Genomic DNA, 41,490 nt, shown 5'->3' with positions numbered 1-41,490 from the left:
GGCGGCGCGGACGGGGTTTCTGGGTCATGACGCGGGGCATCGGCAGATCGCGCGGAGTGCGCGGGTGAATCGGTGGCTGGGGTTGGTGCTGGGGAATCTGCTGCTGGGGATGGGGCACGGGTGGTGGAGCGATAAGCACAATCGTCATCACGCGAACCCGAATCATGTCGGGAAGGATCCTGATGTGGGGGAGGGTGTGCTGGCGTGGACGGCGGAGCAGGCGGGGCGGCAGCGGGGTGTGCTGCGGTGGGTGGTGCGGCACCAGGCGGTGTTGTTCTTCCCGTTGCTGACGCTGGAGGGGGTGAACCTCAAGGTCGGCAGTGTGCTGTTCTTGCGGGGGCGTTCACGCCGTGACCGGGTGGTGGAGGGTGGTCTGCTGGTCGCGCATGCGGTCGGGTATCTGGTGCTGGCGTTGTCGCTGCTGCCGGTGGAGAAGGCGGTGGTGTTGATGGTGGTGCAGCATGCGCTGTTCGGGCTGCATCTGGGTGCGGTGTTCGCGCCCAACCACAAGGGGATGGCGATGCCGGAGCCGGGGCAGCGGTGGGGTCATCTGCGCCGGCAGGTGCTGACCTCCCGCAACGTGCGCGGTGGCCCGGTGACCGACTGGGTGATGGGCGGGCTGAACTACCAGATCGAGCACCATCTGTTCCCCGGCGTCCCCCGCTGCAACCTGCGCAAAATGCAGCCGATGGTCCGCGAGCACTGCGCCGCGGTCGGCGTCCCCTACACCGAGACCGGGCTGGTGGCGTCCTACCGGGAGGCCCTTGGTCACATGCGGCAGATCGGCGAGCCGCTGCGCTAGGGGCCGCAGGCCGCACCTCGACCGAGCCCTGGACCGAGCGCCGCCCGGACCGGGCCCTCGTCGCGTCGGCGCCGGTCTCCCCGGGGGGACCGGCGCCTTCGCCGCCGACGCGGTGTCAGTTCAGCAGCGCCTCCTCGAACCGGCAGTGGCTGAGCAGCTCATGGCCGTTCTCGGTGACGAGGACGGCCTCCTCCAGATGGGCACCGCCGATCTCGGGCTCGTCGAACAGCGTGACCCGTGGCTCAAGGCAGATCACCATGCCCGGCCGCAGCTCGTGGTCCACGCCCCGGTTGATCAGCGGCTCGCCGTGCAGGCCCCAGCCGAGCTGGTGCCCGGTCGAGAACTTGTGCTCGTAGTCGGCATAGCCACGCGCGGCGATGGCCTCCCGTGCGGCCCTGTCGACGTCGGCGCAGGTGACCCCGGGCCGGACCGCTGATATCGCCGCCTGGATGGATTCGTAGGCGACCTGATAGACCTCCCGTTGCCGGGGGGCCGGCGGGCCGACGCACACCGTCCGGCCGAGATCGCCGGTGTAGCCCCGGTAGACGGCGCCCATGTCGACCACCACCATCTCGCCGGTGCGGATGCGCCGCTCGGTGGCGATGCGCTCGAACATGCTGGCATTGGGGCCGGAGGCGACGACGGTCATGAACGGCTGCATCTCCGACCCCGCCGCGCGCATGGCGCTCTCGGCGGCAACGGCCACATCACGCTCCACGACCCCCGGACGGATCGCCTCGAAGCTCGCGTAGAGCCCGATCTCCACCAGGGACAGGGCCTCCCGGATGTACTCGATCTCGATGGGATGTTTGATGGCGGTCAGCTCCGTCCACAGCCACGTGGCATCGACCACCTCCAGCGACGGGTGGCGCTCCAGCAGTCCCGCGTGGACCTGGAACGGCAGCAGATCGACCCCGATCCGGCCATGGGTGATCCCGTAGTCGCCGAGCACGGCGCTCAGCTCGGCGGCCCAGTTCTCGACGCCGGAGATCTTGCGATGATCGGCGATGTCGGACTTGATCTGGATCCGGTAGGTGTCGCTGCCCGACGTGTGCCCGACGACCGGAGCGCGACCCGCGGGGAGGACGACGAAGTACTCGGGGTCCATGAAGGGGCGGTAGCCCTTGACGTAGAAGTCGGTGACATAACGCACCGCCTCCGACTTGGTGAACACCAGGGCGTCGAAGCCGTGTTCGGCCATCGCGTCCTGCAGCCTGGACTGCTTCCATGCGTGCAGCTCGTCGCCGCCGTAGAAGGATGGATCCCGCCGTTGCATCGCGGTGTCGCTCATTGCTGTTGGCTCCCGTCTTGGTAGGTCCGGCCGAGCACGGTGTGCAGCACGTCCGCGGCGTGCGCTATGTCGTCGTCGGAAAGGTCGCGGTGGGTCACCAGGCGCACCGTGCGTGCGCCGGTCGAGTGGACCAGGACGCCCTGGCGGGCGAGCTCGTCCTGAACGGTCCGGAGGGGCGGGCCGCCGTCGGGGAGCAGCATCTGGACGATGTTGGTCCGCACGCGGCCCGGGTCGACGCGGGCGCCGCGCAGATCGGCCAGCCGCTCGGCCAGCCCGCGCGCCCGCTCGTGGTCGAGGGCCAGCCGTTCGCGGAAGTCGCGTAGCGCGACGAGTCCCGCCGCGGCGACCACGCCGACCTGGCGCATCTGCCCGCCCAGCAGCCTGCGGACCTCCCGGGCACGCGCGATGAAGCCGGCTTCGCCGAGCAGCACCGCGCCCATCGGCGCGCCGAGCCCCTTCGTCAGGCAGAACATGAGGCTGTCGGCGGGGGCGGCGAGCGCGCCGGGCGGCACGTCCAGCGCGACCGCGGCGTTGAACAGCCGGGCACCGTCGAGATGGACGGGGACGCCCGCCGCCGAGGTCACCTCGTGGATCGACGCGCCCTGCCGCGGCGTCCACGCGGTGCCCCCGGCCGCGTTGTGGGTGTTCTCCAGGCACAGCATCGCGGGATCGTGCCGCCGCAGCGCCAGGCGGACGGCGTCGGCGCCGGGCAGCCCGTCCGGGTCGGGCAGTTCGACGGGCCGGAGCCCGAAGTAGCCGTCGTCGAAGGCCGAGACCTCCCGGCGATACAGGTGCGAGGTACGGCCCACCGCGACGGCGGCGCCCCGTGGGCACCAGGTGCGCAACGCGGTCAGGTTGGCCATCGTCCCGCTCGCCATGAACAGTGCCGCGGGCTTTTCCAGGAGGCGGGCGGCGTGCTCTTCCAGTTCGGCGACGGTCGGGTCGCCGTGGCGGCCGTCGGGCAGGAGCCGGCCGTCATCGCCGACCTCCGCCTGGTACATGGCCTTGCGCATGTCCTCCGTCGGGAGGGTGACGGTGTCACTGCGCAGGTCGATCGGCTTCAACGTCGTCCTCATCTTCCTCCTCGAGACCGATTCCGGGTTCCTTGGGGACGGGCCGCCAGTCATAGGTGTGCTTGAGCACGGACAGCGCCGTCGACGTCCGCACCTGAAGAATTCCGGGAATGCCGGCGAGCTCGACGGTGACGAACTCCTTGAAGTGCTCGTGCGACTTGAACATCGCGGTGAACCTGATGTCGTCGGCCCCGGTGGTCAGCGCCACGAACCGGATTTCCGGATAGCCCACCAGTCGGGTGGCGATGTCTTTGGCCTTGTCGAACTCGACGCGCAGCGAGAAGCTCGAATCGATCGAGTAGCCCTTCCACTCCGGATTGACGCCGGCCACGATCTGCATGACGTTCTCGGCGAGCAGCCGGCGGACCCGGCTCCGGATGGTCCCCTCGGTGACCCCGATGATCCGGGCGAGTTCGCGGTTGCTGCGACGGCCTTCCTCGCCGAGCAACTGGAGGATCCGTTCGTCGACGGCATCCAATTCCACCGTGGTCGTCCTTTCTGTACGTTGCTGTACGCGGCGGTACGCGTCTGGAGGCGGTCATTCATCCGCTGGTCGCGCGGCGCAGCTCCCCGGTGAGCTTGGCAAGGCTCTGCTGGAAGGACCGCATGGACCGCTTGACCTGCGCGCCGTTCTGGTGGCTGACCTCGAGATTGGCCCGACGCATCTTCTCGACGCAGCTCTGATCCCTGGTCGCCGCGGCGATCGCGCCTTCCAGCTTCTGCGTGATCGCCGGTGCGGTCCCGGCCGGAACGGCGAAGTCATAGGTGTACTGCGAGATCGTGGCCAGTTCCGGGCTCAGCGGCACGTTCAGCTCGGCCGAGGTCGGTGTCTCCGGGAGATCCTTGAAACGGGTGCCGGACAGGGTGGAGATCACGCGCACCGCTCCGGGATTGGCTTTCATGGCGCGAATGACGGTGGGTGCGACCTGGACCACCGCGTCCACGTCCCCGCGCACCGTCGCGAGCATCGTCTCCGAACCGCCGTCGTAATAGACCAGCCGCGGCGTGGCGCCGAGCGCCTCCAGATACTTGATGGTGGCGGGGAGCGTGACCTGGGAGACGGCGACCCGCACCCGCTTCCCCCGGAAATCGCCCAGGCCGGTCAGGCCGCTCTTGGCGTTGACCGTCAGGGTCATCGGGACCGCCGAGACCTGTCCCAGCCAGTTCAGCCGCTCGGGGGTACGGCCGCCGGACTGGCCGGTCAGGGACGCGATGGTGAGGGTGAACGGCTCCAGCGTGCCGATCGTGTAGCCGTCCGGCCGGGCGTCGTACAGCTGGAAGGTCCCGGTCCGCCCGCCCGCCCCGGTGACGTTCTGGATCACCACGTCGGCATCGGTCGCCAGATTCTTCTTGATGCACGGGGCGAGGGCGCGGGCGATCAGATCGGACCCGCCGCCGGGCTCGAAGGGGACGATCACCTTGATATCGCGTTTCGGAAAGGAGCCGGCACCGCCTCCGGCTCCGTTGGCGCAGCCTGCGGTGGCGATGAGCGCGGCGAACACGGTGAGGGCTGACAGGGCTTTTTGCCGACGTCCGAACATGTGAACACGCTCCCTTTTTGGGTGCTATCCCCAGAGCCCATCCGGAAGGAGGATTCCGAGGGCATTGCTGATGACGACGAGTAGCGCTCCGCAGACGAGCGCGGTGCTGACGGGAATTCGTGCGGGCCGGTAGCGGTAGGCCAGGGGCAGCAGCGCCATGTAGAGGACGCTCGCGACAACGAAACCGGCGAGTCCGATGGCCAGGTAGTAGCCGAGGAACGTGGCGGCGGGGAACATCCAGCCACCGGTGACGCGGCCGATGCGGTCGGAGGCGCCGGCACCGTCTCTCGGGTCGATCGCGGCGGCCCGCCACGCGCCCGAGCGCAGCGACCGTGCGGCCTGCCAGAGGGCCAGGGCGAGCAGCACCGAGGAGACGAGCACGGGGAAGGTCGCGGCGTCGGCGGGATAGCGCAGGCTCACGGCCAGCAGCACGGCCGCGGTCACGGCGAGCGCGGCCTCCAGGATCAGTGCGCCGCGCCGGGCGGGTGGGCCGACCCCGAGATACTCCTCCGCCGCGGCCTCCCCGGCGCCGGGTACGGTGCCGTCCGGCGCCGGGGCCGACGCGTCCGGCACGGGGGCGAATGCGTCCCGCGCATCGGCCACGAGAGCACCGCCGCTCGGCGCCTTCCGCCCGAGCCGGAGCCCGCGGAGCCGCCAGTGTCCGCGGAGTCCCCGAAGGCCGCGGCGGAGTACGGGCCACGAGAAGAACAGGACGATGACGGCGAAGAACGTGATGGTCAGCGGCCTTTGCCACAGGAGTTCCGGGGAGCCGCCGCCCATCTGCAGGCTACGGTGGAAGTTCTTCTCGATCTCCGGGCCGAGGATGATGCCGAGCACGAAGGTGATGGCGGGATATCCCGCTCGCATCAGGGCGAAACCGAACAGTCCGGCAAGGATCAGGACGAGGACATCGGTCGGCTGGTTGCGTTCGACAAAGGCGCCGAGGAAGCACAGCGCCACCAGCACCGGCGCGAGTATCCGGTTGGGGACCCGGGTGATCTGCGTGAAGACCTTGATGAGCGGGAAGCCGGCGATGACGATGAGCACCTGGGTGAGGGTGATCCCGGCGAGCACGATGAACGGCTCGCTGCCAGAGGACAGGAACTGCGGTCCGGGCTGGACCCCGTGCAGGATGAACGCGCTCAGAATGATCGCGCCGGTCAGCGACCCCGGGATCCCGAGAGTCAGGGTGGGGATCATGTCACCGACGGCGCAGGTGCCCTTGGCGGTCTCGGCGGCCGCGAGCCCGGCGGGCGCCCCCTTGCCGAACTCTTCCGGGCGTCTGGCGGCGCGCTTCTCCAGCAGGTAGGCGGTGATCGTGGCCGTGGTGACGCCGAGTCCGGGGAGAATGCCGATCCAGGTCCCTGTCACCGACGAGCGGAGCACCGTCGCCGGACGGGAGAGGACGTCCCCGAAACCGCGCAGGGCCTGGCCGTACGACAGCCGGGAGGCGGCGGCCGTGGGGCTGCCGTCGCGGCCGCTCAGCATCACCATGGTCTGCGTGATGGCGAACAGCCCGACGAAGACCGACAGTTCGGGGACGCCTCCGGACAGCCGGTCCAGGCCGAAGGTGAAGCGGTCGGTGAAACCCGCGATGGGATCCTGCCCGACGAAGGACACGAGCAGGCCGGCGGCGGCCATGACGATGCCCTTGAGGGTCTGGCCGTGGGCGGCGACGCTGACCAGGGCCAGCGCCATGATGCCGAGCATGAAGTACTCGGGCGGCTGGAGTTCCATGGCCCCCTGCGTGAGGGGGTAGGCCAGGCCGGCCAGGATCACGGCCCCGATCAGCCCGCCCAGCATCGAGGCGAGCGTGCTGATGCCGAGCGCGCGGGCTCCTTCACCGCGCTTGGCCATGGGATATCCGTCCCAGCAGGACGCGATGGTCCCGGGGCCGCCCGGCGTTCGCAGCAGGATCGACGAGACCGAGTCCCCGTACTGGCCCGTGGTGTAGATGGCCAGCAAGAAGACGATGGCGGTCGGCAGGTCCATGCCGTAGGTGAACGGGAGGAACAGCACCACGCCCACGGTCGCTCCGACCGCCGGCAGGACTCCGATGACCAGGCCCACGGCCGCGCCGAGGAACAGCCAGAAGACGGTGGGCGGCGAGAGCGCCTGCACGATTCCGTCGAGTAGATCGCCGGGCATACGAGACCCCCCAGAGTGAGTGGGACCAGGCCAGAACAAGCCCGAGATCGATGAGGAACGAACGTCCGCGGGATCGGGGCTGACGTGCGGATTCATGAGTGTTTGTCGCGGAGTGACACTACTCTGCGGCTACGCAAAGCGTCAATGGACTGGTCTTCTGCTTACGCAGATCAGCAATCTGGTGGTCCTGTGTTCATGCTTTGCGTAGCGATGTTTCAGGGTGAGGGTTCCGGTCGCCGGGGCGGCCGCGAGGGCCGCGGCGAGGGTGAGCGGGGTACTCGGTGGCGGACCGCACCGCCCGGTGGGGCCGACTTAGGATCGCCGGGTGGATGTTCGGTCTCTTGGTTTTCGTACGGATCTGTTGCTCCGCAGGCTGGCCGGTTCGGTCATCACCGATCACCCGTCCTACCTGGTGGTCCGGACGCCCACCAACCCGAACTTCTGGTGGGGCAACTTCGTGCTCGTCACGCCCGATGCGCTCCCGGACGCTCCTGACCTTTTCCGGGCGGAGTTCCCGGACGCGTCCCATGTGGCGATCGGGGTCGACGGGGTCGTTGGGGAGGCGGGGCCGCTCGCGGAGTGGGAGCGGCTGGGGATCGACGTCGCGATCGACCCGGTCCTGACGGCCTCCTCCCTCGAAGCGCCCGCACGGCCGGCGCAAGCCGACCTGCGCGCGCTGAGCGGGGACGATCGGGAGCAGGCGGCACAACTGCGGCACGCGTGCGACGAGTCGGAGCCGTCGGAGGAGAACACCGCCTTCGTGACGGCGAAACTCGCTGAGGAACGACGCCTGTGTGAGGCAGGCGACGCCACCTGGTTCGGGGCCTTCGTGGACGGGGAGATGCGCGCGGGTCTCGGTGTCGTCCTCGACGGCCAAGGGTTGGCCCGCTACCAGCACGTCGAGACCCATCCCGCCTTCCGCCGGCGCGGCTTGGCCTCCTCGCTCGTCCATTACGCCGGGACGCGGGCCTTGGCCGAGGGAGCCCGGACGCTCGTGATCGTCGCCGAACCGGAGTCCGAGGCGATCAGGATCTACCAATCGCTCGGATTCGCCGAAACCGAGCGCCGAGTCAGCCTCCAGCGCCCGCCCGGCGAGCCCCTTGCCCCTTGACCGGGCAAGGCCCGAAACCACGAAGGTATTGAGGAGACCCGCCAGTACCGCGATGTGCGGCCTGCTAACGCTCGTTGGTGGCGGGGGGCGTCCCGGTGGTGCCGTGCCGGTGTTGGGGGCCGAGGACGCGCAGCATGTCGAGCGCCTCGGTGCCGCCGGGCGGCGGGGTGAAGACGAGCAGTCGCTGGTCCGCCGCGGGTGTCGCCAGAACCTCGCAGTCGAACTCGATCGCGCCGAGTTCGGGGTGCAGGAGCCGCTACCGGTGTGAGCGGCGCACCGCGACCTCGTGCCGGTCCCAGAGCGCCGCGAACTCGGTGCTGGCGGCGCGGAGCCGGGCGACCAGTGCGCGGGAGGTCGCGTCGTCCCCGCGCTGGCCGACCGCGGCGCGCAGGTCGGCGACCATCTGCCGGGAACGCTCCTCGTGCTCCTCGGCTGCGAAGTGGCTGCGCACGTCCGGCTCGGTGAACCAGCGCAGGACGATGTTGCGGTCCTCCCGCGCCACGGTGCACACGCACCCGAACAACGCCTGCGCCAGGTCGTTCTGCGCCAGCAGGTCGCCCAGGTCGCTCAATACCTGGACCGGAACCCTGTCCAGCTGGTCGAGGAGATAGAGCATGCTGGGCCGCAGGTACTCCCCCGCCCGCGCCGCCTCCGGCGGGCGATGCTCGGCGAGCAGGTACAGGTGGTCCCGCTCATCGGTGGTCAGGCGCAGCGCGCGTGTCAGGGCGGCCAGCATCTGGTCCGAGGGTTGCGAGCTTCTCGCCTGCTCCAGCCGCATGTAGTAGTCGGCCGACATCCCCGCGAGTGCGGCGACCTCCTCGCGGCGCAGGCCCGGTGTGCGCCTCCTCGGCCCCTCGACCAGACCGACGTCCCGTGGCCCCAGCCGCTCCCGGGAGCGGCGCAGGAAATCAGCCAGGTCGTCGCGGTTCATCCCCATGTCGCCAGTGATACCAGGATCCGGCGGACGCACCCTCGGAGTGCCGCTCCTAGGGAAAAGGCTCCGGTTCTCAGCCTGCCGGTGCGAAGGCATGGTCGGAGACACGGCCCCCGTCCAGGGCTTGTCCATACGAGGAAAGAGCGGTGGTCACGCGATGAAAGCGGTGCGGTTCCACGAGTACGGCGGGATCGACGTCCTGCGGGTCGAGGAGGTGGAGCGTCCGGAACCCGGCCCCGGGCAGGTGCTGGTCAAAGTCCGCGCGGCCGGGATCCAGCCCGGCGAGGCCCACATCCGTACCGGCGCGCTGCACGAGCGGTGGCCGGCGACGTTCCCGTCCGGACAGGGCAGCGACCTGGCCGGCGTCGTCGTGGAGGTCGGCCCGCATGTGCGCGGCGTCGCGGTGGGCGACGAGGTCCTCGGCTTCACCCACAACAGGGCGAGCCACGCGGAGTTCGTCGTGGTGGACGACGTGCGGCTGACCCCGCGTCCGGTCGGGCTGTCCTGGGACGTGGCCGGGGCGTTGTACGTGGCAGGCACGACCGCATACGCCACCGTGTTCGCGGTCGATCCCGGACCGTCAGACACGGTCGTGGTGTCCGGAGCGGCGGGCGGCGTCGGCTCCATCGCCGTGCAACTCGCGCGGCGGCTCGGCGCCACGGTGATCGGGCTGGCGAGCGAGCCGAACCACGCCTGGCTGAAGGACCACGGTGTCATCCCGGTCGAGTACGGGGAGGGAGTGGCCGAACGAATCCGGCAGGCGTCCAGCGGAAACGTCGACGCGTTCATCGACACGTTCGGAGACGGCTACGTGGACCTCGCGGTGGAGCTGGGCGTGCGGCCCGAGCGGATCAACACCATCCGCGACTGGGCGGCCGCGGCCAAGGTCGGTGCGCGAACCGATGGAGAAGGGGCGGCGGCATGCGCGGTCGTGCTCGGCGAACTGGCCCGGCTGGCCACCCGCGGGGCACTCAACGTGCCGATCGCTAGCACCTACCCGCTGGCGCGGGTACAGGACGCGTTCCGCGAGCTGGAGCAGCGGCACACCCGGGGCAAGATCGTCCTCCGCCCATCGACGTAGCCGCCGGTTTTCTGGACGGATTGCCAGGGGATGTCGAGAACAGTCCGGCCGCTCCGACCTGTCAACGGGACCGCCGGTCCGCCCGGTGGCGCCCGATGAACAGCACCCGAATCGAAGGAGCGGACGTGTCACGGAACATCGAGACCGTCAACACCTACCTGGACGGATTCCGGAAGAACGATCACGAGCAGATCCTGTCCTGCCTGACCGACGACATCGAGTGGACGGTCTTCGGCGGTTTCCACCTGACCGGCAAGGAGGCCTACGACAAGGCCATCGACGGCCCGCCGGAGTTCATCAACCCGCCCCACCTGGAGGTCGTGCGCATGGTCGAACAGGGCGATGTCGTCATGGCGGAACTCACCGGAACGGTGCGGCGGGCCGCAGGCGGCGAGATGCGCATGTCCATGGCGGAGGTGTTCGTCATGCGCGACGGCAAGATCGCCGAGCGCCGCGCCTGGGTCATCGAACTGAAGGAGAACGACTACCGCTGACCCGAGGACTCCGATCACGGGCGGCCCGGTCGGCAACGAAGCCCCGGGCCGCCCAGCGATGCGCCCTTCGCACAAACGGGCCAAGATGTCGGTCTCGTTCACGTCGCAACGTCGGGCAGAAGCGCCCAAACGGCCTTGCCCCCACCCCCGACCGGCTGGGCGCCCCACTCCTTGACCAGGGCACCCAGCATCGCCAGGCCACGTCCACCCTCACTCAGCAGGTCCGCCGCCCCGGCCACCGGCAGAACGTCACAGGAGTCGAAGACCTCCACGACCGTCCCCTTGTCGGCCAAGACGACCCGCACGGTCGCCGTCGTGCTCCCGGTGTGGCGGAGGACGTTGGTCACCAGCTCCGACACCACGACCTTCGCCACATACGCGTCCTGCCCCCACCTCTCCAGGACGTCCTCCACCCAGTCCCGAACCACCTTGATCGACTCCGCCTGAACAGGCACAACGATCTCCGCGGGGCCCTGCATGACCGATCACCTCCGACCTTCCATAACTCCCTGCACAGAATCCACTGCGTTACGTAGCCTCACCACGAAAGAGCGACAACACACGCACACGGATGTCAGGCAGTTCGAGCCGGTTACAAGGAGGTGCGCGAGATGGCCGCACGGAAGCCGACGCGTCAGACGATCAGCTTCGGCCAGGAAGTGACCCGACTTCGCAACGAGGCGGGCTTATCGCGGCTTGACCTCGCCAAAGGCGCTGCGGTGAGCCGGAGTTACATCGCTCAGGTGGAGAACGGGACCACCCGATGCCGGCGAGACTTCGCCACCCGGCTGGACCAGGCCCTCGGCACGGACACGATGCTCACCGACGCCTGGGACGACATCGTCAAGTCGTCCGCCTACCCGAAGTTCTTCGCTGACTTTCCAGAGGCAGAGGCTTCGGCCGCGCTTCTCCGGGCATTCGAGAACACCCTCGTCTACGGCCTCCTCCAGAACGAGGACTACGCCAGAGCACTACTGGTCGACGACGCCGCAGTGAGCGCACGCATGCGCCGACAATCCATCCTGAGCGGCGACGCCCCACCCACGGTGTGCGTTGTGTTGGACGAAAGCGTCCTACATAGGCTCGTAGGGGGACCTGACGTGATGCGGAGCCAGTGCGAACATCTTCTGGCCATGTCCACGGTGGAACACGTGCAGCTTCAAATCGCTCCCATCGCCTACTGCCCTGGCGTCCATGCGCCCTTCACCCTGGCCACCCAGGAGAACGGCGACGAGGTCGTCTATCTAGCGACTCTGAACGGAGGGAACACCTCCAACGACCCAGCCGATACGCTCTACGCATGCAAGGCTTTTGCCACCCTTCAGGCACACGCGCTATCGGTGGCAGAAACCCGGAGTCTCATCCGAAAGGTCTTGAAGGAACGATGGAGCTGAACTGGCGCAGGTCTAGTTACAGCGACAACCTGGGCGGCAACTGCGTGGAACTGGCGCCGATCGCTGGTGGTGTGGGGGTGCGGGACTCCAAGGACCCGGACGGGCCCAGGCTCCTGCTCGACCCGAGCGCGTTCCGCGCGCTCCTGACCGACCTCAAGCAGCGGTAGGTACTCCACCCCCTCAGCCATCGGAGTGTGGCAAACCCAGAGGAGCAGCGTTCTACGCCGGAGCGGACGTCCATGACACTCCGGGCGGGGCGCGACTCTAGCTTCGGGGCCAGGGCCGGCGGCTGCGTGGGCGGCCTTGGTGGGAGATCATGGTGGGTATGACCATTGACAAGGTCGCCTGGATCTATCTGGATGGCGGGAAGATTCTCAGTACTCGGTCGCGGGGGAAGGACGCCTATTATCTTCCCGGCGGGAAGCGTGAGGCTGGGGAGAGCGACGTCGACACCCTTGTTCGGGAGATCGATGAGGAACTGGCCGTTGCCATCGTTCCCGGCAGCGCGCGGTACTTCGGCACCTTTCGGGCTCAGGCGCATGGGCACGCCGAAGGCGTCATGGTGCGGATGACCTGCTACACCGCCGACCACCAGGGGACACCGGTTCCCAGTAGCGAGATCGAGGAGGTGGTCTGGCTCGGTTACGGTGACCGCGACCGTGTGTCACCCGTCGACCAGGTCATCTTCGATCACCTGCGCGAGGCCGGCCGGCTCCGCTGACCGGTTACTTGGACTCGATGCGGCCGAGTGGGGACGCGAGGGTGTCGCCTCCTCTGCCGGGTGCGGCGAGCAGCACGCCCGCTTGGGGAGTCGACCAGGTTGACCTCCGGCTTGTCGTCCGGATCGGTGAGGCGGGCACCCAGCAGGAGGCTCGCGGTGTGCCCGCCCATCGAGTGCCCGGTCACGGCGACCCGGCTGGGGTCGAGGCGGGCGAGATCGGGCCTCGTGTGGAGACCTGCGAGCTGATGCGCGGCATCGGCAACCTCTGCATCGGACGTGGCGGCGGCCGTGATTATGATCCCCGCCGGCTGATCGAACTGCTTCTGCTGGGCCTGCAACGGTCCCGTTGACGCGCTGGGGGCGCTGGTAGGATCGCGGCCGGCGGCTGTGGTGACGTTGCCAGGTCGGCCCGCCCGGCGTGACGCTGTCCGCCCGCACGTCCACAGTTAGGTTCCCGGTGTCGTTTTCCCCCTTGGCCGTTCGCCGCAATTGGCTGTTCTGCGTGGTGCTGCTCGCGGGCATCGCGCTGCGGGTCATCGCCATGCTGGGTTTCCGGGGCGTGCTGTGGTTCAACGACAGCTACGACTTCATCAGGATCGCGGACGATCCGTTCCCGCATCCGCTGCGGCCGTCCGGATACGGGCTCTTCCTGTGGACGTTGAAGCCGTTCCACAGCCTGATGCTCATTACGGTGTTGCAGCATGCGGCGATCCTTGGGATCGCCGCGCTCGGATATCGGATGCTCGTCCGCGATTTCGAGGTCCGGCGTGCGTGGGCCGCATTGGCCGTCACCCCGGTTCTGCTGGATTCTTTTCAGATCGAACTTGAGCATCTGCTGTTGTCGGACACCCTTTTCACCGTTCTGGTGTTCGGGGCGATGCTGCTGCTCGCGAAGCCGGGGGCGGCCGGTTGGCGGCGGGCCGCGCTGGTGGGGACACTGCTCGGGCTCGCGTCCGTCACGCGCACGATCGGGCTGCCGCTGTTCCTGATCGCCGTGCTGTATCTGCTGGTGAGGCGGACGCGCTGGCCCGTCCATCTGGCCCTCGCAGTGACGTTCGTCCTGCCGGTCGGGGCGTACGCGACGTGGTTCCAGCAGGAGCACGGCCGGTTCCAGATGACCGGGGTGGACGGCATTTTCCTGTGGGGACGCACCGCCGCGTTCGCCGACTGCGACCGCTTCACGCCCCCGCCCGACATCGCGAAGCTGTGCCCGTACGGGGCGAAGGACGAACGGCCTGCCTCGTCCCACCAGATCTGGGAGGACAACTCGCCGACCGGCTGGTCCAACGGCAAGGCGTTCGACGCGGAGACCAACGCGCAGGCGCAGCGGTTCGCGTTCTGGGCCATCAAGAACCAGCCGCTGGACTATCTGCGTGTCGTCTCGTACGACTTCTTCGTCCGGACGTTCTCGTGGCACCGGTCGCGCTATCCGACGGTCGGGACCGAGGCCCGGTACCACTTCCCGACGAAACCCACCGCGCGGAAGCCCGATCTGCCCGTGCTCGGCGGCGGTAACCGGCGCGAAGTGGTGGACGAGTACTCGCACGGAACGGGCCGCACGCACATCGTCGATCCGTATGCGGGCGTGATGCGCGGTTACCAGAAGCGTGTGAGCGTCCCCGGCAGCGTGCTCGGCGGGGTTCTGCTCCTCGGCGCGGCCGGGATCGTGTGGCGGCGGGCGCGCGCGCGGACCGCGCTCTTCTGGACGTCCGCGGTCGTCCTCCTGGCCGTCCCGCCGATCACGGTCGACTTCGACTACCGCTACATGCTGCCCGCGCTCCCGTTCGCGTGCTTCGCCGCCGCGATGGCGTGGGGCCGCGTCCCGTCCGCCCGGCCGGATCCCGAGCCGGAGCCGATCGAGGACCCGGCACCCGAGGCCGAACCGGCCGACGCCTGACCCCGCCGCCGCACTGATCAGAGGCCGAGGCGGGCGGCGGCGACTTTCTTGGGGACGACCATCCGCCAGGCTTCGATGACGAGTTCGCGCATTTCCGGTTCGTCGAGTTCGGCCGTCCACGCGTGGACCCAGTTGAAGCGCATGTCGGATTCACTCGGCAGGTGGAATTTCGCCGGTTCCGACTCGACGAGCGCGGCACGCTCCTCCTTGGGAAAGGCGAAGCCCATCACGGTCTCGTCCTGGGAGAACGCCACGTAGACGATCGAGCCGACGCGGAACTTCACCCGGTCCCTGATCAGGTGCTCCGACGTCCGCGGCAGCGTCCTCGCAAGCTCCCGCACCTGCTCCACCGTGATCATCCTGGGTCCTCCCCTGGCCGCACTTCGCTCCAGCTAAGCACGGCACTGCACACGATCTCGCCTGAACCAGGCGTCCACCCCGATAGCCGTGCGGGTATCGATATTGCCGAAACAAGCATCACCCATGCACCGGTCAGGAATTTAACTTTGTCGCAACCATGACGCACCCGCTCAGTCCCGGGAGATTCCTGATGGCCAACATCGACCTGGCAGAGGTAACCGTCGCCTTCCCGGGCCCGAAACGGGGCGCGGCCGAAGTCACCGCCCTGCACCGGCTCGATCTGAGCGTGGCGGACGAGGAGTTCGTCTGCCTGCTCGGCCCGAGCGGCTGCGGCAAGTCCACGGCGCTCAACGTCATCGCCGGCTTCCAGGCACCGTCGTCCGGCCGTTGCGTCGTGGACGGAGAGCCGGTGACGGCACCCGGTGTCGACCGTGGAGTCGTGTTCCAGGACGCCAACATCTTTCCCTGGCTCACCGTGCGGCAGAACGTCGCCTTCGGCCCTTCGCTGCGCGCCGGCCGGAAGCATCCGCGCCGCCGCGCAGCCGTCGACGGCATCATCGACCGCGTCGCCCTCACCGGATTCGCCGACAACCTCCCGCTCGAACTGTCCGGCGGCATGCGGCAGCGGGTCGGCCTCGCCCGGGTGCTGGTCAACGACCCGCCCGTGCTGCTCATGGACGAACCGTTCGGCGCCCTGGACGCGCAGACCCGCATCATCATGCAGGAACTCCTGCTCGAACTATGGGAGACCCAGCGCAAGACGGTGCTTTTCGTCACCCATGACATCGACGAGGCGCTGCTGCTCGGCGACCGGGTGGTGGTGATGACCGCGCGTCCGGGCCGGGTCAAGGAGCAACTCCAGGTGCCTCTGCCCCGGCCCCGTAGCTACGCGATGACCAGAGCGCCGGAGTTCCTCGAACTCAAGGCGCGCCTCTTCGACACCCTGCATTCCGAGGCCGTACGGGCCGATCAGCTCGAAGCGCGCCGCTGATCCGCGCTGTCCGACGGGGCCCCAGCCGTGGTCTCGGCACGCGTCGCGTGCATCCGAGGCCCGCCATGAAGGAGACTTCCATGACAGTTCGCACCACCTTCCGCAGATGGCTGCCGACAGCGGCCGCGGCCCTGGCGATCGCCGTCCTCCCGGGCTGCGGCTCGTCCGACGGGTCGTCCGGTTCGGCGGCGCCCCTCAAGCTCGGCTGGGTCCCGGCGCTGTCGTGGGCCTCCTGGGCGTCGCTCCCCGACCAGCTGGAATCGCAGGGGCTGAAGGCCGAGCTCGTGCCGTTCAAGAGCAGTAACGATGTGCTGGTCGCGCTCTCGTCCGGGTCGATCGACATGGGAACGGCCGGCTACAACAACGTCGCGTCCATTCTTGCCACCCAGAAGCTGCGGGCCCGCTTCGTCTCCGGCATCAGCGCGAACGGCTCGGTGTTCGTGGCGCGCAAGGACAGCGGCATCAACGGCTGGGCGGACCTGCGGGGCAAGCGGATCGGATCGGTCCGCGGCTCCACCCAGTACGTCAACATCGTGACCGCGATGGCCGCCCAGGGCCTGAACCTGAACAAGGACTCGAAGTTCGTCAACATCCAGAGCTTCAACGAACTCAACCTCGCCCTGCAACGCGGCGACATCGACGCGATGGTCACGTTCCCGCCGAACTCCGAACTCGCCGTGGACGGCGGGTTCGGCAAGATCGTCCCGAGCATACAGTCGACGCTGTACGACGGCTCGTTCTTCGTCGCCAGCGGCGTGCTCGCCGGCGACGCGGTCATCGGCAAGCGACGGGGGGACGTGCAGAAGGCCGTCACCGCCTTCCTCGCCCAGGGCGCGAAGCTCGACGGGGACAAGGGGCTGTGGGTGCAGACGTTCCAGAAGTACGCCGCGTCCAGCGGCAAGTCGGCGCCGTTGGCCGCTGCCCTGGAGTCCGAGCACGTCCGGTGGTACCCCGACCTGAACCTGCAGCAGATCCGGCAGGTGCCGCAGACGCTCGCCGAACTCGGCGAGATTCCCCGCGACACCACTCCGGACCTGGTGGCACGGCTGGACTACACGTTCATGGAGAAGGCGACGGGCAAGCCGGCGACGCAGCTGGGCAAGGGGTGAGCGGCAGATGACCACCACGGACTCCACCCCGGGAACGGACACGGTCCGTCCCCCGGAATCGAATCGGCCGGGACCCCTCGCCGTCACCCGGCGGGTCGCCCGCGGCCTGATCCCGATCATCGTGCCGCTGGTCGTCCTGGCGCTGTGGGAGTACGCCGGACGGCAACGACTGCTCGCCGACGGGCTCTTCCCACCGGCGACGAAGGCGGCCGCGGCGCTCCTCGTCTGGATCGCCGGCAGCGGGACGACCGGTGATCTGGTGCCCGCGTCGATCTACTCGGGCACCTGGAGCGAGCACGTCGGCGCCAGCCTGGTGCGGATCCTCACCGGGTACCTGATCGGATCCGCGCTCGCCGTCGTGCTCGGCCTGGCGGGCGGCGTCTCGCTGCTCGCCCGGCGGGCCCTCGACCCGACGATCAACGCGATCCGGCCGATCTCGATCACCGCCTGGGTCCCGCTGGCGCTGGTGCTGTTCGGCATCGGCGACCGGCCGGCGGTGTTCCTCACCGCGCTGGCGACGTTCTTCCCCGTCTACATCAACACCCTGTCCGGCGCACGGTACGTCGAGGTGCGGATGATCCGCGCCGCCCGGATGCTCGGCGCGACCCGCGGGGAGGTGATCGGGAAGGTGGTGCTGCCCGCCGCGCTGCCGTCCATCGCGGTCGGCCTGCGGGTGGCCGCCGCCATCGCCTGGACGACGGTGGTCATCGCGGAGATCCTCGGTGCCAAGTCGGGGCTGGGCTATGTGCTGATCGACTCCTACAACCAGTTCCGCTTCGACTATGTCATCGCGGCGATGATCAGCCTCGGCGCCTGCGGCTTCCTCACCGACCGGCTGGTCCAGCTCGCGTTCGCCAGGCCGCTGCGCTGGATCGGCGATAGAGCCCACTGACCGGCACTAGTCGAGTGCCGATCGATCTGGCCGCGAGCCGACCGGTATCCCCCGGCTTCAGCCGTCGGAAGGAGGTCAACTTGTTAAATTGGCCGGGTGAACGAACTGGTGCGGTGGCAGACCGAGAACGGCACGATCGTCGTGGAAAGCGACGCACGAGAGCCGGGGTTCCAGTCGGTGTCCCGCGCCGGGGGGCTGGTCCATGACGCGGCCGCCAAGTTCGAGGACGCGTTCCAGAACGTCCGGGACGCGGCGGAGACGGCGCTCGCCTCGCTGCGCGGCGGGGAACTGGACCCGGACGCGGTCGAGCTGGAGTTCGGGGTGAAGCTGAACGCGGCGGCCGGGGCCGTCATCGCGAAGACGTCCGTCGAGGGGCACCTGAAGGTCAAGCTGACCTGGGGGCGGCCGGTGGGCGGCGCGGAGGGGGCGTAGCCGCATCGTGGACGACTGGCAGTGGCGCGCCTGGGTCGGCCCCGCGTCCGGCGGCAAGCTCGGCGCGGCGTTCCTCGTGACCAGCACGAGGCTGCTGACCTGCGCGCACACTGTGCAGGGGATGGACGAGGCGCGGGTGGGGTTCCCCGGGCTGCGGGAGGACCTCCCCGTCACGGTGATCCGGTGCGGCGACTGGCTCCGGGAGGGCGACCCGGGTGACGTCGCCGTCCTGGAACTTCGCGAGCCCGTCCCGTACACGCCCGCGCGGCTGGCGGCGCCCGACGGGCTGCGCGAGCGCACGTCCGGCGGCCGGACGTTCGGCGCCTGCGGGTTCCCGTGGCGGCCCGACCAGAACGAGCGGCACGCGTCCGTGACCACGTTCCCGCATCGCGGGATGCGGCGCGAGTGGTGGGAGCTGAAGACGGGGCCGGGCGACTGGCTGGAGGAGGGCTACAGCGGGTCGGCCGTGTACGACCCGGCGACTGGCGAGGTCATCGGCATGGTGACGAACGCCGAGCTGCGGCACGGCGACCGGGCCGACCTCGGCTGGATGCTCCCCATCACGCACATCCGGACGTACTGGGAAGAGCTGGACGATCTACTGCCGCTGCGGTGGCTCACCGCGGGCGCGCGGCGGGAGCTGCGGGAGCTCCTCGACGGCGTGCGCTTCACCGACCCGCTGGCCGCCGACCTCGAACGCGTCACCGGCCGCCCGCCGCTCGGCGGGTTCCGGTCCGCGTGGGGGTCGGTGCGGTACGTCGCCGAAGGCTGGGAGGAGGAGCGGCTCGTCCGGTTCGTCGCCGGGCTCGGGCGGCATCTGGACGAGGCCGGACGGCGGCGGCTCACCGCATGGTCCGCGCGGCACCTGCCCGGCGCGGCGCCGGCGGCCCCGAGGTCCGGGCCCGCGTCGGTGATCGTCCGGCTGGAGCGGGTCACGTTCGACAACGCCTTCGACGTGACCGTGCACACCTGGATCGACGGGGCGGAAGGCCCGGGGCGCCCGACCGAGCGGGTGCCCGAGCGGCGGGTGCGGCCGGTGGTCGAGGCGGGCGTCGCGGCGCTGGCGCCCGCGCTGTTCGGACGCGACTGGATGATCGAGTTCGCGGTGCCGGAGAGCTGGCTCGGCAAGCCGTTCGAGCAGTGGTACGTCGACCCGCGCAACAGGATCTCGATGCGCAAGTACCCGGTGGTGGTGCGGGACGTGGAACGGCTGCGGCCCGACTCGATCCGGCGCGACCAGGCCCACCACCGCTGGCGGCTGCTGAACGAGCGGGGACGCAGCGAACCGCGTCCGATCGCGTGCGACGCACCCCGCAAAGGCAGCGAGTTCCAGGACTGGCTTGAGGCGAACATCGACTTCTGCGTGCTCGTCTACGGGTCGCGTCCGGTGAAGAGCTGGCTGACGGCCGCGCTCAACAACGGCATCCCCGTCATGCTCTGGACGCGCACCCCGTGCGACGCGTCGTCCCACGAGAACTGCCGCGGGCACCACGTCCTCGACGAGCTGACCGGCGCGGTCTGCGACAAGCACCCGGGCGACCTGCCGCAGGTGGCGCTCGCCCTGCGCAAGGCCGCCCTCCTCGCCCCCAAGGACGCGCCGCATCCCGGCCGCGACCTGACGCTGCTGTGGGACGACCCGTCCCGGCTGCCCGACCCCCCGCTCGCCATGGAGGTATAGGTGCCCGACTGGCTGCTCTACACCGGGAGCCGTCTCAGGCATGACGGCATCGACCGGCTGCCTCCACCGCCGCCATGGCGCGCGTTCGACGGTGAACCTGTCCTGCCGATCCCCGACCGGCCTTCGGGGAACGAGCATCAGGCGACGACCTACCGGCCCTCGGACGACGCCGTGCAGCAGGTCAACGCCGCACTGTACCTGCGTCGTCCGCTGCTCGTGACCGGGCCGCCCGGTACTGGGAAATCGACGCTGGCCTACGCGGTGGCGCACGAACTCGGTCTCGGCCCCGTCCTGCACTGGCCCATCACCAGCCGGACCACCCTGCGGGACGGTCTCTACCAGTACGACCCGCTGACCCGCCTGTACGCGGCCGGACGGGACGACGCCCCGCGCGAGGAGGACATCGGCCGCTACATCCGCCTCGGGCCGCTCGGCACCGCGCTGCTGCCCTACGAACGGCCGCGCGTCCTGCTGGTGGACGAGATCGACAAGAGCGACATCGACCTTCCCAACGACCTGCTCACCATCTTCGAGAAGGGCGAGTACGAGCTGCCGGAGCTGACCCGCCGCGCCGACCCGTCCGCCGAGGTCATGACCGCCGACGGTCCCGGCGACCGCGTCACCGTCACCGCCGGGACCGTGCGGTGCCGCGCGTTCCCGCTGGTCGTGATGACCAGCAACGGGGAACGCGAGTTCCCGCCCGCCTTCCTGCGGCGATGCGTGACGGTCGAGCTGCGGCAGCCGTCCGGGGAGGCCGAGCTGTCGGCGATCGTCCGGGAGCACCTCGGCGGCCTCGCCGACCAGAGCGACGACCTCGTCCGCCGCTTCTTCGAACGCTCCACGGCCGGGACGCTCGCCACCGACCAGCTCCTCAACGCCGTCTACCTGTGCCGCCACGCCGACACCGAGGACCGCCGCGCCCTGGCCGACCGCATCATGCCCTACCTGACCGGGCCCGTCGATGACGATTGACCGCCTCCGGGACGCCCTCTCGGCCATCGGGCCGCCGCCGGACGCCCGCGAGCTGAGCGAGATGCTGTGGCTCGCCTGCCACATCTCCCCTCCCGGAGAGGCAGCTCCCCCTGGGCCGCCGGTTCTGCCGCCCGTCTCCGAAGGGCGCGCGGACGAACCCGGCCTCGCGACGCCCCCCGCCCCGCCCGCACCGCCCCCGCCCGCCGAGCCGCTGACCGGGCTCCATCCCCGTCCCGCCACCGAGGCGGAGCCGGTGGGTGAGGCGTCCGAGGTGCTCGTCCCGACCGCGCCGATGCTCGCCGACCCGCTCGGCGTGCAGCGGGCGCTGCGCCCGCTGAAGCGCCGCGTCCCCTCCAGGCACCGGCGCGAGCTGGACGAGGACGCCACCGCCGCCCGCATCGCCGACACCCGCTTGTGGACGCCCGTCCTCGTCCCGTCGCCGGAACGCTGGCTCGGCCTCAGCCTGGTCGTGGACGCGGGCCCGACGATGCGGCTGTGGCGTCCGCTCGCCCGCGAGCTGGCCGAGACGCTCGTCCGCCAGGGCGCGTTCCAGGACGTCCACGTCAGCTACCTCGACGCGACCGGCCGCGTCACCTCCTCGCCCGAGGCCCCGCCCCGGGACCCGCGCACGCTGCTGGACACCTCCGGCCGCCAGGCCGTGCTCGTCCTCAGCGACTGCTCCGGCCCGCACTGGTGGGACGGGCGCGCCGCCCACGCCGTCCGCAGCTGGGCCCAGGCGGGGCCGACCGCCATCGTCCAGCCCCTCGCCGAGCGGCTCTGGCGGCGCACCGCCGCCCCCGCCGCGCCGGGCCTCGCCCACCTCCCGCGCCCCGGCGCGCCGAACACCGACCTGCGCTTCACCCCGTACGACGGCGCCGCCGGGGCCGGGGTGCCGGTGCCCGTCCTGGAGATCTCGCCGCGCTGGTTCGGCGCCTGGGCCCGGCTGGTCGCCGGCTCGGAACCGCAGCCGGCCGCCGTCGCGACGCTGCCCGCCCGCCCGTCCGGGACGGCCGCCCCGGTACGTCGCGAGCGGGAACTGCCGGTCGCCGAACGCGTCCGCCGCTTCCTCGCCACCGCGTCCCCGGACGCCGCCGAACTCGCCGCGCACGTCGCCGTCTCCGTCCCGTCCCTCCCGGTGATGCGGCTCATCCAGCACCGCGTCCTCGGCGGCTCGGGACCGGGGCAGCTCGCCGAGGTCCTGCTCAGCGGCCTGCTCCGCCCGGCGGGCGGCGTCCACTACGCGTTCGTCCCCGGCGCCCGCGAGGCCCTGCTCGACACCCTCCCGCGCCCCGAGGCGCTGCACACCCGGCACGTCCTGGAAGCCGTCTCCGCCGAGATCGAGCGCCGCGCCGGGACGTCCGCCGAGACGTTCCGCGCCCTGCTCCCCACCGACGGCGGCCCGGTCGCCCTCGCGGCCGACACCGACCACTTCGCCGTCCTCACCCCGGAGGCCCGCGACCACCTCGCCCCTGGCCCGCCTGCGGCTCCCGACCTGCTGGAACTCCTCGGCAGGCCGGTCGACGACCTCCTCGGCGACGACTGGGACCGGCCCCCGCGCCCCACGCTGATCGGAGTGGACAACGTCGGCCCGGTATGGCTGGACGTCCTCCGCGGCGATCCGGAACCGCCGCACGGGCAGATCACCGGTCCACGCCCCGAACGCGACGCATTGATGCGGACACTCGTCCTCAGCCTCGCGCTGACCCATTCGCCGAACATCGTCACCTTCAACTTCTTCGGCTTCGCCGAGCCCATGTCGTTCGCCGGCCTCGGAAGCCTTCCGCACACGACCCAGGGCGTGTACGCCCCGGCGGCGTCCTCTCATGCGGTGAGCGACATACCCAAGGTTCTCAAGGCCGAGCGACAGCGCCGGAAGGGCATCCTCCGGGCCGCCGGAGTCGGCACCTGGGAGGAGTACCAGGCCGCCGTCGACGACGGACGGCCACTCGATCCGCTCCCCGCCCTCATCGCGGTCATCGACGACTTCGGCCCCTTGCTGGAGGCGTATCCGGACCTGGGGACGTCGCTCGAAGATCTCTACAGAGAAGGCCCGGCCCACGGCATCACCTTCGTGCTCTGCTCACCCTCGGATTCGCCCGCACCGACGCCGTTCGCGGACAGGATCGGCTGGGTGCTCGGGACGCCCAGCCGGCACGACGAGGACGCGGCCTTCCTTCACGTCTTCGGCGAGCAGGCCCGCCCCCGGTTCCGACCCGCCCGCATCCTCGCGGACAGCGTCGCCCCTCTTGGGAACCGCATGCGGAGGCACTTCCTCGAAAGGTACGAGACCTCCCCGTCCACCGCGGAGCCCGAGCCGGAAGTCGTGCCCTCCGCCGTCCCGCGGTTCGACGTGCTCCGGCTGAACGGCGGCGGCCCCAGCGGGATGTTCCAGGAGGCCTGGGCACGGCCCGCCTCCACTCCGCGCAACCCGGCGATCGGCTACGACCCGGCCGGAAACGTCGTCAGCCTCTACCCGCTGGACGCCTCCGCCGGGCTCCCGCACGGCCTGATCACCGGCACCCCCGAAGACAGGCAGCGCATCGTCCGGGTTGTCACCCTCGCCCTCGCCGCCGGGCACTCCCCCGCGAACCTGAGCCTCGCCTTCGCCGGCCTGGGCGAGCATCCTCTCGGCGAACCCCTCGATCTCCCGCACGTCCGCTACACGCGGGACGAACTGCTCGGGCACCCTGACGAGCTCCAGCGCTTCCTCGACTACCTGACGCACGAACTCGGCACCCGGTCCGCCAGGCCACCGCGGAACATCCCGGGGGCCTCCGAGGCCACCACCACGACGCCCTCCGAAGAGGCGCCGCGCCTGCTGGTCGTGGCCGACGTGTCGCTGACGTTCCCGTCCAGCAGGCGCGAGGTGGGCGAGACGCTCCTCTCCCTGGCTCAGCGAGGCAGAGCCCTCGGCGTGCAACTCCTGCTCGCCTCGTCCACCGTCGAGAACACCACGATGTGGGACCGTTTCCTGCCCCTCCTCGGGTGGCGCATCGCGGCGAGCCGATTGCCTCCCGCCGAGCTTGAACGCGTCCTCGGACGACCGAACCTCCCCTTTCCCGACGACAGAGCGGCGTACCTCCTCGCCGGCGGCGGCTCTCCGCAACCGTTCACCGTGGCGGAGGAGCCCCCCGCCTCCGTCGTCGACGACTTCGTCACCCGGGCTCGGAACCGCTGGCGGGCGATGTCGGCGGAGGGCACCATCGTCGACGATCTGGTCATCGGACCCCGCGAGCGCCGGCGAACCGCGCTGGATGCCGTGGCCCCGGCCGCGCTGGACCGCCTGATCACCGGCCTGGACGAGGCGGTCGAGGACAGGCGGCGGACGCCCGAGGGCGAGCCGGTCGACGGCGCACGGGTGCGGGACGCGCTGCGGCAGATCTTGCAGGCAGAGGCCGACGACGTCCGCGACGGTGTCCCCGGCGGGCCACGCCATCTGGTCCTTCCCGGGCCGCGTACGCCCGAGATGTCCGCGGCGGCCCGGTTGTACGTGGACATGCTCGCCGACCTCGGAGCGCTCACGCGGAGCAACCTGACCTCGCTGGCGTACGCCGAGTCGCCGGGCTCCGAGGACGATCCCGCCGCCACCGTGTCGGGGATCTACAGGCTCACCCCGGGCGGTGCCGTCCTCGTCCACGACCGGCCGGACCAGGATCCGGAGACCGGTTACCTCGGCGCCGCCACCATCGAGAGCCTGATCTCCGCAATGGACGAGGACCCCGACGGCCCCTTGATGATCCTCTGCGGCGAGCCGGCCCGTTTCCGCGAACTGTTCCGCACGGTGCCCGGCTTCGCCGAACGCTTCCGATGGGTCTCCGCCTTCGATGCGACCCCCGCACGCCCCCGAGCGCGGGCGTCCCGCCAGGTGAGGCTCGGCACCGCCCCTGAGACCGGCGAGCCGGCGCTCCATGACTTCGGCATCGATCGGCATCTGCTGATCAGCGGCCCGTACGGATCCGGCAAGACCGTCCTGGTGCGCCGGATCGTGGACGAGCTGGTGTCGACCGGCACCGGTCGCGACCAGGCCGTCTACGTCCTGGACGAGGGCGATGCCCGGCTGACCCCCAGGACCGGCTGGGCGGAGGCCGGTGTGCGGTACACGACGTCGGCCGACGATTTCGGCCCGATGCTGAACGAGGCCATCTGGAGTGTGAGGGCGCGCCTGATCAGCGGCAGCGGCCCCGCGGTCTACATCGTCGTGGCGGGTCGCCAGCGGTTGCTCCGGGACGATCCGCTCGCCGAGTTCCTCCCCCAGCTGAGAACCAGCCGCGAGCACGGCATCCACCTCGTGCTCGCGCGGCATCAGATCACGCTCGGCGAACCGCTCGATCCCGTGGTCGTCGCCCTGCGGGAGCTGGGCGCCCCCGTGCTGCTGACCAGCTACGTCGGCGGGCACGAGGCGAGGCTGTGGGAGATTCCCCCCGAACTGCACGGCCCCCTGGCCCACGGTCAGGCTCTCCTGGCACACCCGGACCGGCACCGGCTCGTCCGATTGGACGAGCTCGCCTGAGCCATATTGGATCGAGCTGTCCATAACGTGTTACGGTGCGGGTATGGCGCGGCCCAGGAAGTTCGACGAGGGGCGGGCCGTCGAGGCGGCCATGCGGGCGTTCTGGACGGCCGGGTATGAGGCGACGTCCACGCAGGAGCTGTGCGCGGCCACCGGGCTCGGGCGCAGCAGCATCTACAACACGTTCGCCAGCAAGCACGAACTGTTCGTCAAGGCGCTGTCGCACTACATGGACGTGCGCACCACCCGGCTCATCGAGTTGCTCAAGGACGACGGGACGCCGATCCGGGAGCGGCTCCGCACCGTTCTGGAGTGGGCCGTCGCCCCGGACGAGAACGACCCGTCCGGGTGCCTCGTGGTGAACGCGACCGTCGAGCTCGGCCCGCACGACCCCGACATCGCCGAGCGGCTCGGACGGGACCGGCGCCGGCGGCTCGCCGCCCTCAAGGCCGCGATCGAGCGCGCCGTCCAGGCGGGCGAGATCGACCCCGCCAAGGACGCGGACGCGCTGGCGCACTTCATGATCTCGACCATCAGCGGTATCCAGGTCGCCGCCCGCGGCGGCGCGGGGCGGCCCGCCCTCACGGCGATCGCCGACACCGCCATGCACTCGGTCTAGACCCCGGCGGCCCGCGCGCCGCCCCTTTTTTCGGCCCAATTTTGTACTGATCTATCCAATACTGGAGGACACCGATGCCACTGGCCGTCTACGTGCTGGGGCTGGCGATCTTCGCGCAGGGCACGTCGGAGCTGATGCTGGCCGGCCTGCTGCCCGGCATGGCGCACGACCTCGGGGTCTCCGTGCCCGCCGCCGGGCTGCTGATCTCGGCCTTCGCGATCGGCATGCTCGCCGGCGCGCCCGTCCTCGCCGTCCTGACGCTGCGGTGGCCGCACCGGCGGGCGCTCCTGGCGTTCCTCGCGGTGTTCGCGCTGACGCACGTGGTCAGCGCGCTGACACCCGGGTACTGGACGCTGTTCGCGATGCGCGTCGTGGGCGCGTTCGTCTACGCCGGGTTCTGGGCGGTCGCGGCGGCCACGGCGGTCGACCTCGTCCCGGCGAGAGCGCGTGGCAGGGCGATGAGCGTCGTCGCCGGCGGGCTCACCGTCGCGGCGATCGTGGGGCTTCCGGCCGGGACGGTGGTCGGGCAGCACCTCGGCTGGCGGGCGGCGTTCTGGGTGGTGGCCGCGATGTCCGCGGCCACGATGGCGGGGGTCGCCGCGACGATCCCGGCGGGGCGCTCCGAGGGCGCACCGCCCCGGGTACGGGACGAGGTGCGGGCCCTCGCCGTCCCCCGGCTGTGGGTCCTGTACGGGACGATCGCGGTGGCCACGAGCGGGCTCCTCGTCACCTTCGGCTACCTGGGGGCGCTGCTGACCGAGACGACCGGGATCGCGGAGCGGTGGGTCCCCGGCGTGCTCGCGCTCTACGGCGTCGGCGCCCTCATCGGGATCACCGCCGGCGGGCGGACGGCCGACGCGTGGGGCGTCCCGACCCTGTACACCGGGTTCGGGGGCCTCACGGTCGTGTCGGTGCTGCTCGCGCTGACGGCCGGGTCGCCCCTCCCCGTGGTGGTGCTCGTCTTCCTGCTCGGCCTCGTCGGGTTCGGGACGAACCCGACGCTCAACTCGCGGGCGTTCGGGCTGGTGGACGGCGCGCCGACGCTGGTCGCGGCCGGGACCGTGGTCGCGTTCAACGTCGGTATCACCGTCGGGCCCTGGCTCGGCGGGCTCGCCATCGACGCCGGGGCGGGCTACAGGTCGACCGCCTGGATCGCCGCCGCGCTGGGCGTCATGGCGGTCGGGGCCGTCTGGGTCTTCAACCGCATGGGCTCGCGTGGAAGCTCCATAGAGCCCGCTTGTTCGGACGTTCCGCGATCGTCCAGATCCGGTGCCGGCCACGGAAGCACGACAGATCCTCGGGGCCGTGCGAGATCGTCCGGTACTTCACCCGGCCCCATCCGTTCCGGCCCGGCCGGGTCGTGAGGAGCCGGCCGCGCTCGGTGCCCCGGCCCTGGGTGAACCACCAGTGGCCGCGCGTCCTGACCCCGCCCTGGATCCGGTCGCCCGGCAGGGGCGCCCCCCAGGTGGCGCGGGCGGTCCCGCTCCCCGCCAGCGCCGCCATCGGCCAGGTGACGACGCGTCCCCGCGCCTGGTCCGGGCGGCAGTACTCGCCCGCGATGAGGACGTGCGGCGACCGGGTCCGGTCGACGCCCACCCACGACATGCGCAGCGGCCCCGACCCCTTGCACGCGCGGGCGCGCCCCCGCGTGAACCTCCGGTCGCCCGTCTGCGGCATCACGAAGCGGTATCCGTGGGCGTAGTACTTGCCACGGTGAAGCCCGACCCGGCCGGCGTGACCGGTCGAGCCCGCCTTGCTCCTGGCCAGGTCGTAGATCTGCCGCATGTCGAACTCGCGCAGCCCGCGCCAGGTGTCGGCCACGTAGAGCCTGTCGCCGTACCAGGCGATGCCGCCCGCGTGGACCTTGATGTCCCGGTAGGTGACGTGCCGGCCCTTCATGACCGGCTCGACCAGCAGGACGTGCCGGTAGCGGCGCCGGGCCGGGTCGACGAACGTGATCCTGACCTTGCCGTTCTCGTGCCAGGACACGACGAGCGGGCGGTCACCGCCCGACCACCGCTCGCCCGCGACGGCGTCCGACACGCTCGTCACGCCCTGCGGGATCCACGCGCGGGTGGCGGTGTCCGCGCGGTCGAAGCAGTACACCTGCGCACCGGACGGCACCGCGGCGGCCTTGCCGCAGCCCCGGCCCAGCCTGCTCGACCCGGACGCGCCGAGCAGCGCGCCGACGCCGGTCCTGCGCAGCCGGCCGGCGAGCGCCCGCAGCGGCGCGCTCCGGTCGGCGCCGCGGCGCAGGTCGAAGTCGCGGACCTTCAGCGGGGCCGCCCACACCGCCCCCTTCGCGACCGCCGTCCTCTTCGCGGGCGCCGCGTGGGCGATGCCCGGGGCAGCGGCCACCAGCGCGGCGAGCGGGACCCCGGCCGCGAGGGCCGCCGCCCCCGGCCACCGAACAATGGTCACCATATGCTGCAAGATCATCACAGTCCGCACCTACCCAGGCCGGACGGGACGGACGACCCCGGCACGATCTCGGGAAAGGCAAACTTCCGTCATCACCCGGACATGAGGGACGGGACGGCCCCGCGCGGGGGCCGTCCCGTCCTCGCGGGCAGGTCAGGTCCGGTCAGTCCGATCAGCCCGTGTCAGTCCGGTCAGCCAAGGCGGCACGTCCCGGTGTCGGACTTCGACGGGTCGCTCTCCGAGGTCCCCGTCAGCCGGAGCGTCGCGCGCCGGTCGGCGCCCGGCTTCGCCTTCGCCCACACCTCGACGTGCGTCCGGCCCTTCGCCTTGGCGGTGGCCAGCTCGTTCGGCAGCCACGTCGTCCAGCCCTCGCCGGACACGGCGGCCTTCAGCCGGAACACGTCGGAGCCGTGGTGGCCGCTGCCGCCGCGGCCCGTGTTGCGGAGCGCCAGCGTGCACTTGGCCCAGCCGCCGCCGGTCGGCCGGGCGCGGCCCGAGTCGACCCGCACGCCGCGCCGCTGCGGCCCGGCGCCGTCCAGCGAGCGGACCGCGACCGTGTAGGACAGGACGCCCTTCCGGTCCCGCCGAAGGTCGAGGACGTAGAAGTGCAGCCGGTTCGCCTCGTCGACGTACTCGTACTCGCTGCCGGAGTTCGTCCCGGCGTGGTACAGCGCGTCCGACAGCTGCCGGTAGTCGCCGATCGTCATCTTGCGCGGCGTGCCGTCCGGCATGACGAAGTCGACCTTGTCGATGTCCTGCGGGTTGGCGTCCGCGACCCAGATGAACGGGGCGCGGTCCTCGTCCTTCGTCTTCGCCAGCAGGACGCCGGAGTCCGGGGTGAAGGAGTCGGTGCCCATCCGGTCGACGACCTCGAGGGTGTAGTTGTCGTAGCCGCCGCCGTCGCAGAGCGGGTCCTCGCCGGTGTCGCAGGCCGGGCTCTCGTCGCCGCCCGCGCCGAGCTTCAGGTTGATGCCCGCGAGGCCGCCCCTGCCCGGCTCGGCCGCCCGCGCCGTCACCCTCGCCACGACCATGCCGGACGCGGCGAGCCCGTCCCGGTCGAGCTGGAGCACCTTCGCCGGATCGACCATGCCCAGCTTCAGCTTGTTGCGCAGCATGTGCTGCGCGCCCATGGAGCCGCCGCCCGTCGCCGGGATCGTCCATCGGCTGTGCGGGCCGCCGGGGCCGTTGAACGTGCCGCGGCTGAGCATGTCCCACGGGCCGCTGAAGGCGCGGCGCGGCGGCACGCCGTACGGGTTGTTGTAGTTGTCGCCGATGCCCAGGATGTGGCTGAACTCATGGGCGTACACCGACATGCCGGAGCTCTCCGCCTGGGTGGACGAGACGCCGGCGATGGCGTTCGGCCAGATCGTCGAGCCGGCCTGCCACGACGTCCAGGGGATGTAGCGGGTCTTCACCCAGTTCGGCAGGGCCGGGTCGCCCGGCCCCCACTCGGCCGGCACGTTCTCCGGCGTGCCGAACTTCATCTCGCCGAACTCCTGCCAGGTGGACGACTCGTCCTGCCCAGCACTGAGGAAGAACACGAAGTCGAACTCGCCCGCCGCCTCCTCGCCGATGTCGGCGACCCACGCGTCCCGCGCGTCCTTGCGCAGGTCGCGTTCGCAGGTGTCGCCGGCGGGGCAGCCCGTCCCGCCCTGCATGCCGTCGACGCCGTACTCATGGTCCTTGGCGGGCATGCGGTACGCGCCGAAACCGGTGAGGTTCACCCCGTACCGGCCGCCGGAGTCCTCCATCCAGTACTCGTGGAGCGTGTGGCCGCGGTTCAGCTCCTGCGGCTTGTTGAGGAAGTCCTGGTAGAACTTGGCGACCTGGTCGCGCGGGACGTCCCCCACCATCGTCGGGTTGCCGAAGATGGAGGAGTTCTTCGGCTGCGTCACCTCGAACGGCTGGTTCGGGTAGTCGGCCAGCACGACCGCGACGTTGAAGTTCCTCACCGACCCCTTGCGGGACGGGTCCGCCCACGACGTCCCCGGAACGGACCGGTAGTCGTCCCAGGTCATCGTGTCGGGGAGCTCGTACTTCTGCGGATCGATGGGACGCGGCGTGCCGGCGGCGAACGTGCGCGCGGCCGGCTCCGCGCGCTGCCACGGCTGCGTCTGCGGCCAGTGCCGCATCTGCCACGGGTTGGCGGTCGGCTCCGGGATGGGGGGTCTCGGCTGCGCGGCGGCCGGGACGGCCGCGACTCCCACGACCAGCCCCATCGCCGCCGCGGGCACCAGCAGCATCTTCTTGGCGCGCATGTCTCCCCTGCCTCAGATGGGTTGCTGAGTGAAGGTAAGACGGTGCGCCGCGCCCGGCTACGGCCGACTTAGCCGATCTTGCGCGGAACGCCCTGGCAGTTCGCGCGATGCCCGCAGGTCACAGGGGAAGCTCGCGTCCGGCGACGACGATGCCGTCGGCGTCGCTGTAGAGCCAGTCGCCGGGCCGGAACTCCACGCCGCCGAACGTCACCGGGACGTCGGCCTCGCCCGCGCCGTCCTTGGCGCTCTTGCGCGGGTTGGAGCCGAGCGCCTTCGCGCCGAGGTCCAGCCGGGCGAGCGCCGCCACGTCCCGCACCGCGCCGTTGATCACGACCCCGGCCCACCCGTTCGCCACCGCCGCCGCGGCGATCATGTCGCCCATCAGCGCGGACGCCAGCGACCCGGCGCCGTCCACGACCAGCACGCGGCCCTCGCCGGGCGTGTTGAGCAGCTTCTTCACCAGCCCGTTGTCGCGGTGGCAGCGCACGGTCGAGACGGGTCCGGCGAACACCGTCCGCGCCCCGTACTGCCGGAACTGCGTCTCGCAGCTGCGCAGCTCGTCCCCGAAATCGTCGATCAGGTCGGCGGTCGCGAAGTCCATGGCGGAAGCCTACGCAGGCGGTCTCGGGTCAGTGCGACCAAGGGTCAGTGCGACGGCGCGTCGGTGGGGCGCCCGATCAGCCGGGACAGGACGATCGCCGTCTTCGTCGCGGTGATGTTGTCCTCCCGGCGGAGCCGTTCGAGGGCCTGCTCCAGGTGCTGGATGTCGCGGGCCCGGACGTGCACGAGAGCGCTCGCGTCACCGCTGATCGTGTACGCCGCGACGACCTCCGGGTGGCCGCGGACGCTGGAGTAGATCTCCTCCGGGGACGTCGCGCCGGTGCAGAAGATCTCGATGAACGCCTCGGTCGTCCAGCCGAGCGCGGCCGGGTCGACGACGGCCGCGAAACCGTTGATCACCCCGTCCGCGCGGAGCCGGTCGACGCGCCGCTTCACCGCCGGGGCCGACAGCCCGACCCGGTCGCCGATCTGCGCGTAGGACGCGCGCCCGTCCGCCAGGAGTTGCGCAACGATTCGACGGTCCAGCTCGTCAAGACGCAACAAACAACACCCCCGAAGTCGGTTTTCGTCATTGGTCGGCGGTCAACTCCGAACATACGCTGGGAAGCGGACCGGCGGCCACCTGACCCCGCCCGGCCCTCACCCTCGGCACCGGCCCGCCGTCCGGGGTCCCAGCCATGTCCCGGCCCGACGGGCCGGGCCGAGCCGCGAAAGGAGCGTCGTGACGGCCACCGACCAGCTGCGAGCGATGTCCGAGGACCACAGCGCGCACAACTACCACCCCCTCCCCATCGTGGTCTCCGAGGCGGACGGCGTCTGGCTGACCGACGCCGAGGGCCGCCGCTACCTCGACATGCTGGCCGCGTACTCGGCGGTCAACTTCGGGCACCGCAACCCGCGGCTGACCGAGGCCGCGCGGCGGCAGCTCGACCGCGTCACGCTGGTGAGCCGGGCGTTCGACCACGACCAGTTCGGCCCGTTCGTGTCCGAGCTGGCCGAGCTGTGCGGCAAGGACATGGTGCTGCCGATGAACAGCGGCGCCGAGGCGGTCGAGACGGCGCTGAAGACCGCCCGCAAGTGGGGCTACGAGGTAAAGGGCGTCCCGGCGGACCGGGCGAACATCATCACCTTCGAGGGCAACTTCCACGGCCGCACGACCACCATCATCAGCTTCTCCACCGACCCCGACGCCCGCGACTCCTACGGCCCCTACACGCCGGGCTTCCGGACCGTCCCGTACGGCGACGTCGACGCGCTGAAGTCCGCGATGGACGACGCCACGGTCGGCGTGCTGATCGAGCCGATCCAGGGCGAGGCCGGCGTGAACGTCCCGCCGAGCGGGTTCCTGCGGGCGGTGCGGGAGCTGTGCACCGCGAACGGCGCGCTGATGATCGCGGACGAGATCCAGTCGGGCCTCGGCCGCACCGGCACCACGTTCGCGGTCGAGCACGAGGGCGTCGTCCCGGACGTCTACATCCTCGGCAAGGCGCTCGGCGGCGGCATCATGCCGGTCTCCGCGGTGGTCGCCGACCGCGACGTCCTCGGCGTCTTCAAGCCGGGCCAGCACGGCTCGACGTTCGGCGGCAACCCGCTCGCCTGCGCGATCGGGCGCGAGGTGATCGCGATCCTGAAGACCGGCGAGTACCAGGAGCGGTCCCGGACGCTCGGCGCGCACCTGCACGAGCGGCTCGGCCGGCTGCCCGGCGACCTCGTCCGGGAGGTCCGCGGCCGCGGGCTGTGGGCGGGCGTCGAGCTGCACGGCAGGGCCCGCCCGGTCAGCGAGCGGCTCATGGACCTCGGCGTCCTCGCCAAGGAGACCCACGAGACCACGCTCCGCCTCGCCCCGCCGCTCGTCATCGAGCGCGCCGACCTCGACTGGGCCCTCGACCAGCTGGAAATCGCGTTGAAGGGCTGACGAGGTCCCCTGACCAGGGAACGCCGCCGGGCAACGGCGCCCGGCGGCGTTCCCTCGTTCATCGCAAACCCGTTTCTCGTCAAAGGGTTGACCGCCGCCCGCCCCGGCGTGTCGGCGCGGCCCGCGCCCGGGGGCAGGGTGGGCGGCATGCTGCGGAACTGGGGCGGGCGCCGGGTGGCCTTCGGGTGCGGAGGGCTGCTGGTGGGCCTCCTGCTGGTGATGGGCGGCGGGCTCTACCTGCTGCAACGCGCCTACGACGGGGAGGTCGACCGGGTGTCCGGCGCGCTGCCCACCGGGGCGGGGCGCCCGTCCTCCAGCGGGCGGGGCGAGAACTGGCTGCTGATCGGGTCCGACCGGCGCGCCGACATGCCCTCGATGGGCGCCCGCGCCGACACGATCATGCTGGTGCACCTGTCCGGGCGCGGCGACCGGGTGTCGGTCGTCGCGATCCCGCGGGACGGCTGGGTGCCCGTCCCCGGGCACGGCCGGACGAAGATCAACGCGGCGTTCGCCTACGGCGGTCCCGCGCTGCTGGTCCGGTCCGTCGAGCAGCTGACGCGCGTCCGCGTCGACCACTTCGCCGCGCTCGACTTCGGCGGGTTCGTCACGATGACCGACGCGCTCGGCGGCGTGGACGTCACCATCACCAAGAAGACCTTCGACCCGATGCACGACCGGACGTGGGAGGCCGGGCGCCGGCACCTGAACGGCGTCGAGGCGCTGGACTTCGTCCGGCAGCGGTGGAACCTGCCGGGCGGCGACCTCGACCGGATCAAGCGGCAGCAGGCGTTCCTGAACGCGCTCGCGGCCAAGGCGCTGGACACCCGCAACCCGATCAAGATCGACCGGTTCATCCGGGCGGTGACCCGCTCGGTGACCGTGGACGACTCGGTGACCGCCGGCACGCTGCGCGGGCTCGCCCAGCGGCTGCTCAGGACGTCGCTGCTGGAGTACGTGACCGCCCCGGTCGCCGGGACGGCCGAGCGGGACGGCCAGAGTGTCGTACTCCTGGACGAGGATGGCTCCCGCGAGCTGTTCACCGCCGTCCGGGAGGACCGGGTCGGCGACTACGTGGCCCGCAACGGGGCGGCCAACTCGGTGGACGCCGTGCGCTGAGCCGCCCATAACCTGGGAAATATCGGAAATAGCGGGCCATTTGGCGGTCACAGTCTGGATGGATTAGTCTGAGTGGACTAATCCACCTCCGACCATGAGGCCGGCGCCATGTCCCGACCCCTCACACCGCTCGCGCTGACGGTGCTGCGCATGCTGTGCGACAGCCCGATGCACCCGTACGAGATGCAGCAGCGCATCCGCGACCACGCCTACGACCAGGCCGTCAAGATCACGCACGGCTCGCTCTACCACTCGGTGGAGCGGCTCGCCGCGGCCGGCCTCATCGAGCCGCTGGAGACCAGCCGCGAAGGGCGCCGCCCCGAGCGCACCGTCTACGCGGTGACCACCGCCGGACGCGACGCCGCCCAGTTCCGGCTCGCCGAGCTGCTCGCCCGTCCGAGCGAGGAGTTCCCGCTGTTCGGCACCGGGCTGGCGTTCATCAACCTGCTCCCGGAAGGCGAGGTCGCGCGCCTGCTGCGCAACCGGACCGTCTCCCTGGAAGCGGCGCTGGCCGGGCACCAGGCCGCCCACGACTCGCTCCGCAAGCAGGGCATCGAGCGCTACAAGCTGATCGACCAGGAATGGCTGATCGCACGCCTGCGCAGCGAGCTCGACTACGTGCGCGGGATCGTCGACGACCTGGAGGCCGGCCGGCTCACCTGGAAGGACAGCGAGACGCGGGCGATCTGCCACCCGCGGCCTCGGCCACGACCGCACCACACCGACGACAAGGGGGCCTCATGAGCAAATGGCGCGGCAATCCCTGGGCGATCCTGCTGACGCTCTCCCTCGGATTCTTCATGACGCTGCTCGACCTGACGATCGTGAACATCGCGATCCCGGGCATGATCGACAAGCTGGACGCCTCGCTCGACCAGGTGCTGTGGGTCGTCAACGCCTACATCCTGGTGCTCGCCGTCCTGCTCATCACCGCCGGCCGCCTCGGCGACCTGTGGGGCAAGAAGAACCTGTTCATCGCGGGCGTCGCCCTGTTCACGCTGTCCAGCCTGGCGTGCGGTGTCGCGCAGAGCCCGGCGCAGCTGATCGCGGCCCGCGCCGTGCAGGGCCTCGGCGCGGCGCTGCTGATGCCGCAGACCATGTCGATCATCATCGGCGTGTTCCCGCCGCAGCGGCGCGGCGCCGCCCTCGGCGTGTGGGGCGCGGTCGCCGGGGTGTCCACCATCGCCGGGCCCACCGTCGGCGGCCTGCTCGTCACCACCCTCGACTGGCGGTGGATCTTCTTCGTGAACCTGCCGATCGGCATCCTGGTGCTGGCCATGGCGGTGCCGATCCTGCCGGGCCACACCCGCACCGTCCGGCACCGGTTCGACCTGCCCGGCGTCCTGCTGGCATCCGCGGCGCTGTTCTGCCTCACCTTCGCACTCACCGAGGGCCAGAAGTACGAGTGGAACGAGGGCATCTGGGGGCTCGTCGCCGCCGGGCTCGGCCTGTTCGCGATCTTCGTCGTGCAGCAGCGGGGCCGCCAGGACGGCGAGCCGCTCGTCCCGTTCTCGCTGTTCCGGGACCGCAACTTCACCCTCCTGAACCTCGTCGGCGCGGCCGTCTCGGTCGGCATGATCGGGATGTTCCTGCCCATGACCATCTACCTGCAGTCCGTGCTCGGCTTCAGCGCGCTGGAGGCGGGCCTGGTGATGGCGCCGTCCTCGATCGTGTCGATGTTCCTCGCGCCCGTCGCCGGACGGATGTCGGACCGCATCGGCGGCAAGTTCATCCTGATGGCCGGCCTCGCCCTCTACGGCCTCGGCATGGTGTGGCTCGTCCTCGTCGCCGAGGTCGGGACGCACTGGACGGCCTTCGTCGCCCCGCTCGTCGTGGCCGGCTTCGGCATCGGCGGCGTGTTCGCGCCGATGGCCACCGAGGCGACCCGGAACGTCCCGCCGCGGCTCGCGGGCGCCGCGTCCGGCGTCAACAACACGATCCGGCAGGTCGGGTCCGTGCTCGGCAGCGCGGCGGTCGGCGCCGTGATGCAGAACCGGCTGGCGTCCGCGCTCCGGGACGAGGCGACCGCCCGCTCGGCGGCGCTTCCGGCCGACGTCCGCGGCGGCTTCGTGCAGGGGTTCGCGGACGCCGCCAAGGGCGGCCTGGAGGTCGGCGCCGGGCAGAGCGGCGCCCGGCAGCAGCTCCCGGCCGGTGTCCCGCCGGGCGTGGCGCACCGCGTCCACGAGCTGGCCGGCCAGGTGTTCTCGCACGGCTTCGTGCACGCGATGAAGCCGACGATGTGGCTGCCGATCGGCGTCATCCTGCTGAGCGCCGCCGCCTGCCTGACCCTGAAGGGCCACCGGACCGGGACACCGGCCGCGACGGCGGACCCCGAACCGGCTCCGCTCGCGTCCTGACGCCCTAGCCGCGCGTGCGGCCCGCCTTGCCGAGCAGCCAGTCGCCCGGCGGGCGGGCCGGCGGCGTCAGCATGACCCCGAGCACGGCGGCGACCATGCCGCCGATGATGAACACGTAGCCGGCGAGGGTCGCGGGGACGACGAGGTCGCCCTCGGGGCGGCGCATCGACAGGACGAACACCACGATGCCCCACACGACCGCGGGGACCGTCCCGCCGAGCCGCCCGCCCATCCCCCGGCCGGACAGCCGCGCCATCGCGAACACCAGCCCCACCAGGACGATCGCCGCGAGCGGGACGGGGCCGGCGGTCCAGTCCTGGGCGAACGAGCCGACCACGCCGAAGACGCCGCCGAGGATGCCGAGGGCCGCGTAGGCGGCACCGGACAGGAACGCGTCGCCGGCGCCCTCGCCGCCCGCCCGTTCCAGGCCGGGCGGGCCGGCGTCCACCGGCGCCGGATCGCCTTCCTTGGCGAGGCTGACGTGCGCGTCGTCGTCCTTGTCCACGGACGCCAGGGTACCGGCCCGGCCTGCCGGGCGATGCCGGGAAACCGGGCGGTCAGTCCCGGGCGCCGGCGAGGCCGGCGAAGAGGTCCTTCTCCCGGCGGCCGGGGCCGAGCGGGCCGAGTTCACCGGCCTGCAGGACGAAGTACTCGGTGCCGAACGCCTGCTGCCCCAGGTTGTTCGAGAGCGCGAAGAACGGCCCGACCTGCTCGGGCGCGACGACGATCTGGGTGCGGTGGGCGCGCAGCGCCGCGAGCTTGGCGGGCAGGTGCGCGCGGGCGTCCACCACCGTGGTGACCTGGCCGTCCGGGACGCCCGAGCCCAGCTCGTCCAGCCCGGCGACGCGGGCGAACGGCAGCTTGGCCTCGCGCATCACCGCGATCGCGCGGGCGAGGACGGTCCGCGGGGTGGCGTAGGCGTAGAACTTGGCGGCCCGCCACGGCTCGGCGCCGTCCTCGTGGGCCGGGTCGGCGGCCAGCTCGAACGCCCGCCACGCCACCCGGTACGCCTGGATGTGGTCGGGGTGCCCGTAGTTGCCGCGCTCGTCATAGGTGACGATGACCTGCGGGCGCAGCTCCCGGATCACCGGGACGAGGTCCAGCGCGGCCGTCGTGACGTCGGCCTGCCAGAAGCAGCGCGGGTCGTCGTTGGTGGGCGCGCCCATCATGCCGGAGTCGCGCCAGCGGCCCGCCCCGCCGAGGAAGCGGTGGTCGCGGACGCCGAGCGCCTCGCACGCCGCCGCCAGCTCGCCGATGCGGTACTCGCCCAGGCTGTCCTCCTTGTCGGAGGCCAGATGGCGCAACTCCTCGGGGATGACCTCGCCCTCCTCGCCCAGCGTGCAGGTGACGAGGCAGACATGGGCGCCCTCGGCGGCGTATTTGGCCATGGTCGCCCCGGTCCCGATGGACTCGTCGTCCGGATGGGCGTGGACGAACAGGATCCGCGGCTCCTTCATAGTCAACGAGCCTACTCAGGGCGCGGCATCGCGGCGATGACCGCCCTCCCCCGCGTATCGCGGAAGCGTCACCGGCCCGGCTCAGTCGCCTCCGCCGGGGGGCGTCGTGCCGCCGCCACCGCCGCCACCGCCGCCACCGGGGCCTCCGCCGCCTCAACCGCCACCGGTCGGCGGGTCCTCCGTGGTCGGGGGCTCCTCCGTGGTCGGGGGCGGGGTCGGCGGCTCCTCCGTGGTAGGCGGCTCCTCGGTCGGGGCGGACGTGTTCGGAGGCGGCGTGTTCTGCCGGGTCCGGGTCCGGGTCGGCGTGGGCTCCTCGGGCTCCTCGTCCGTCGGCGAATCCGAGACCGTCGGGGAGTCGCTCACCGTCGGCGTCGTGGGCGCGTTCGGGTCGTCGCCGCCGCGGGTCGCCGCGAACACGCCGACGACGAGCGCCAGCACGGCGATCGCGGCCACCGCCGCGACGATCGGCCACCGGGACTTGCGCTCGGGCTCCCAGTCGTCGTACCGGCCGCGCGTCCCGCGGCCCGGCGGGGCCGGGGGCCGCGCGGGCGGCAGGTTCCCGGTGTACTCGGCGGGCGACACCCGGCGCGTCCCGCCGCCCGGGTGCGTGGCGGCGCCCGCGAGGCCGGCGCCCGCGAGGCCGCCCGCGGCGAGCGTCGAGCCCTCCGCGAGCATCGTGGTGGCCTGCGCCGGGTCGTCCATCCTGGTCTGCCCGGAGCCGCCCGGCCCGCTGCCGATCAGCGCCATCATGATCTGCTGCGCGGTGGGCCGCCGCTCGGGCTCCTTGACCAGGCACGCCGCGATCAGCCGGTGCAGGTCGGCGGGGACGCCCTCCAGCGACGGCGGCTCGTGCATCACCCGGTTGATGACCGCGACGACGGTGTCGTCGCCGAACGGGGGGTGCCCGGTCGCCGCGAACACCATCGTGGTGGCCCACGCCCACACGTCCACGGCCTCGGTGAGCGTCGCGCCCGCCACCTGCTCGGGCGCCATGTAGGACGGCGTCCCGATCGCCTTGGTCGCGTTCGTCTGCCCGGTGTCCAGGGCGCGGGCGATGCCGAAGTCGATCACTCGCGGCCCGTCCGGAGCCATGATCACGTTGTGCGGCTTGAAGTCGCGGTGCACGATGCCGGCCTGGTGGATCGCGACCAGCGCGGTCGCGGTGCCGATCGCGAGCCGGTCCAGCGGCGCGCCGCTGATCGGGCCGGTCTCGGTGACCTGCTTGTACAGCGACGGGCCCGGCACGTACTCGCTGGCGATGTAGGGCTGGTCGCCGGCGACGTCGGCCTCCAGCACCTGCGCGGTGCAGAACCGCGCGACCTGCTTGGCCGCCTGCGCCTCGCGGACGAACCGGTTGCGCGCCATCGTGTCCCCGGCCAGGTCGGCGCGCAGGAGCTTGATCGCGGCACGGTTCCCGGAGGCGTCCACACCGGCGTAGACCACGCCCTGGCCGCCCTCGCCGAGACGCTCGACGATCTCGTACGAGCCCAGCCGCCGGGGATCTCCCGGCTGCAGCTCCGGCATTGACCACTCCTCCGCCGCGACGACAAAAGTGCTTGGGGAAGCTTTGAGCTTACGCGAGCGCGGACCCGGGCACGGGTCGTTCCCCGTCCACCACGCGACGACCCGTGATCATAGAGGCAGGAGACCGCCGTGCGCCGTACTTCCGCACCGTCCTGGCAGACTCGGATGCCATGAGCATCAGCTATCCGCGGCAGAGCGCCCGCACGCGCAGGTTCAGCCTCGGCGTCCCGCGCGCCTTCCAGATCGCGCCGGACGAGTCGCGCGTCGCGTTCCTGCGCACCAGGGCGGGCGACGACCCGGTCACCTGCCTGTGGACGCTGGACACCGCGACCGGCGAGGAGAGGTGCGTCGCCGACCCGGCCGCGCTGGACGTCCCCGGCGAGGAGAACCTGCCCGCCGAGGAGCGGGCCCGGCGGGAACGCGCCCGCGAGCAGGCGGGCGGGATCGTCGGGTACGCCACCGACCAGGCCATGCGGCAGGCCGTCTTCACGCTGGGCGGGCGGCTGCACGTCGCCGACCTGGACACCGGCCTGGTCCGGGAGCTGCCGGCCCGGCCGCCGGTCTTCGACGCGCGCCCCGATCCCGCGGGCCGGCGCGTCGCGTACGCGTCGGGGCGGACGCTGCGGCTCATCGAGATGGACGGCACCGGCGACCGGGCGCTCGTCCAGCCGGAGTCCGACCAGGTCTCCTACGGCCTCGCCGAGTTCGTCGCGGCCGAGGAGATGGGCCGGATGCGCGGCCACTGGTGGTCGCCCGACGGCGGGACGCTGCTGGTCGCCCGGGTCGACGAGACGCCGGTGCAGCGGTGGCACATCGCCGACCCCGCGAACCCCGACCGGCCGCCGTCCGAGATCGCCTACCCGGCGGCCGGCACGCCGAACGCGCTGGTGTCGCTGGTGCTGCTCAAGGTCGACGGGGGGCGCGTCGCCGTCGCGTGGGACCGCGGCGAGTTCCCCTACGTCGTCACCGCGTCCTGGGACCGGCACGGCCTGCTGGTCGTCGTCCAGCCGCGCGACCAGCGCTCCCAGCGGGTGCTGAAGGTCGACCCGTCCAACGGGGAGACGACCCTCCTGCACAACGAGCACGACCCGGTGTGGACCGACATCGTCCCCGGCCTGCCCGCCCGTACGCAGTCCGGCGACCTCGTCTGGATCACCGAGGACCCCGGGACGGACACGCGGCGGATCACCGTCGCGGGGCACCCCGTCACGCCCGGCGGCCTCCAGGTCCGCGCCGTGCTGGGCGTGGAGGGCGAGTCCATCCTCTTCACCGCCTCGGAGGAGTCCACCGAGATCCACCTCTACTCCCTCGACTACCACTTCGACGCGCCCGACGTGACCCGGCTCACCGAGGGGCGGGGCGTGTTCGGGGGCACCCGCTCCGGCGGCGTCACCGTGGTCTCGGGCGCGCGGCTGGACCGGCCCGGTTCGGAGGTCGAGGTGCGCACGCCGTCCGGCACGCACCCCGTCGCCTCCCTCGCCGAGACCCCCGTGATCACCCCGCGGGTGGAGCTGCTGCGCTCCGGCGACCGCGAGATCCGCACCGCGGTGCTGCTGCCGTCCGGGTGGGAGCCGGGCCGGGGCCGCCTGCCCGTCCTCGTGGACCCCTACGGCGGGCCGCACGCGCAGCGCGTCCTCGCCGTCCAGCGCATGTACTGCGAGGCGCAGTGGCTCGCCGACCAGGGCTTCGCCGTCGTGATCGCCGACGGCCGCGGCACGCCGGGACGCGGCCCCGCCTGGGACCGCGCCGTCCGCGGCGACTTCGTCGGGCCCGTCATCGAGGACCAGATCACGGCGCTGATCGAGGCGGCGCGCGTGCACCCAGCCGCGTT

At 71.4% G+C, this 41,490-nt stretch carries 35 protein-coding genes and 2 pseudogenes (1 of these 37 only partly in view); 22 read left to right on the top strand and 15 right to left on the bottom strand.

What is annotated here, in order from left to right; translation table 11 throughout:
• Positions 1-802: fatty acid desaturase family protein (locus BM339_RS12760; protein WP_075020978.1), on the top strand; the 802-nt coding region annotated here is incomplete at its 5' end.
• 115 nt (positions 803-917) lie between these two features.
• On the opposite strand, the gene BM339_RS12755 is transcribed toward BM339_RS12760, so the two are convergent.
• The 5 genes from BM339_RS12755 to BM339_RS12735 all read right to left on the bottom strand — a co-directional run bounded on the left by BM339_RS12755 (position 918) and on the right by BM339_RS12735 (position 6,855).
• Positions 918-2,093 carry a M24 family metallopeptidase gene (locus BM339_RS12755; RefSeq protein WP_075020928.1) on the bottom strand — a complete coding sequence of 392 codons (1,176 nt, stop codon included), beginning with the start codon at positions 2,091-2,093 and terminating at the stop codon, positions 918-920.
• Positions 2,090-3,169: a threonine aldolase family protein gene (locus BM339_RS12750; RefSeq protein ID WP_075020927.1), complete on the bottom strand. Its 1,080-nt coding sequence runs from the start codon at positions 3,167-3,169 to the stop codon at positions 2,090-2,092. Before BM339_RS12750 ends, BM339_RS12755 begins: the two co-directional genes overlap by 4 nt.
• Entirely contained in the window at positions 3,132-3,650 is a 519-nt protein-coding gene (locus BM339_RS12745; protein WP_024934108.1) for an Lrp/AsnC family transcriptional regulator, read from the bottom strand. The genes BM339_RS12750 and BM339_RS12745 overlap by 38 nt, the downstream gene beginning before the upstream one ends.
• Positions 3,651-3,708: 58 nt before the next feature.
• Entirely contained in the window at positions 3,709-4,668 is a 960-nt protein-coding gene (locus BM339_RS12740; protein ID WP_177287685.1) for a tripartite tricarboxylate transporter substrate-binding protein, read from the bottom strand.
• Between the two features lie 63 nt (positions 4,669-4,731).
• Entirely contained in the window at positions 4,732-6,855 is a 2,124-nt protein-coding gene (locus tag BM339_RS12735; protein ID WP_177287684.1) for a tripartite tricarboxylate transporter permease, read from the bottom strand.
• Between the two features lie 361 nt (positions 6,856-7,216).
• Here BM339_RS12735 and BM339_RS12730 point away from each other — a divergent pair, with 361 nt between their 5' ends.
• Complete coding sequence (locus BM339_RS12730; protein ID WP_218163624.1) at positions 7,217-7,966, top strand: GNAT family N-acetyltransferase; 750 nt, start codon at positions 7,217-7,219, stop codon at positions 7,964-7,966.
• Between the two features lie 64 nt (positions 7,967-8,030).
• Here BM339_RS12730 and BM339_RS12725 read toward each other — a convergent pair.
• A pseudogene (locus BM339_RS12725) lies at positions 8,031-8,897 on the bottom strand (helix-turn-helix transcriptional regulator).
• A gap of 160 nt (positions 8,898-9,057) precedes the next feature.
• On the opposite strand from BM339_RS12725, the gene BM339_RS12720 reads away from it, so the two are divergent.
• Both BM339_RS12720 and BM339_RS12715 read left to right on the top strand, forming a co-directional pair.
• A complete protein-coding gene (locus BM339_RS12720) occupies positions 9,058-9,981 on the top strand; it encodes an NADP-dependent oxidoreductase (protein WP_075020923.1) in 924 nt (307 codons plus the stop codon).
• Positions 9,982-10,106: 125 nt separating this feature from the next.
• Positions 10,107-10,475 carry a nuclear transport factor 2 family protein gene (locus BM339_RS12715; protein WP_021592423.1) on the top strand — a complete coding sequence of 123 codons (369 nt, stop codon included), beginning with the start codon at positions 10,107-10,109 and terminating at the stop codon, positions 10,473-10,475.
• Positions 10,476-10,573: 98 nt separating this feature from the next.
• Here BM339_RS12715 and BM339_RS12710 read toward each other — a convergent pair whose 3' ends face one another.
• Complete coding sequence (locus BM339_RS12710) at positions 10,574-10,954, bottom strand: ATP-binding protein (RefSeq protein WP_075020922.1); 381 nt, start codon at positions 10,952-10,954, stop codon at positions 10,574-10,576.
• Between the two features lie 132 nt (positions 10,955-11,086).
• Here BM339_RS12710 and BM339_RS12705 point away from each other — a divergent pair, with 132 nt between their 5' ends.
• From BM339_RS12705 to BM339_RS12695, 3 genes are all read left to right on the top strand, one after another.
• Positions 11,087-11,869: a helix-turn-helix domain-containing protein gene (locus tag BM339_RS12705; RefSeq protein WP_075020921.1), complete on the top strand. Its 783-nt coding sequence runs from the start codon at positions 11,087-11,089 to the stop codon at positions 11,867-11,869.
• Positions 11,860-12,036, top strand: a complete 177-nt coding sequence (locus BM339_RS12700) for a DUF397 domain-containing protein (protein ID WP_021592426.1) — start codon at positions 11,860-11,862, stop codon at positions 12,034-12,036. Before BM339_RS12705 ends, BM339_RS12700 begins: the two co-directional genes overlap by 10 nt.
• Positions 12,037-12,194: 158 nt before the next feature.
• Positions 12,195-12,590 (top strand): NUDIX hydrolase, encoded by a 396-nt coding sequence (locus BM339_RS12695; protein WP_021592427.1) that lies wholly within the window; start codon positions 12,195-12,197, stop codon positions 12,588-12,590.
• A 19-nt stretch (positions 12,591-12,609) separates the two neighbouring features.
• Here BM339_RS12695 and BM339_RS51270 read toward each other — a convergent pair.
• Positions 12,610-12,799: pseudogene (locus BM339_RS51270) on the bottom strand (chlorophyllase); the annotation flags it as partial.
• 263 nt (positions 12,800-13,062) lie between these two features.
• Between BM339_RS51270 and BM339_RS12685 the strand changes: the two are divergent.
• Positions 13,063-14,487: a hypothetical protein gene (locus tag BM339_RS12685; RefSeq protein ID WP_143118384.1), complete on the top strand. Its 1,425-nt coding sequence runs from the start codon at positions 13,063-13,065 to the stop codon at positions 14,485-14,487.
• A 17-nt stretch (positions 14,488-14,504) separates the two neighbouring features.
• Here BM339_RS12685 and BM339_RS12680 read toward each other — a convergent pair whose 3' ends face one another.
• The gene (locus tag BM339_RS12680) at positions 14,505-14,846 is read right to left on the bottom strand and encodes an MmcQ/YjbR family DNA-binding protein (protein WP_075020919.1); all 342 of its coding nucleotides are present in this window, start codon (positions 14,844-14,846) and stop codon (positions 14,505-14,507) included.
• 191 nt (positions 14,847-15,037) lie between these two features.
• Between BM339_RS12680 and BM339_RS12675 the strand changes: the two genes are divergently transcribed.
• From BM339_RS12675 to BM339_RS12635, 9 genes are all read left to right on the top strand, one after another.
• The gene (locus BM339_RS12675; RefSeq protein WP_021592431.1) at positions 15,038-15,838 is read left to right on the top strand and encodes an ABC transporter ATP-binding protein; all 801 of its coding nucleotides are present in this window, start codon (positions 15,038-15,040) and stop codon (positions 15,836-15,838) included.
• A gap of 80 nt (positions 15,839-15,918) precedes the next feature.
• Complete coding sequence (locus BM339_RS12670) at positions 15,919-16,947, top strand: ABC transporter substrate-binding protein (RefSeq protein ID WP_075020918.1); 1,029 nt, start codon at positions 15,919-15,921, stop codon at positions 16,945-16,947.
• 7 nt (positions 16,948-16,954) lie between these two features.
• The gene (locus BM339_RS12665; RefSeq protein WP_021592433.1) at positions 16,955-17,839 is read left to right on the top strand and encodes an ABC transporter permease; all 885 of its coding nucleotides are present in this window, start codon (positions 16,955-16,957) and stop codon (positions 17,837-17,839) included.
• Positions 17,840-17,935: 96 nt separating this feature from the next.
• On the top strand, positions 17,936-18,271 hold the full coding sequence (locus BM339_RS12660; RefSeq protein WP_075020917.1) for a CU044_2847 family protein: 336 nt from the start codon (positions 17,936-17,938) through the stop codon (positions 18,269-18,271).
• 7 nt (positions 18,272-18,278) lie between these two features.
• On the top strand, positions 18,279-19,949 hold the full coding sequence (locus tag BM339_RS12655) for a VMAP-C domain-containing protein (protein ID WP_021592435.1): 1,671 nt from the start codon (positions 18,279-18,281) through the stop codon (positions 19,947-19,949).
• Positions 19,950-20,921, top strand: coding sequence for an AAA family ATPase (locus tag BM339_RS12650; protein WP_075020916.1), 972 nt, complete (start codon positions 19,950-19,952; stop codon positions 20,919-20,921).
• Positions 20,911-25,431, top strand: a complete 4,521-nt coding sequence (locus BM339_RS12645) for an SAV_2336 N-terminal domain-related protein (RefSeq protein WP_075020915.1) — start codon at positions 20,911-20,913, stop codon at positions 25,429-25,431. Before BM339_RS12650 ends, BM339_RS12645 begins: the two co-directional genes overlap by 11 nt.
• A 43-nt stretch (positions 25,432-25,474) precedes the next feature.
• Positions 25,475-26,050 carry a TetR/AcrR family transcriptional regulator gene (locus tag BM339_RS12640; RefSeq protein WP_075020914.1) on the top strand — a complete coding sequence of 192 codons (576 nt, stop codon included), beginning with the start codon at positions 25,475-25,477 and terminating at the stop codon, positions 26,048-26,050.
• 74 nt (positions 26,051-26,124) lie between these two features.
• Positions 26,125-27,414, top strand: coding sequence for a Cmx/CmrA family chloramphenicol efflux MFS transporter (locus BM339_RS12635; protein ID WP_075020913.1), 1,290 nt, complete (start codon positions 26,125-26,127; stop codon positions 27,412-27,414).
• 1,248 nt (positions 27,415-28,662) lie between these two features.
• Here BM339_RS12635 and BM339_RS12630 read toward each other — a convergent pair.
• The 3 genes from BM339_RS12630 to BM339_RS12620 form a co-directional block, all read right to left on the bottom strand.
• Complete coding sequence (locus BM339_RS12630; protein WP_244938428.1) at positions 28,663-30,729, bottom strand: M6 family metalloprotease domain-containing protein; 2,067 nt, start codon at positions 30,727-30,729, stop codon at positions 28,663-28,665.
• A gap of 118 nt (positions 30,730-30,847) precedes the next feature.
• Positions 30,848-31,330, bottom strand: coding sequence for a ribonuclease E activity regulator RraA (gene rraA / locus BM339_RS12625; protein WP_075020912.1), 483 nt, complete (start codon positions 31,328-31,330; stop codon positions 30,848-30,850).
• A 44-nt stretch (positions 31,331-31,374) separates the two neighbouring features.
• Positions 31,375-31,830 carry an Lrp/AsnC family transcriptional regulator gene (locus BM339_RS12620; RefSeq protein ID WP_021598200.1) on the bottom strand — a complete coding sequence of 152 codons (456 nt, stop codon included), beginning with the start codon at positions 31,828-31,830 and terminating at the stop codon, positions 31,375-31,377.
• Between the two features lie 208 nt (positions 31,831-32,038).
• Here BM339_RS12620 and rocD point away from each other — a divergent pair, with 208 nt between their 5' ends.
• The 4 genes from rocD (at position 32,039) to BM339_RS12600 (ending at position 36,678) form a co-directional block, all read left to right on the top strand.
• Positions 32,039-33,205 (top strand): ornithine--oxo-acid transaminase, encoded by a 1,167-nt coding sequence (rocD, locus tag BM339_RS12615; protein WP_177287687.1) that lies wholly within the window; start codon positions 32,039-32,041, stop codon positions 33,203-33,205.
• A 147-nt stretch (positions 33,206-33,352) separates the two neighbouring features.
• Complete coding sequence (locus BM339_RS12610) at positions 33,353-34,321, top strand: LCP family protein (protein WP_075020911.1); 969 nt, start codon at positions 33,353-33,355, stop codon at positions 34,319-34,321.
• A gap of 108 nt (positions 34,322-34,429) precedes the next feature.
• A complete protein-coding gene (locus BM339_RS12605) occupies positions 34,430-35,065 on the top strand; it encodes a PadR family transcriptional regulator (RefSeq protein ID WP_021598203.1) in 636 nt (211 codons plus the stop codon).
• On the top strand, positions 35,062-36,678 hold the full coding sequence (locus BM339_RS12600; RefSeq protein ID WP_075020910.1) for a DHA2 family efflux MFS transporter permease subunit: 1,617 nt from the start codon (positions 35,062-35,064) through the stop codon (positions 36,676-36,678). The genes BM339_RS12605 and BM339_RS12600 overlap by 4 nt, the downstream gene beginning before the upstream one ends.
• Before the next feature lie 4 nt (positions 36,679-36,682).
• Here the strand turns inward: BM339_RS12600 and BM339_RS12595 are convergent, their stop codons facing one another.
• The 3 genes from BM339_RS12595 to BM339_RS12585 all read right to left on the bottom strand — a co-directional run bounded on the left by BM339_RS12595 (position 36,683) and on the right by BM339_RS12585 (position 39,659).
• Positions 36,683-37,183 (bottom strand): DUF6113 family protein, encoded by a 501-nt coding sequence (locus BM339_RS12595; protein WP_021598205.1) that lies wholly within the window; start codon positions 37,181-37,183, stop codon positions 36,683-36,685.
• 52 nt (positions 37,184-37,235) lie between these two features.
• A complete protein-coding gene (gene mshB / locus BM339_RS12590; RefSeq protein ID WP_021598206.1) occupies positions 37,236-38,135 on the bottom strand; it encodes an N-acetyl-1-D-myo-inositol-2-amino-2-deoxy-alpha-D-glucopyranoside deacetylase in 900 nt (299 codons plus the stop codon).
• A gap of 153 nt (positions 38,136-38,288) precedes the next feature.
• Positions 38,289-39,659, bottom strand: a complete 1,371-nt coding sequence (locus tag BM339_RS12585; RefSeq protein WP_075020909.1) for a serine/threonine-protein kinase — start codon at positions 39,657-39,659, stop codon at positions 38,289-38,291.
• A gap of 170 nt (positions 39,660-39,829) precedes the next feature.
• Here BM339_RS12585 and BM339_RS12580 point away from each other — a divergent pair, with 170 nt between their 5' ends.
• Positions 39,830-41,490, top strand: partial view of a S9 family peptidase gene (locus BM339_RS12580; RefSeq protein WP_024934117.1) — the 5' portion only. 430 nt of this gene lie beyond the right edge of the window; the window shows 1,661 of its 2,091 coding nt (coding positions 1-1,661); it begins with the start codon at positions 39,830-39,832; the stop codon falls past the right edge of the window.

Origin of the sequence: Actinomadura madurae, assembly GCF_900115095.1 — a bacterium.
In the GTDB taxonomy this organism is placed as follows: Bacteria; Actinomycetota; Actinomycetes; order Streptosporangiales; family Streptosporangiaceae; genus Spirillospora; species Spirillospora madurae.
Note: the sequence above shows the minus strand (reverse complement) of the source record. Positions and strands in the feature narration are given on the sequence as shown.

Bases quoted from the DNA above. Each gene is read 5' to 3' on its own strand.
- BM339_RS12755 (WP_075020928.1), bottom strand. From the start codon at position 2,093: ATGAGCGACACCGCGATGCAACGGCGGGATCCATCCTTCTACGGCGGC.
- BM339_RS12750 (WP_075020927.1), bottom strand. From the start codon at position 3,169: ATGAGGACGACGTTGAAGCCGATCGACCTGCGCAGTGACACCGTCACC.
- BM339_RS12735 (WP_177287684.1), bottom strand. From the start codon at position 6,855: ATGCCCGGCGATCTACTCGACGGAATCGTGCAGGCGCTCTCGCCGCCC.
- BM339_RS12720 (WP_075020923.1), top strand. From the start codon at position 9,058: ATGAAAGCGGTGCGGTTCCACGAGTACGGCGGGATCGACGTCCTGCGG.
- BM339_RS12710 (WP_075020922.1), bottom strand. From the start codon at position 10,954: ATGCAGGGCCCCGCGGAGATCGTTGTGCCTGTTCAGGCGGAGTCGATC.
- BM339_RS12705 (WP_075020921.1), top strand. From the start codon at position 11,087: ATGGCCGCACGGAAGCCGACGCGTCAGACGATCAGCTTCGGCCAGGAA.
- BM339_RS12700 (WP_021592426.1), top strand. From the start codon at position 11,860: ATGGAGCTGAACTGGCGCAGGTCTAGTTACAGCGACAACCTGGGCGGC.
- BM339_RS12695 (WP_021592427.1), top strand. From the start codon at position 12,195: ATGACCATTGACAAGGTCGCCTGGATCTATCTGGATGGCGGGAAGATT.
- BM339_RS12680 (WP_075020919.1), bottom strand. From the start codon at position 14,846: ATGATCACGGTGGAGCAGGTGCGGGAGCTTGCGAGGACGCTGCCGCGG.
- BM339_RS12675 (WP_021592431.1), top strand. From the start codon at position 15,038: ATGGCCAACATCGACCTGGCAGAGGTAACCGTCGCCTTCCCGGGCCCG.
- BM339_RS12670 (WP_075020918.1), top strand. From the start codon at position 15,919: ATGACAGTTCGCACCACCTTCCGCAGATGGCTGCCGACAGCGGCCGCG.
- BM339_RS12665 (WP_021592433.1), top strand. From the start codon at position 16,955: ATGACCACCACGGACTCCACCCCGGGAACGGACACGGTCCGTCCCCCG.
- BM339_RS12645 (WP_075020915.1), top strand. From the start codon at position 20,911: ATGACGATTGACCGCCTCCGGGACGCCCTCTCGGCCATCGGGCCGCCG.
- BM339_RS12640 (WP_075020914.1), top strand. From the start codon at position 25,475: ATGGCGCGGCCCAGGAAGTTCGACGAGGGGCGGGCCGTCGAGGCGGCC.
- BM339_RS12635 (WP_075020913.1), top strand. From the start codon at position 26,125: ATGCCACTGGCCGTCTACGTGCTGGGGCTGGCGATCTTCGCGCAGGGC.
- BM339_RS12630 (WP_244938428.1), bottom strand. From the start codon at position 30,729: ATGCGCGCCAAGAAGATGCTGCTGGTGCCCGCGGCGGCGATGGGGCTG.
- rraA (WP_075020912.1), bottom strand. From the start codon at position 31,330: ATGGACTTCGCGACCGCCGACCTGATCGACGATTTCGGGGACGAGCTG.
- rocD (WP_177287687.1), top strand. From the start codon at position 32,039: ATGTCCGAGGACCACAGCGCGCACAACTACCACCCCCTCCCCATCGTG.
- BM339_RS12610 (WP_075020911.1), top strand. From the start codon at position 33,353: ATGCTGCGGAACTGGGGCGGGCGCCGGGTGGCCTTCGGGTGCGGAGGG.
- BM339_RS12605 (WP_021598203.1), top strand. From the start codon at position 34,430: ATGTCCCGACCCCTCACACCGCTCGCGCTGACGGTGCTGCGCATGCTG.
- BM339_RS12600 (WP_075020910.1), top strand. From the start codon at position 35,062: ATGAGCAAATGGCGCGGCAATCCCTGGGCGATCCTGCTGACGCTCTCC.
- mshB (WP_021598206.1), bottom strand. From the start codon at position 38,135: ATGAAGGAGCCGCGGATCCTGTTCGTCCACGCCCATCCGGACGACGAG.
- BM339_RS12585 (WP_075020909.1), bottom strand. From the start codon at position 39,659: ATGCCGGAGCTGCAGCCGGGAGATCCCCGGCGGCTGGGCTCGTACGAG.